Below are 57,375 nucleotides of genomic sequence, written 5' to 3' on the forward strand. Positions count from 1 at the left end.
TCCCTCCCCTGCGTGCAGGGGAGGGTTGGGGAGGGGTAAAGCAATCTTGCGTCGAGGCAAGTAAGAGCACCCCCTCCCAGCCTCCCCCTGCAAGCAGGGGGAGGGGCATTGGCTTGCAGGCGTGGGACGCGCGCTTGGACTCCCTCCCCTGCGTGCAGGGGAGGGCTGGGGAGGGGTAAAGCAATCTTGCGTCGAGGCAAGTAAGAGCGGCCCCCCTCCCAGCCTCCCCCTGCAAGCAGGGGGAGGGGCATTAGCTTGCAGGCTTGGGGCGCGCCGCTTCCATCAACGCGACAAAAGTGCGCGTATGCAATGACGCCGCATCGAAGCCTTCCGGTAAAAGCCCGGCAATTTCCAACATCACTGCGCCATGCAGCGCCGCCCATACCTGATGCCCGAGAATCGGCGCGTCGGCCTGGATCGTGCCTTCTTCGATCATCACGCGGGTGTCTGCGCAGATGCAGCGCCACAGCCGTGCATGCGCACGGCTGTATGAAGGATCGTCGCGGTGGGTCTGGGGGTATTCGAACATCAGCCGGTACGTGGCGGTGTCCCCGCGTGCAAAATCGATGTACGCGTCGCGCACGTTGCGGCTGCGCGTGCGGCCGTCGCCGGGCGTGTCCAGCGCGTTTTCCAGCGCCTGGGCGAGGCGATCGAAACCGCGCGTGCGGATCGCGGTGATGATCGCTTCCTTGCTGTCGTAGTAGCGATACAGCGTCATGGTGCCGCAGCCCAGTTCGGTCGCCAGGCGGCGCATGGTGACCGCCGCCGGGCCTTCTTCCACGAACAGCTTGGCGGCCGCCTGGCAGATGCGTGCGCGGAAGGCTTCGGTTTCGGTGTCGCTTAATGCTTTGGGCACGTCAGATCCGGATCAGTGTGTTGCCGGCGCATTCAGCGTTTTGCGGAAAAACGCCAGCGCATCGGCCTGGAGCTGCGCGTGCACCTTCAGGCGATCCACGCCGGGCGGGTCGCTGCAGATGACGGGGTCGTCCTTGGCCAGCGCCGCCGTGCACGGATCGATGAAGACCCAGTGATCGGCACCATGCACCACTTTGACGCCGACGAGCGTCTTCATCCACGGGCGAATGCGCGCGGCGTTTTCGGAAGGGCGCAGCACATGATCGGCGTCGCCGTAATACAGGAACACGGGACGGTCGATTTTCTCGATACCGGACTGATCGAAAATCAAGCTCAACGGCGCCATCACGAAGGCGGCCTTGACGCGCGGATCGTCGGTATTGCCCCAGCGCTTGAGGTCGTCCTGGATCTTGCCTACCCATTGCTCCATCGTCAGGCCCTGGCTGCGCGCCTGGGCGCGGTACTTGTCCGCGTCGTGGCAGACATCGCTGTCTTTGGGAAACCGCGCGCAGTAATCGATGAAGCGCGCAAACTGGGGCACTGCGCCCACCAGCAGCAGGGTGGTGTAGCCGCCGGCCGAAAAGCCGGCGACACCGATGCGGTTGGCGTCGATCAAGGTTTTCCATTGCGGATCGGCAAGCAGCATGTCGATGGTGGCCTTCACCTGGATCGGCCGTCCGACCAGCACCGGCGAATGGCCCACGCCGCTGGTGTCGTGGAAGTTGTCTTTCGGATGTTCCAGCGTGGCGACCACGAAGCCGTGGCTGGCCAGATACGTGGCCAGCTGGTTGTGGCCCAGGTCCGAGCCGCCGTTGCCGTGCGAAATCACCACCAGCGGCTTGGCGCCCGGCACGGGCGGCGCATTGCGCGTGGCGTGGACGTCGTACGGGCCCACCGTGGTGATGCCCTTGGCCTGCGCCGAGGGATAAAACACGTAGCCCGGCGTGGTGCCGCCGTTGACAGGGTCGGGAATAGTGATCGCATGAAAGCCCACGCCGCTGACAGCCTGCGCAAAGAGCAAGGTAGGGGCGATCAGTAGCGTCAGCGCCAGCCAACGCCGGATGTAGGCCAAACCGGAATATGCGAACTTCATGCGGAACCCTCCGTCCGAGATGATTGCGTACGACGTACGGTACACTGTACGCAAGTGGCCGCGCAAGTGTCGCCGGTGGCCGCAAACACCCCTGGCCATTACACTTTCAAGACTCTCACCCCCGCTGCTATCTCACGAGGCTCGAATGTTCCCCAAGACCGACACGATCGCCGGCTATGACGACGAACTGGCCAAGGCCATTGCCGACGAAGCCCGCCGCCAGGAAGACCACGTCGAGCTGATCGCCTCGGAGAACTACGCCAGCCCGCGGGTGCTGGAAGCGCAGGGTTCGGTACTCACCAACAAATACGCCGAAGGGTATCCCGGCAAGCGCTACTACGGGGGCTGCGAATACGTGGATGTGGCCGAGCGCCTGGCGATTGAACGCTTGAAGCAATTGTTCGGCGCCACCTATGCCAACGTGCAGCCGCATTCGGGCTCGCAGGCCAACCAGGCGGTGTATTTCGCGCTGCTCAATCCCGGCGACACCATCCTGGGCATGAGCCTGGCGCATGGCGGCCACCTGACGCACGGTGCCAAGGTAAACATCTCCGGCAAGCTGATGCATGCCGTGCAATACGGCGTCAACGAACACGGCCTGGTCGATTACGACGAAGTCGAGCGCCTGGCCGTGGAACACAAGCCGAAGATGATCGTGGCCGGTTTCAGCGCCTACTCGCAGGTGATGGACTGGGCGCGCTTTCGCGCCATCGCCGACAAGGTCGGCGCCTATCTGTTCGTGGACATGGCGCACGTGGCCGGCCTGATCGCCGCGGGCGTCTATCCGAACCCGGTGCCGCACGCGCACGTGGTCACCTCCACCACGCACAAGACCCTGCGCGGCCCGCGCGGCGGTTTCGTGATCGCCAAGGACGCCGGCGAAGAGCTGGAAAAGAAGCTGCAGTCCATCGTGTTCCCCGGCATCCAGGGCGGCCCGCTGATGCACGTGATCGCCGCCAAGGCCGTCGCGTTCAAGGAAGCGTTGGAGCCGTCGTTCAAGGACTACCAGGCGCAGGTAGTGAAAAACGCCAAGGCGATGGCCAAGACGCTGATCGAGCGCGGCTACAAGGTCGTTTCCGGCGGCACTGAAAACCACCTCATGCTGGTGGACCTGATCGGTCGCGAAGTGACCGGCAAAGATGCCGAAGCGGCGCTCGGCAAGGCGCATATCACGGTCAACAAGAATGCCGTGCCGAACGATCCGCGCTCGCCCTTCGTCACCTCCGGCCTGCGCGTGGGCACGCCCGCCGTCACCACGCGCGGCTACAAGGAAGCGGACGTCGTCGAACTCACGCACTGGATCTGCGACGTGCTCGATGCGCCGACGGATGAATCGGTGATCAAGGCCGTGGGCGAGAAGGTTGCCGCGCAGTGCAAGAGGTTCCCGGTGTATGCCTGAGGCCATGGCCATGGCCATGCAGGCGCTGCGCGTAGGATTGATCGGCGATCGCGACGACAGCGTCGTTGCGCACCGGGCGATCCCGCTGGCGCTTGCGATGGCTTCCGCGGCGGCGGCGATACCGGTTGAGGTGCGCTGGATCGGCACCGATACCGTTGGCCGCGGCGAAGCGCTCAACGGCCTGGACGCGCTATGGTGCGTGCCGGCCAGCCCTTACCGCAGCATGGATGGCGCGCTTGCCGCCATCGGCCATGCCAGGGAAGCGGGGGTTCCGTTCCTGGGCACCTGTGGCGGCTTTCAGCACGCGGTGATCGAGTACGCCCGCAACGTACTGGGCTGGGCCGACGCCGAACACGCCCAGACCGCGCCGGACGCCGCCCGGCCGGTGATCGTGCCGCTGCTGTGCGGATTGGTCGAAGTGCAGGACCGGGTGCACTTGTTGCCCGGTTCGCGTATCGCGGCCATCTACGGCACCGATGCGATCCAGGAGGGTTACCACTGTCGCTACGGCCTGGGCAGCGGCTTTCGCGAGGCGCTTGCCGGCCGGAACTTGCGCATTACCGCCGTGGACGATCAGGATGATGCCCGTGCACTGGAATTGGACGGCCACCCGTTTTTCATCGCCACCCTGTTCCAGCACGAGCGCGCCGCATTGAACGGCGTCTGTCCGCCGCTTGTGACGGCATTCCTGCAAGCGGCCAGCCAGATGCGCATCGGGAAGGCAGCCTGATCCATGCATTGTCCTTTTTGCCAGCATGAAGACACCCGCGTGATCGATTCGCGCCTTGCCGAAGACGGCGCCACCGTGCGCCGGCGGCGCGAGTGTCCCAAATGCGGCGAGCGCTTCAATACTTTTGAAACGGCCGAATTGAAGTTGCCGGCGATTGTGAAAAGCGGCGAGCGGCGAGAGAGTTTCGACGAGCGCAAGTTGCGCACCAGCTTCGAACGCGCGCTGCAAAAGCGTCCGGTGGCAAGCCACGATGTGGATGCCGCCGTGCGTGCGGTGATCGACGACCTGCGCAAGAGCGGTGAGCGCGAAGTACCCTCGCGTCACGTTGGCGAACTGGTGATGCGCGAACTGAAAAAGCTCGACCAGGTGGCCTATGTGCGTTTTGCCTCGGTCTATCGCAAGTTCGAGGACGTGCACGCGTTCCGCGAGGAGATCGAAAAGCTGGAGCGCGATCTGCCGGGGTTGGAGAATCTGCAACTGTCGCTGCTGGGCGATGCGGCAGCCGCGGCGGCGGTGAAGCGGCATCGCAAGAACTGAGCGCCGCGCGAAGCGGTTGCGTAGCGTTTACCCCTGGATCAACAGCGCTTCAACGTCACTCCGGCCTTCGCCGCCATGACGTTGAAGACGGCTTGAAGCGTCCATGGCAGGCTAACCCAGCGTCTCCAACCAGGCCTGGTCCGACCCTTCTTCCACGCCCTCAAACAAGAACGTGGACAAGTACCGCTCTCCGGTATCGGGCAACATCGCCAGAATCACGCTGTCTGGTTCGGCCGTCTGGGCGTACTTGAGCGCCGCGGCCACCGTGGCACCGGCGGAAATGCCCACAAAAATGCCTTCTTCCTGGGCCAGCCTGCGCGAGGTGTCGCGTGCGAGCACCTCATCGACCGGTACATCCAGGTCGAACACGTGGCGGTTGAGCACTTCGGGCACGAAGTCCGGCGTCCAGCCCTGGATCTTGTGCGGCTGCCACGGCTCATCCTTCAGCAGCGATGCGACGGCGGGTTCGCAGACGACGATCTTCACTTCCGGCCGCGCCAGTTTGAGCATCTCGCCGACACCCGTCAGCGTGCCGCCGGTGCCCCAGCCGGTGACGAAGGCGTCCAGCCGGCGTCCGGCAAAATCGCGCAGGATCTCCGCCGCGGTCGTGTTGCGGTGGTAGGCGGGGTTGGCGGGGTTCTGGAACTGCCGGGCCAGGAACCAGCCATGTTTTTCCGCCAGCGCCTGGGCGCGCTTGACCATGCCGCTACCGCGCTCGGCGGCGGGCGTCAGGATCACTTTGGCGCCGTACGCGCGCATCAGCTTGCGCCGCTCGACCGAGAACGAATCGCTCATCACCGCCACGAAGCGGTAGCCACGCGCGGCGCAGACCATCGCCAGCGCCACGCCGGTATTGCCCGAAGTGGCTTCGATTACGGTATCGCCGGGTTTGAGCAGCCCCTTCTTCTCGGCATCCAGGATCACGGCGATGGCCAGGCGATCCTTCACCGAACCGCCGGGATTGAAGGCTTCCACCTTCGCGTAAAGCGTCACATGGGCCGGCGCCACGCGATGCAGGCGAACGATGGGCGTGTTGCCGATGGTGTCTAGAATGCTCTGGTGGATCATGGTGGTATCCCGGTCGGAAGCGGCAAGAACCCGCCAAGCGTACTCCTGCCTCGCGCGAGGCGACAAACGCCGGGCGATCGCGCACACTGATCACTTATGAATCGACGTCCAGACGCCTTCGATCGCATCGATCACGCGCATATGGCGCAGGCCCTGTGCCTGGCCGAGCGCGGCCTCTACACCACGCAGCCCAATCCGCGCGTGGGATGCGTCATCGCCGATGGCGAGCGCGTGCTCGGGCAAGGCTGGCACCAGCGCGCGGGCGAGCCGCATGCCGAAGTATTCGCCTTGCGCGAAGCGGGCGAGCGGGCGCGTGGCGCGACGGCCTACGTCACGCTGGAGCCCTGTGCGCATTGGGGCCGCACGCCGCCTTGCGCGGATGCGCTGGTCGCAGCGGGCGTGGCGCGCGTAGTCGTGGCGGCGGAAGACCCGTTTCCGCAGGTCGATGGCCATGGCATGGCCAAGCTGCGCGCGGCAGGCATCGCGGTCCAGACCGGATTGATGCGCGAGGCGGCGCGTGAACTCAATATCGGTTTCTTCAGCCGCATCGAGCGCAAGCGGCCGTGGGTGCGGGTCAAGTTGGCCATGAGCCTGGACGGGCGCACCGCATTGGCCAACGGCGCGTCGGTATGGATCACAGGCGAAGCGGCGCGCGCCGACGTGCAGCGCTGGCGCGCGCGCAGTTCGGCCATTCTGAGTGCCAGCGGCACGGTGCTGGCCGACAATCCGCGCTTGACCGTACGCGGCTTGTCGTCGTCGGAAGGCCGCGAGCCGCCTGCCTACGAACCGCCGATGCGCGTGATCCTCGATCGCCACCTGCGCACACCCGCGGGCAGCCATGTGCTGGATGGCAGTGTGCGGACGCTTTTCTTGCACGCTGCGAGCGCAGCGGTCGATGAGGAACGTTTTACAAACGTCGCGCGTGCGGTCGTCGGCGAAGCCAATGACATGCTCGACCTATACGCCGTGATGGCCCTGCTGGCCGAGCGCGGCAGCAACGAAGTGCACGTCGAAGCCGGCCCCACGCTTTGCGGCGCGCTGTTTGCGGCAGGGCTGGCCGACGAACTGCTGATCTACGTCGCGCCGGTGCTGCTGGGCGATGCCGCGCGTCCGCTGCTGGCGCTGCCGACGCTCACGGACATGGCCGACCGCTGGCACCTGCAGGTGGAGGACTCGCGCCAGGTCGGCGCGGATGGGCGCATCCGCCTGCGTCCCAGGGCGTGAACGCTGAATCTCGCCTGGGCTGCCGACGATCGCCCCGCCCGGTGTTAAACTAAACGAGCCGGTTTTCGGCACTCAACAACAAACGTCTTCAGGGCGGGGTGGAATTCCCCACCGGCGGTAGGGGTGAGTCATCGACCCACCCAAGCCCGCGAGCGCTTCCGGCCCCCGCCGGAAGGTCAGCAGATCCGGTCAAATGCCGGAGCCGACGGTTCACGCTGCAGCGGTTCGCCGCTGGGCGCACAGTCCGGATGAAAGAAGACGGCTGCATGCATCGCGCAAGCGGTGCGTGCGCCTCATGCCTTGGGGCGTTCCCACACCGCTTTGCGTGGAGAACGTTTCATGATCGCTCGTCGTTTCACCCAAGTGGCCGCTTTCGTCCGGGAGGCGCGCTGATGTTTACCGGCATCATTCAAAGCGTGGGCCGCATAGCGCGGCTGGAATCGCGCGGCGGCGACGTGCGCCTGCACGTGGACACCGCCGACCTGGATCTTTCCGATGTGCAACTGGGCGACAGCATCGCCGTATCCGGCGTATGCCTGACCGTGGTGACGCTGGAGGCACGGCAATTCAGCGCGGACGTTTCCAACGAAACGCTGTCGCTCACCACGCTGGGCAAGCATAAGCCCGGCGATCCGGTGAACCTGGAAAAAGCCCTGCGCCTGGCCGATCGCCTTGGCGGGCATCTGGTATCGGGCCATGTCGATGGCGTGGGCAAGGTGGTGTCGATCACGCCCGATGGGCGCTCGCTGCGCTGGACCTTCGAAGTGCCGGCGCCGCTGGCGCGCTACATCGCATCGAAAGGTTCGATCTGCATCGACGGCACGAGCCTGACGGTCAACGAAGTGGCGGGCAACCGTTTTGGCGTAAACCTGATTCCGCACACGGTAGAGCGCACCGCCTTTCATGCGCGTCGCCCCGGCGATGCGGTGAACATCGAAGTGGACGTGGTGGCGCGCTATATCGAGCGGCTGATGGGTGCCGGCGAGGCGCCGCGGCTGGATGAGAATTTCTTGAAACAGCACGGGTTCGCGTGACATTGCACAGCGGATGCCGCTCCTGCGCGCAGGAGCACTTTTTCGCGAGTGCGTGTGACCCCTTCCCAGCCCTCCCCCTCAAGCGGGGAGGGAGTAAAACCTAAGGAACCGACATGGCGTTCAATACCATTCCCGAGATTCTCCAGGACATCCGTGCCGGGCGCATGGTGGTGATCCTGGACGACGAAGACCGCGAGAACGAAGGCGACCTGATCATGGCCGCGCAGATGGTGCGGCCCGAAGACATCAACTTCATGGTGCGCGAAGCGCGCGGGCTGGTGTGCCTGACGCTGACCGAACAGCGCACGCGCCAGCTCGGCCTGCGCCCGATGGTGAGCGACAACACCTCGCCGTATCACACCAATTTCACCGTTTCGATCGAGGCCGCCGAAGGCGTTACCACCGGCATCTCCGCGCACGATCGCGCGCGCACCATCCAGGTGGCGGTGAAGGCCGATGCCAAGCCGCAGGATCTCTCCCAGCCGGGCCACATTTTTCCGCTGACCGCGCAGCCGGGCGGCGTGCTGACGCGTGCCGGACATACCGAAGCCGGTTGCGATCTCGCCGCGCTGGCGGGGCTGGAGCCATCGGCGGTGCTGATCGAAGTGCTGCATGAAGACGGTTCGATGGCGCGTCGTCCCGAACTGGAAGTGTTCGCCAAGAAGCATGGCCTTAAGATCGGCTCCATCGCCGACCTGATCCGCTATCGCCTTGAAACGGAGAAAACCGTCCAGCGCGTCTATGAAGAAGACGTGCAGACCGAGTTCGGCCCGTTCCGGCTGGTCGCCTATCGCGACGCGATCCGTCATGGCCTGCATTTTGCGCTGGTGCGCGGCACGGTCGATGACGGCGCGCCGGTGCTCGCGCGCGTGCACGTGCGCAACACGCTGTCGGATGTGCTGCATCTGCAACGCGACGATCTCGGTCTCACCGTCACGTCGGCATTGCGCCGTATCGCCGACGAAAATCGCGGCGCGCTGGTGGTGCTTTCCGGCGAAGACACGCCCGAAGCGCTGCTGCGTCGCCTCAATCGGCAACCCGCGCAGCAGGCGCCGGAGGAAGTGCAGCAGCAGGAATGGCGCCAGCATGGGCTGGGCGCGCAGATCCTGACCGACCTGGGCATACATCGGCTGCGGGTGTTGGGTACGCCGCGCAAGCTGGTGGGTTTGGCCGGCTTTGGCCTGGAGGTCGTGGAGCACGCGGGCTAGCGACCCGCCGAACGCGGTGGCCGCACACCGTATCGTCACGATTTTGCCTTCTTATTGCCGCGCACTACACCGTCTTCATGGCATGCTCTGTGGCATGGTTCTGTTCCGCTGAAACGAGGTCGAGATGAAAGCCACGGATCTGCTCTTCGCACGCAGGCAAGCCATTGCGGTCAGCCTGACGGCCCTGTCGTTCGCCTGCATGTCCGCTGCCATGGCACAGCAGACGGATGCGTCGCTTACGCCCGATCAGCGCGCGGACAAGATGGTCAAGCGCATGTCGCTCCAGGACATGTACCACATGGTGCAGAGCTACAACACCATGGGGCCGCCGGCGCAGCAGCCGGCGGGCAGCATCGGCGCCGCCGGTTACGTACCGGCGCTGCCCAAGCTCGGCATTCCGGCCCAGCAGCAAAACGATGCGGGCATCGGCGTGCATAACTATCCGCTGGACGTCGGTCCCGGCAAGCAGCCCGATCACGTGCGCGGCGAAGCAGGCAATGCCACGCCCTTGCCTTCGACCCTGGGCATCGCCGCCACCTGGAATCCGCAGATCGCTTACGAGGGCGGACGCATGATCGCCGGCGAAGCGCACGCACAAGGCATCAACGTATTGCTGGCCGGCGGCATCAATCTCACGCGCGAGCCGCGCGATGGGCGCACCTTCGAATACCTCGGCGAAGATCCGCTGCTTGCCGCGCGCATCGACGGCGGCGAAATCCGCGGCATCCAGTCGCAACACGTCATTTCCACCATCAAGCATTACGCGTTGAACGACCAGGAAACCAATCGCCTCACCGTCAGTTCCAACATCGACGAACGCGCGATGCGCGAGTCCGATCTGCTGGCCTTCGAGCTGGCCATCGAAGACGGCCATCCCGGCGCGGTGATGTGCGGCTACAACAAAGTCAACGGCATCTGGAATTGCTCCAACAAGCATCTGTTGAACGACATCCTCAAGGGCGATTGGAAGTACCCCGGCTGGGTGATGACCGACTGGGGCGCCGATCACGGCGTGATGGATGCGATGGACGGCACCGATCAGGTATCGGGCGTCGACCAGAAGTTTGTCAGCCTGGGCAATTCGCAGAGCAGCTTCGGCACTTTGCTGCAGGCTGTGGCCAAGGGCGTCATTGCGCGCAGCCGCCTTGAAGACATGGTGCGCCGGATGCTGCGCTCGATGTACGCGGTGGGTTTGTTCGATCATCCGCCGGTGCTCAAGCCGCTCGATGTCCAGGCCGATGCGCTGGTCGCGCAACATGCGGAAGAGCAGGCGATCGTATTGTTGAAGAACGATCGCGGTCAGCTGCCGCTGCAAGCGGGCATCAAGACGGTGGCGATCATCGGTGGCCACGCCGATGTGGGCGTGCTGTCCGGCGGCGGCTCGGCCGAAGTATGGCCGATCGGAGGCCCGGCCATTCCCGCGGTGAAGGGGCCCGACTGGCAGTGGAAAGTCTATGACCCGTCCTCGCCGATGAAAGCGCTGCAGGCGTTGCTGCCGAACGTAAAAATCACCTACGACGATGGCAGCGATCCGGCCAGGGCCGCGGCGCTGGCCAAGTCGTCCGACGCCGCCATCGTGTTTGCCACCCAGTGGACCTGCGAAGGTGTCGACCAGCCGAATCTTTCGCTGCCGGACCATCAGGACGGCTTGATCGACGCGGTGGCCTCGGCCAATCCGCACAGCATCGTCGTGCTGGAAAACGGCGGCCCGGTGACGATGCCGTGGCTGTCGAAAGTCGGCGCGGTCGTCGAAGCCTGGTATCCCGGTGCGCGTGGCGGCGAGGCGATTGCCGAAGTGCTCGCCGGCACGGTGAATCCTTCCGGCCACCTGCCGGTTACGTTCCCGCAGGATGAGCAGCAACTGCCGCGCCCGCAGATCACCCAGGCGCAGGAAGTCGATTACAACATCGACGGCGCCGCGGTCGGCTACAAGTGGTACGACGAGAAGAAACTCCAACCGCTGTTTCCGTTCGGCTTCGGCCTTTCCTACAGCCGCTTCGGCTACAGCGACCTGCACGTGAGCGCGCAGGGCGATCATGTGACGGTGAGCTTCAAGGTCACTAACCTGGGCGATCGCGCGGGCATGGATACGCCGCAGGTCTACGTCGGCATGCCGGCGGACAGCGGCGAGGCGCCGCGTCGCCTGGTGGGGTTCGAAAAAGTCGCGCTGCGGCCCAAGCAGAGCCGTACGGTCAGCGTAACGATCGATCCGCGCCTGCTCGCGATCTTCGACGTGCCGGCGCACAAGTGGAAGATTGCCGCCGGCAGCTATCCGATCGAAGTGGGGCATTCCTCGCGCGATCTGGTGCTGAATGCACCCGCCAAGGTTGCGGCGGCGGCGGAACTGGCCCCTTAAACGCGCGCGCGGTCATTGCCAAGGAGCAACGATTTTCATGCCGGATCCGCAAGCTTGCCGTGTACGACTGATCGCCCCGTCCGGCTATCCACACGATCGCGAGGCGATGACGCGCGGCGTGGCGCGCCTGCGCAAGACCGGCTGCCTGGTGGATGGCGAGGAGGTGCTCGATCGCACCGAGTTGCGCTACGCCGGCAGCGATGCGCAGCGCGTGGCGGACATCAACCAGCTCGCCACGCTGGATGAACTGCCCGACATCGCTTTGTCCATCCGCGGCGGCTATGGTGTGACACGCTTGCTGGAATACGTCCACTACCATGCGCTGCGCGAACGGCTGGCCGGCGAGCCGATCGCGATGGTGGGGCACAGCGATTTCACCGCGCTGCAAATGGCCCTGTACGCGAAGGCGGGGCTGGTGACGTTCGGCGGCCCGATGCTGGGGCCCGATTTCGGCCCGGCGACACTGAGCCCGCTGACCTGGCGCCATTTCTGGCGCACGCTCAGTGCGCCGCAAGGCACCGCCAGCTGGGAGTGCGGCGAAGCCATCGAGTGCGATGTGGAAGGGCCGCTATGGGGCGGCAACCTCGCCATGCTGTGCAGCCTGCTCGATACGCCATACTTCCCGCGCATCGAAGGCGGCATCCTGTTCGTGGAGGACGTGGGCGAGCCACCGTTCCGCATCGAGCGCCTGCTGTACCAGTTGCACCTGTCGGGCGTGCTGGGCCGGCAGCGGGCGCTGATCCTGGGCGACTTCACCCAATGCCGCCCCAGCCCCTACGACAACGGCTACGACCTGGCCGACGGTTTCAGCCAGATCCGGCGCATCGCGGGCATTGCAGTGCTTTCGGGCATGCCGTTCGGCCACGCCGCCGACAAGTTCACCCTGCCGTTCGGGGTCCCGGCACGGCTGCGCGTGGTCGGTTCGCGCGCCAGCCTGGACTTCCACGGCTATCCCCATCTGCGCCAGCCCCACGAGCCCGCCCTGGCCTGACCGAGCAAGCCTGTCCCCAAACCCGTAAAATACACGGCCCGCACGGGCCAAAAACCCAGGAATCGAAGCACCATGAACATCATCGAAGGCGATTTCGCCACGCCCCAAGGCCGTTTTGCCATCGTCGCCGGACGTTTCAACGGCTTCGTCGTCGAGCCGCTGGTGGCTGGCGCGCGCGATGCGCTGGTGCGCCATGGCGTAAAGGACGGGGCGATCGACCTGGTCCGCGTCCCCGGCGCCTGGGAAATTTCGCAGGCGGCGCACAAGCTTGCGCATTCGGGCAAGTACGCGGCGGTGATCGCGCTGGGCGCGGTGATCCGCGGTTCCACGCCGCATTTCGATTACGTCGCGGGCGAATGTGCCAAGGGCCTGGCGCAGGCGTCGTACGGCTCGGGCGTGCCGGTGGCCTTCGGCGTGCTGACCACCGACACCATCGAGCAGGCGATCGAACGTTCCGGCACCAAGGCCGGCAACAAGGGCGCCGACGCCGCCATCGCCGCGCTGGAGATGGTCAACCTGTACGGAAAGCTGTGATGAACCAGCGTCCGGAAGGCATCGATCTGGCCGCGCGCTCGCGCGCCCGGCGCCGTGCGCTGCAGGCCTTGTATGCGTGGCAGATGAGCGGCAGCTCGATGACGGCCGTGATCGACCAGTTCCGCCACGAGCAGGACATGGAAGTGGCGGATCTTGAGTACTTCGAAGACCTGCTGCGCGGCGTGGAAAAACACGTCCAAGTGCTGGACGAGGCGCTCAAGCCCTACATCGACCGCGAGGTGTCGCAGATCGATCCGATCGAGCGCGCCGCGCTGCGCCTTGCCGCGTATGAATTGAAATACCGTTCGGACGTGCCGTACCGGGTGATCATCAACGAGGCGATCGAAGTGACCAAGCGCTTCGGCGCCGATCATGGGCATAGCTACGTCAACGGCGTGCTGGACAAACTGGCCGCGCAGTTGCGGGTGGTGGAGAAGCGGGGCTGAGGGGTTTTACCTTCGCCGGAAAGACGCTGCGGCAAGGTCGGGCGTTGCGTCATGATGAGGCCGCGCGCACGCCACAGGTGCGCGCAGGAGCCTGCCACAGCAGAGGGAGCAAACCGATTCCATGGAATTTTCCCTCATCGACCGCATCCGCGAACTGACCGCGCAAACGCGCGAGGACGTGCGCCTGGGCATCGGCGACGATGCCGCGCTGTTGCGCGTGCCGGACGGGCAGGAGCTGGTGGTGGCGATCGATACGCTGGTGGAGGGCGTGCATTTTCCGCTCGGCACCGCGGCCGCCGACATCGGCTGGAAAGCGCTGGCGGTGAACCTGTCCGATATGGCGGCGATGGGTGCCGCGCCTGCCTGGGCCTTGCTTGCACTGACCTTGCCCAATGGCGAGGCAGCCTTCGTCGATGACCTTGCAGCCGGCTTCGCGCAATTGGCACGCCAGTATCGGTTGGCGCTGGTTGGAGGCGACACCACGCGCGGCCCGCTTGCGCTCAGCGTTGCCGTGCACGGCTTGTTGCCATCCGGCCATGCGCTGTTACGCGCGGGCGCGCAGGTCGGCGATGCGATATGCGTCACCGGCACACTCGGCGATGCGGCCGCGGGGCTGGAGCTGTTGCGGGCAGGCGGTGGCGCGGATGCGCACGCGGCGTATCTGGTCGAACGCCTGCATCGTCCGACGCCGCGTATCGACGCGGGGCTGGCGCTGCGCGGACAGGCCCATGCATGCATCGATGTTTCCGACGGCCTGCTCGCCGACCTGGGACATATCTGCGCGGCGAGCGGCGTGGGCGCACGCATCGATGCCTCGCTATTGCCGTTTTCCCCGGCCTTGCTGAATGTTTTTGGCGCGCACGCGGCGCGCGAGTTTGCGTTGAGCGGCGGCGACGATTACGAGCTGTGCTTCACCGTACCGGTGGATCGCGCCACTGCGTTGCAGTCCAACCGGGTCCAGCTCGGTTGCGCCGCGACCGTGATCGGCCATGTCGTGGAAGGAAGCGGCGTGCATGCTTATGACGGCGATGGCCGGGAACTGGCCTTGGAACGTCGCGGCTGGGATCATTTCCGCGCATGAGCGATCGCAAAAAACTGACCCGTGAGCAACGCCGCGCACTGTTATCCACGGCGGCCGGCTGGCTCGCGTGCGGTTTCGGCTCGGGCCTGGCGCCCGTCGCGCAGGGCACGTTCGGATCGCTCGCGGCCATCCTGCCCTGGCTGCTGCTGCGCCAGCTGTCGCTGCCGCTCAACCTGCTGGTGATCGCCGTGGGCTTCGCGGTTGGCGTCATGGCTTGCGATATCGCCGGACGCGCACTGGGCGTAGACGATCATCGCAGCCTGGTCTGGGATGAATTCATCGGCCAATGGATTGCGCTGTTGCCCGCGCTTTTTTTTGCGCCCTGGTGGGTCGTGGCCGCGGGGTTCGCGCTGTTCCGGTTTTTCGATGTGCTCAAGCCATGGCCCATTCGCTGGCTGGATCGCCAGGTGAAAGGCGGCCTGGGCGTGATGCTGGATGATGTCGTGGCAGGCGTATTTGCAGCGGTCGCGCTGTGGCTGCTGATCGATGTGTTGCATCGTCATGCAGCCGCCTTCTAGCGAATGAGCGGTACACCTGCTTTGCGCAGGACACGCGCGAGTGGCACAGCCCACGCCCATTATGTGAACAGGCCCTATGCGTGGAGCGCCGGTGACGGTGCGGCCGGGCCGGGTCCGGCCGATCTGCGGTAATCTGCCGGTTCGGATCCGGTAACGAGAGGTCGGGCAATGGCTGTGGCGTTGGCGAACAAAAAGCGTTTCATGTGGACGGCTCTCGCGACAATGGCGGCGGCATACGCCGGAACGGCGGCCAGTTTCCAGTCGGCCAGCCAGGCGGGCGCACCCGGTTCGGCCCCCGCCCCTGCTTCCGCGCCCGCCACTGGCAGCCCTGCCGAACACGCCGGTTATCTCGCGCAACACTTCAGTGCCGATGCGCTCAACCCCGATGTCAAAGCTGTCGTGATGCACGCCAACCTGGCGCCGGTTCCGTTCGGCCGGATCGTGGTGCGCACGCGTGAGCAGGTGACATCCGCGCAGGCCGGCGCGCAAGGCAGCCAAGCTGCGTCATCGGTGTACGCAGCGCAGATCACCTACGAAAACGCCGGACAAGGCCTGGTTCGCCGCATGGAAGTGATGCAGACGGACAAAGGCGACAGCGCCACGCGGCTGGAGTTGAGCTACCGCGGCTATTTTCCCTTCCTGACGCAAAGCATTTCGTCCAATGCGCAAGAGGCCCCGCCGATCGTAGGCGCGCGCAAGGTCGTGCGTTTTGACACGCAGACGGACGGCCATATGAATTTCACCTACTTCTATGGGGCACCCGGCCAGGACATGTCCGCCGATCCGGGGCAGGTGGTGTGCGATGCCGGCAAGCGCTACGCCGCCTCGCAACTCAATGCCGCCATCCAGGGCCAGGCGCTGGAGCTGGATTGCCAGCTCATCGATGAAAATGGCGGGGTGACCAGCAAAGTCACTTTCGCCTATCTCGACAAGTACCAGGTGGCGCTGCTGCTGCGGGTGAAGTACCCGGACAGCACGCTCGACAGCACCATTGAGGATTTCAGGGTCGAGTAATCGCTCCCTCCGCGCGGCGCGGGCGGGTCGCGGCCGGATATCGCAAGAAATAGAGGTGCGTTGCGGCATCGCACCGCGCCGCGAGGACACGTTCGGCGCGGCTTGTCTGGATGAGCCCGTTTGGGCATGATCATTCCCATTGCGCCCGTACCAAATTGCGGGCCATGGGGCGTGTCCGGCCGGTCTATCCGTGCCGGGCAACAGGGGAAAATGCTGCGAATACGACACGGTTGCACCGGCTTGATCCAAGCGGGCGGTGGCAGGCTGCTGCCACCGCGGCGAAGCCTGGAGTGCGGCGCGGTCCGATGTTGCGGGAATGATCGAAGGGGGAGCCATGGAGAGTGCGGCAAGGGGAAAATGCGTTGCATCGGTCTTGTTGCCGGTGCTGCTGGCCGGGTGCGCCGGGGCGGTGAACGATGCGCACACAGCTCAAGCCAGGAGCGTCGCAAGCGCTGCCAACACCAGGGCGGCTCCCATACCGGCGGCCACCATGTTCAAGGATCGCACCGCGTACTTTGCGCAACGTTTCGACACCGATGCGTTGAGCGAGGACACCAAGGATGCCGTGATCGGCGCCAACCTCCCGCCGGTGTCCTTCGGCCGGATCGTGGTGCATACGCGGGACCAGATCATGATCGGCAACCAGACGGCGCCGAGCACCTTTACCACCGACATCACCTACGAAAGCGCCGGTCATGGACTGGTGCGGCGCATGCAGTCGGTGCAGTCCAACGGGTTCGAGATCGAGACACGCTTCGATTTGCAGTATCGCGGCTACGTGCCGTTCCTGACGCAGGAAGTGCCCGACAATGCCGTCGTGCTGCCACCGGTCATGGAAAGCAGAAAGGTGATCCATTTCGATGCTGCCACCGAGGGACACTCCAATTTCTCTTACCTGTATGGCGCGAGCGGCAGACCGACCTCGCAGAGCCCTTCGCAGTTCGTCTGCGACAGCGGCAGGACATATGGCGCCGCCCAGATCAATCCGGCGATCTCTGGCGAGGCGCTCGAACTCGATTGCCAGGCGATCAACGGCAATGGCGTGACCTTCAGCAAGATGACCTTTGCCTACCTCAAGGCATACGGTATCGCCCTGCCATTGCACATCCGCAATACCTCCGGCGGCTTCGACAGCACGATTACCGGTTTCACGGTCCAATAAAATAAAGGGAATTGACGATGCGCAAGTACGCACGTGTCATCACAGTGTCGCTCGCCATGGCCGTCTCGTCGCTGCTGGCGGCATGCGCACCCAACATGGCGGCGCCCAAGGCACCGCCGCCCAAGCCGGCGCTGGACATGTTCCGCGACAAGCAGGCTTACATGGAGCAGTATTTTTCTCCCGACGTGCTGCCGGACCAGGTGACCCGGACGTTGGCGACGGCCGATGCCAAGCCGGTGTCGTTCTCGCGGCTCATGGTGACGTCCCATCGCAGGGTATTCGCCAACTCCGGCCAGGCACCGACGGCCTACGAGGACCGGACCGAGTATGAAAACGCCGGCAACGGCCTGGTTCGCATGATGGTGACGGTGCAATCCAACGGCTTCGACGTATCGACCGATTTCTCACTGTCCTACCGCGCGTATATCGGCCTGCTGCTGCAGGCCGTGCCGTCGAGCACGTTCTCCCTGCCGCCGGTGATCGAGGCACGGAGCGTGGAGCACTTCGACCCCGTGATGAGCAGCGACAACATGAATTACGCGTTTCACTCCGGTTACGTCGGTAACAGCCGGGCTTCGAGCCCGTACCAGATGCATTGCCAGGCGGGCCGGTCGTACTCGGCGGCGGTGATCAACGCCAGCATCCGCGGCATGGCTCGCCAGATGCAATGCCAGATCACCAACACCAACGGCATCATTACGCAGTCGCGCACGTACGGTTATCTGGAACAGTATGGCGTCGCCATCATGCTGCACAGCAAGACGGCGGCCAACGAGCAGAATGTCGATGTGACGGATTTCAAGGTGGAGTGATCCCCTGCATCCTGCCGGAAACGGCCAACCGCCTCAGCATTTAGCGCAAATTAGGGAGAAAAGCATGTCACGTATGACCCAAACAGGATGGCTGCTGGCGGTCGCCGTGACCGCCGCACTGGCGGGGTGCGCGCAGAACGCGTCCGCGCCCAAGCCGGCGCCCGCGTCGGTGCGCAGGGCAGTGCCGTCGGTGAGCACGGTGTTTCAGGACAAGCAGTCGTACCTGGCCCAGCATTTCACTGTGACCTTGCTGGTCCAGCCCGTGCAGGACTACCTCACGCAGATGGGGTCGGCGCCGGTATCCTTCGACCGCCTGCTGATAACGCAGAAGAGCAGCATGACAAAGCCCGGCGCAGATGCGCCGTCGCACTTCATCAACGTGGTGGAGTACGAGAACGCGGGCAATGGCCTGGTGCGATCGATCAACACGTTGCAGAACAACGGCTTCGATATTTCGACCTACTTTGATTTGACCTACCGCGGCATTTTCCCGTTGCGCTCGCAAAAGTTCCTGACAGCATCGACGACATGGCCTTTCCTGTTCGAGGCCAGGCAGATCGACCATCTGGATACCGACTTTTCCGCGCCACGCATCACCTATAGCTATCGCAACGGCATCAGCGGACGCACGGTGGTGTCCAACCCGATCCAGATCAGCTGTACGTCCGGCCTGCGCTATAGCGCATCGACGCTCAATCCGAGCATCGAAGGGATGGCGCACGAACTGAACTGCCAATGGCAGAACGGTAACGGCGTGGTGACCAGCGACACGACCTACACGTATTTGGAAAAGTACGGCGTGGCGTTTGTTTCGCACGTAAAGACTTCGACCTCGGACATCTCGGTTGCCATAGATACGTTCAAGGTCGAATGACGCCGCTTACGCCGGTGCCGGCACGCGATGCCGGCGCCGGTGGCTTTGCATGTGAAAGCCTCCGCTATCGATACGCCTGGCCGCCATCGGGCCGGGCATGCACAAATTTTTGTCACGATTTCGCCGCGCAGGTAGTAGCCTTTACCGGCGAACATGTCTGCGGATGCCGCGACGTGACGCGCGTGCGAACGGGCCGTGGCCCGTCTTCACCGATCGGGAGATTTCCATGCAATACCGTCGCCTTGGCCGCACCGGCCTGCAGTTGTCCGCGCTCTCCTTTGGCGCGTGGGTCACCTTCGGGCGGCAGGTGGGGCGCTCCGACGCGCGCGAACTGCTGGCGCTGGCGTGGGATCGCGGCGTCAACTTTTTCGACAACGCCGAAACCTACAACCACGGCGAAGCCGAGCGCCTGATGGGCGACGTGCTTGCCGATTTGCGTTTTCCCCGCGACAGCTATTGCGTATCCAGCAAGGTGTATTTCGGCGCCGCGGAGAAACCGCGCCCCACCCAGCGCGGCCTGTCGCGCAAGCATGTGATCGAAGCCTGCCACCAGGCGCTGGAGCGTCTGCGGGTGGGGCATCTGGATCTTTATCTGTGCCATCGCCCCGACCCCGACACGCCGATCGAAGAAACGGTCGCCGCGATGGATACGCTGATCCGCCAGGGCAAGGTGCTGTACTGGGGCACGAGCGAGTGGTCCGCCCACGCCATCGATGAGGCGCACCGCGTCGCGCAGGCCATGCACATGTATGCGCCGGTCGTCGAGCAACCGCAGTACAACCTGTTGCATCGCGAGCGGGTGGAGCAGGAATACGCGCCGCTGTACGAAAAATACGGCATGGGCACCACCATCTGGTCGCCGCTCGCATCGGGCCTGCTCAGCGGCAAATACAACCAGGGCGTGCCGCAAGGCTCGCGCCTGACGCAGCCGGGCTACGAATGGCTGCGCGACATGGTGCTGGGCGAAGGCGGCGAGCGGGTGGAGAAGGCGAAGGCGTTGCCGGCCATCGCCGCGGAGCTGGGTACGACGCCCGCGCCATTGGCGATCGCCTGGTGCATGAGCAACCCGCATGTATCGACCGTGCTGCTGGGCGCCAGCCGCAAGGAGCAGCTGGAGCAGAACCTCAGCGCACTGGATGTGCTGCCGCGCCTGGATGCGGCGATTAAGGCGCGGCTGGAACAGATGTTCGCCTGACCGGACCGGCGGTCGGCGGCTCATCGGGTGCCCTCCAACGGACGGCTTGACTATTGAATGAGAATTATTATCATTTGATCGTCACCTGACGATGGAGCCGAGCCATGTCCGCCACCACGCTAACCCTGTCCCGCCCCACGCCGCCGCCTATGATCCCGCCGGCGGACGCGTCATCGGTCGCCCAAGTGCGGCGCATTTCCAGCCAGCGTCTGCTGGCCGGCGAGCGCGAACTGGTGATCCAGCACCTGGGCAGCGAATACCACCTGCGCCTGACGCGCAATGGCAAGCTGATCCTTACCAAATAGCCCTACGCCGGCTTCGGCCGGCATGCCGCCGTTGCCCGCATGGGCGGGGCGAGTGTCGCAATCCACGCCTGTGCCAGCGCGCGCCGCGCATGCCAGCCGGCTCTTCACGCAAGGAGATCGCCATGTTCGGCTGGCTGGCCGCCCATACCACCCCGTTGTGCCCGCATGTGGTGCCGACGATCCTGTCGCGGCGCACGCGGCCGATCACCCCGCAACGCCTGCTGCGCGCGCTACCGGATCTGGGGGCGGTGTTGTACCTGCACGCCACCACCAGGGCGGTGATGGTTGATGCGCATCCGCCGGGGATACTGGTTGCCCAGCGTGCGTTCGCGCCGCTGCTGGATACGCGCTGGCTGTGCGCCACCAGCGTCGTCACCGACGATGGTCCGCGCGAATGGTGGGAATGCATCGATCGGTCCGGCCGTCCGCGCGCACGTCTGCATCTGCTGCCCGATACCGACTATCTGGCGTGGGATGCGGTAACCGCTTCGCATGACGCAGACATCGCGCCTTCGGCGGCGCGGGCCGGACAATGGTTGCGGCCCGACAGCGCCAGGGTGGTGCACTTCCGCCTGCGCCCTTTCGCGGGCCTGGATGTACTGGAGCAGGTGCCTGCCGCTTCGCTGTCGCCGCTCGGCAGCCGCGTGGCGGCGCAGATCGCCAGGGCCGAGGCGGCGACGCTGCAGCCGTAGCCTGTCCGCGCGGCCTGTCCACTTGTCCGGGGTGTGTCCGCGGACAACGGCGCGGCGGCCTGATGATGATTTAAACCATTGATTGGTAAAAAGTAATATGCGCTGCGCCGACTGGCACGCGGATTGCTGACAGAGGTGTGGGGCCGCACTGTCCGCGGCCAGGGACCACACCATGATTCGTGATACTTCAGCCCAGGATCGCCTGATCCAGATCAAGCCAAGCCGCAAGAAGAAGGCTTTGTGGATCGGCGGCGGCGTGGCCGCCGTGATCGCACTGGCGCTGGTGCTGCCGGGCATCTCGCGGCTGTTTTCGGCGGATGCGTCGGTCAGCGCATCGCGCCTGGCGTTCGCCACCGTGGAGCGCGGCCCGTTCGTGCGCGACATCGCGGCCGAAGGCCAGGTGGTCGCCGCGGTCAGCCCGACGCTGTATGCCACCTACGGCGGCGCGGTCACGCTGAAGGTGCATGCGGGCGACTACGTCAAGAAGGGCGAAGTGCTCGCGGTGATCGACAGTCCCGAACTGGTCAACAAGCTCGCGCAGGAAGAATCCAACGCCGATGCGATGCAGGTGGATTACCTGCGCGCGCAGAACGCCTCGCGCATGCTGACCTCGCAAATGGAGAAGGCGTACGACAACGCCAAGATCGACGACCAAACCGCCAGGCGCGACCTGGACCGCTACGAAACCGCCTACAAAGGCGGCGGCGTGCCGGAGATGGACGTCGACCGCGCCAAGGACACGCTGGAAAAAGCCGACATCGCGCTCATGCACGCCCAAGCCGATCGCAATCTCAATAGCGCCAGCGGCACGTTCGACATCGAGGCCAAGAAGCTCGCGCACGATCGCCAGGTGCTGCTGGTGCAGGATCTGCAGCGCCAGGTCGATGATCTCAACGTGCGTTCGCCGGTCGATGGACAGGTGGGTCAGTTGTTCATCGCCGAGCGCGCCACCGTCGCCAAGAATGCACAGCTGCTCAGTGTGATCGACCTGTCCGCGCTGGAAGTGGAGGTCAAGGTACCCGAAAGCTTCGCCCGCGACCTGGCCATCGGCATGACCGGCGACATCAGCGGCAACGACAACAACTGGAAGGGCATCGTCAGTGCGATCTCGCCCGAAGTGGTCAACGGCGAAGTGGCCGCGCGCGTGCGCTTCGAAGGCGCCACGCCCAAGCAGCTGCGCCAGAACCAGCGTCTGTCCGTGCGCATCCTGCTCGATCATCGCCAAAACGTGCTTACCGTGCAGCGCGGTTCGTTCGTCGATGAATCCGGCGGCAGCTACGCCTATGTCGTGCGCGACGGCATCGCCACCAAGACCCCCATCCGCGTGGGCGAAAGCAGCATCGACAAGGTGGAAATCCTCGATGGCCTGAAGGAAGGCGACAACATCGTGATCTCCGGTACCGATAACTTCAAAGGCGCGCAGCGGGTCGTGATCAGCCGCTGACGATTACTTCCTCCCGCGTTCGCGCGGGAGGGCTGGGGTGGGGTGGGCTCATCGGCCCGGCCTTCACCCCGTCCCAGCCTCCTTCGGCCAAAGAAGGAGGGGCAAACACCAAACCGAAGGATAAAACTCATGCTGAAGATGACGCATCTCTCCAAGGTCTATCGCACCGAAGTGGTGGAAACCTACGCGCTACGCGATTTCAACATCGATGTGAAGGAAGGCGAGTTCGTGGCCGTGACCGGTCCGTCGGGCTCGGGCAAGACCACCTTCCTCACCATCGCGGGCCTGTTGGAAACCTTCACCGGCGGCGAGTATCACCTGGATAACATCGAGGTGAGCCAGCTCGACGACAACGCGCGTTCGAAGATCCGCAATGAAAAGATCGGCTTCATCTTCCAGGCTTTCAACCTGATTCCCGATCTGAACGTGTTCGACAACGTCGAAGTGCCGCTGCGCTACCGCGGCATGAAGGCGCCCGAGCGCAAGGAGCGCATCATGAACGCGCTGGAGCGCGTGGGCCTGGCATCGCGCGCCAAGCACTATCCGGCGGAATTGTCCGGCGGCCAGCAGCAGCGCGTGGCCATCGCCCGCGCGCTGGCCGGCAGCCCGCGCCTGCTGCTGGCGGACGAACCGACCGGCAACCTCGATACGCAGATGGCGCGCGGCGTGCTGGAGCTGTTGGAGGAAATCCATCGCGAAGGCGCCACCATCGTCATGGTGACGCACGATCCGGAGCTGGCCGCGCGTGCGCAACGCAACGTGCACATCATCGACGGCCAAGTGGTGGATCTGGCGGAAGATCCGCGCTTCCACACCGCCTACACCGCGGCTGCCGGCCAGGTGCGCGGCTGATCGCAATCATGCCCTCCCCGCACGTGGCGGGGAGGGATGCAGCAGCGGACGCCCGCGCGGCAACGCGGGCGCATGCGAGCCGCTTGTTCCACACGCCAACGCACATAGGATTTCCATGTTCAACTACTACCTACAACTCGGCTTGCACAGCTTGAAGCGTAACCCTGCGCTCACCGCGTTGATGGTGATGGCGATCGCGTTTGGCGTGTCGGCGTCGATGGTGACCTATTCGGTGTTTCGCGCGGTATCGGGCGACCCGATACCGGAAAAGTCCTCGCAACTGTTCGTGCCGCAGATCGACAGCTGGGGCCCGCAGCGGACGCAGGACGGCAAGCCGCCGGGCGCGTTGAACTACGTAGACGCCATGGCGCTGCTGCGGGCGCATCAGTCCTCGCGCATGACCTTGATCTATTCCCTCATGCTTTCGGCGCTGCCGCACGACGCCAACAGCGTGCCCAGCCAAGCGATCGGCTATGCGGTGACGGCCGATTTCTTCCCGATGTTCAACACGCCGTTCTTGTACGGCGGCCCATGGAGCAATGCCGACGACGATCACCGCGCGTCGGACGTAGTGATCTCCGACTCCTTCAACCAGCGCATGTTCGGCGGCGCCAATAGCGTGGGGCGCGAAATCACGCTTTCCGGCCACGATTATCGCATTGTGGGCGTGACCCGGCATTGGAACCCCAGCCCGCGCTTCTACAGCGTGTGGGGTGAAAGCGGCTTCGGCGATCCGCCGGATTTCTTCCTGCTGCTCAACCGCGCGCTCGACCTGAAACTGGACAACACCGGCCGCAGCAGCTGCCGCGGGCAACTGACGTTCAAGAGCTGGGACCAATGGCTGCAAAGCAACTGCATTTGGCTGATGCCATGGGTGGAACTGGATACATCCGCCGACGTCGCGCACTACCGGCAGTTTCTGGAAAGCTATAGCGCCCAGCAGCAGCGCGCCGGGCGCTTCGGCTGGGCGCCCAATATCGAGCTGGACGACGTGCCGCAGTGGCTTGCCATGCAGCATGTGATCCCGCCGGAAAGCCGCATTTCGCTGGTGGTGGCGCTGTGCTTCCTGGTCATCTGCCTGGTCAACACGATCGGTTTGCTGCTGGCAAAGTTCATGCGCCGCGCCGGCGAGATCGGCGTGCGCCGCGCGCTTGGCGCAACGCGCCATGAAATCTATTCGCAGTACCTGGTGGAGGCCGGCTCGGTCGGCCTGGCCGGCGGCATCGTGGGCTTGCTGCTGACCGCCGCTGGGATGTCGGGGGTGGGCTTGCTGTTCGAACCGGAGATTGCGCGGCTGGCGCACCTGGACGTGTCGCTGGTGGGTCTCACGGTGGCGGTGGCGGTGATTGCAACGGTGGTGGCGGCGGTCTATCCGGCCTGGCGCGCCGCGCAGGTGCAGCCGGCCTGGCAACTGAAATCGAACTGAGGCGGAGAAACGAGCATGCAGATCCAACCCATTCTCGCCGCGCTGCGCAAACACAAGGCCGGTACCGCGCTGATCGCGCTGCAGATCGCGTTGACGCTGGCGATCGTGTGCAATGCGCTGTTCATCATCCACCAGCGCCTTGCGCATATCGCCGAGCCCACTGGTGTGGATGAAGCCAATGTCTTTGTGATCGAAAACATGTGGGCCGAGCAGTACAACACGCAGCAGGCCGTTTCGAACGTGGAGCAGGACCTGGCCACACTGCGCAACCTGCCTGCGGTGCAGGACGCCACGCAAAGCGACAGTTACCCGTTGTCGATCACCAGCGGCAGCGACAACTTCATTACGCTCAAGGACAATCAGGTCCAGCCCACCACCGACGCGTCGGTCTACGCCGGCGACGAGCACTTCCTGCGTACGCTTGGCCTGAAGTTGATCGCCGGACGCGATTTCCGTGCCGATGAAGTCAGGGATTCGGGACAGCGGGACGTAGTGACGCCACCGGTTGCCATCATCAGCAAGGCGATGGCGGACAAGCTGTATCCCAACGGCGATGCGCTCGGCAAGAGCTTTTATTCCATGAGCACCAATCCGGTGACCATCGTCGGCATCGTGCAAACCATGCAGCGCTCGCGTCTTGGCTCATGGAGCGCGCCGTATGCGGAGCAGTCGATGGTGTGGCCGGTGCGCGATGGATCGCCGATCGGGGTGTTCTACATCGTGCGGGCCAAGCCGGGCCAGCTGGCGGCGGCGATGCGCGAAGCGCCCAAGGCGCTGTATGCGCTCAACCGCATGCGCATCATCAATCCCAAGGACGGCATCCTGAGTTTTGCGCAAGTGCGCCAGCGCGCCTACGACAGCGACCGTGGCATGGCTATCCTGATGGGTATCATTTGCGTGGTATTGCTGGCCATCACCGGCGCGGGCATCGTCGGGCTCACCAGCTTCTGGGTGGGTCAGCGCCGTCGCCAGATCGGCGTGCGGCGGGCGCTCGGCGCCACCCATCGCGACATCCTGCACTACTTTCTTACCGAGAATCTGCTCATCAGTCTTGGTGGCGTCATTGTGGGCATCGTGCTGACCTTCGGCCTCAACCTGTGGCTGGTGACGCGCTTCGAGCTGTCCGTCATGCCACTGACCTATGTGCTGAGCGGGGTGGCGATGCTGCTCATGCTGGGGCAGGGCGCGGTATTCGCACCGGCTTTGCGCGCCTCGCGCGTGCCGCCGGTGGAGGCGACGCGGCCAGCATGAAAACGCCACGCTTTACCATGGTTGGGGAGTAAGGACGCGATGCTCGCCTACTATCTGCGATTGGGTCTGCATAGCCTGCGGCGCAATCCCATCCTCACCGCCTTGATGGTGATGGCGATCGGTTTCGGCGTGGCGTCGTCGATGACCACTTACGCTGTGTTCCGCGCCGTGTCGGGCAATCCGCTGCCGGAAAAATCGGCACAGCTGTTCGTGCCGCAGATCGATGTGTGGGGGCCGGAAAGCCGCGCGCGCGGCTTCGACATGCCCGATTCGTTGACCTATACCGATGCCACGGCCCTGATGCGCGATCACAAGGCGGCGCGCCAGACGGCCATCTATCCGGTGGGCTTCACGCTGGTGCCGCGCGATGCCGCGCGCGAACCTTTCGCGGTCAGCGGCTACGCGGCGTACGCCGATTTCTTCCCGATGTTCAACGTGCCGTTTGTTTACGGCGGCGGCTGGGATGCCGCGCAAGACCAGGCGCGCGCGGCGGTGGTGGTGATCAGCAGCAAACTCAACCAGCAGCTATTCGGCGGCGCCGACAGCATCGGGCAGCTGGTGCACCTGGACGACCACGACTATCAGGTGATCGGCGTGGTAGCCGATTGGAACCCGCGGCCGCGCTTCTACGACGTCAACAATTCCAGCGGCTTTGACAACCCGCCCGATTTCTTCCTGCCCTTTACCCGGGCGATCGATACGCAAACCGAAACCACCGGCAACGACAACTGCTACGGCAGCGCCGGACGCAAGCCCGGCTTCGACGGCTGGCTGCAATCGGAATGCGCGTGGGTGTCCTACTGGGTCCAATTGCCCGATGCGGCAGCGGTGCGCGCCTATCGCAGTTATTTGTTGAGCTATGCCGACCAACAGCGCGAGGCGGGGCGTTTTCGTTGGCCTTCTTACATCACGCTGCGCAATCTCACCGAGTGGATGGACTACGAGCGGGTGGTGCCGCCGGAGACGCGTATCTCGTTGCTGCTGTCGCTGGGTTTTCTGCTGGTGTGCCTGATCAATACGGTCGGCCTGATGCTGGCCAAGTTCATGCGTCGCGCCGGCGAGATCGGCGTGCGCCGCGCGCTGGGTGCGTCGCGGCGCGAGATCTGGCTGCAGTTTCTGGCCGAGGCGGCGATGGTCGGCGTGAGCGGCGGCGTGGCCGGGGTGGTGCTGACCGGGGTTGGCGTGCTGGGTGTGGGGCTGGTGTTCGAGCCGGACATTGCGCGGCTGGCGCACATCAATTTGAGCCTGGTTGGATTGACCCTGCTTTGTGCGTTGTTCGCCACGCTGGCGGCGGCCTTCTACCCGACTTGGCGGGCGTCGCGCGTGCAGCCGGCGTGGCAGCTGAAATCCCACTGAGGCGATGACGATGCAGATTCGACCCATCCTCGCCACGCTCAGGCACCACAAGGCCGGCACGTTGCTGATTGCGCTGCAGATCGCGCTGACGCTGGCGATCGTGTGCAACGCGCTGTTCATCATCCATGAGCGGCTGGCGCATTTGTCGCAACCGAGCGGCGTGGATGAAAGCGACCTGCTGGTGATCACCAACCGATGGGCCAACAAACCCACCCAAGGCGAGATCGGATCGTTGATGGCCCAGGATCTGGCGACGCTGCGCAAGGTGCCGGGCGTTGCCAATGCCTATGCCACCGATGCGTATCCGCTGAGCGGCAGCGGCATCGCCTACGGCATCGGCCATAGCCCGGAAAAACGGAAATTCGTATCCAGCACGGCGATCTACTTCACCGACGACAACGCATTGCCCACGCTCGGGCTGAAGCTGGTGGCGGGGCGCAACTTCCGGCCCGATGAAATCGGCCAGATCGGCGGTCGCGACAAGATCGCGCCGCGCGTACTGATCATCACCCGCGAACTGGCCCGGCGCCTGTTTCCAGGTGAATCGGCGGTCGGCAAGATCGCCTTCGTCAGCGACCAGCCGAGCATCATCGTCGGCGTGGTCGAGCGCATGCAGTCGCCCTATGTGGATAGCTCGATGACCGAGTGGGCCGACTGTTCCACGCTGCTGCCGTTTCGCCAGCTGGTGACGCCGACCACGTACGTGGTGCGCGCGCAACCCGGACAGTTGGAGGAAGTCGCCCGGCGCGTGCGCGCTGCGCTGTACGCGGCCAACCGCATGCGCGTCATTCGCCCCGACAATGGTGTGAAGACGTTCGCGCAGGTGCGCGCCCAGGCCTACAAGAGCGACCGCGGCATGGCCATTCTGATGGCGTGGATCAGCGTGATCCTGCTGGCGATCACCGCGGCGGGCATCGTGGGGCTGACCAGTTTCTGGGTGGGGCAGCGGCGCAAGCAGATCGGCGTGCGTCGCGCGCTGGGTGCCACGCGCCACGACATTCTCCGTTATTTCCTGACCGAGAACCTGCTGATCGGGGTGGGCGGCGTGCTGCTTGGCGGCGTGCTCGCGCTGGGCCTGAACCTTTGGATGATGAAACAGTTTGAAGTAGCCCGGCTGGCGCCGGGTTACGTGTTGGCAGGGGTGGTGACGCTGCTGTTGCTGGGGCAGTGCGCGGTGCTGGCGCCGGCGCTGCGCGCATCCAGGGTGCCGCCAGTGGAAGCCACGCGATCGGTATGAATGACGACGCTCTCGCAAGAGAGTCATCAACGCGATAAGGGAGACGCCCATGCTGGGCTATTACATTGATCTGGCGGTACGCAGCCTCAAGCGAAGTCCCGGACTGACGCTGTTGATGATCTTGACGGTGGGCTTCGGCGTGGCGGCGTCCATGGTGACCTACTCGGTGTTTCGCGCCGTGTCGGGCGATCCCATTCCATGGAAATCGGCGCAGCTGTATGTGCCGCAGATCGAATTGTGGGGGCCCAAGGGTCATGGCGGTCCCGGCGACAACGGCGATCCGGAGGACGCGTTCGACTACATCGACGCCACCGCGCTGATGCGCGACCACCGCGCCAAATACCAGTCGGCGATGTACATGATTACCCCCTCGGTGGTGCCGGCCGATGCGGGCCAGCATCCGATCAACGTGGAAGGACACGCGGTATTCAACGAATTTTTTCCCATGACCGATGCGCCGTTCGAATACGGCAGCGGCTGGGGCGCGGCCGACGATCAGGAGCGCGCTGCCGTGGCGGTGATCAGCGACAAGCTCAACCGGAGACTGTTCGGCGGTGCCAACAGCGTGGGCAAGGTGATCGACATCGACGGCAAGGACTACCGCATCGTCGGCGTACTGAACAAGTGGTCGCCGCAGCCGCGCTTCTACGATGTGGTCAACACCGGCGGCTTTACCACCAATGCCGACGACTTGTTCATTCCGTTCATGCGCGCCATCGACATGGACATGGCCAATGACGGCAACACCAACTGTGCGGAAACACCGGCGCAATCGGGCTTCAAAGGTTTACAGCAGTCGTCCTGCATCTGGATCAGCTACATGGTGCAGCTCGATAGCGCGGCCGACGCGGCGGCGTTCAAGCAGTATCTGGACGGCTATGCCCGCGAGCAGCAGCATGCGGGCCGCTTCAGCTGGGCGCCGAACAACCGCCTGCGCAACTTGCACCAGTGGCTCGACGCCGAACACGTGGTGCCCAGCGATACCGAAGTTTCGCTGCTGGTGGCGATCGGCCTGCTGCTGGTCTGCCTGGTCAATACGGCGGGCCTGCTGCTGGCGAAGTTCCTGCGCCGAAGCGGCGAGATCGGCGTGCGGCGTGCCATCGGTGCACCGCGCGCGGCGATCTACGCGCAGTTCATGGTCGAGGCGGCCATCGTGGGCTTGAGCGGCGGCGTACTCGGTTTGCTGCTGACCGGCATCGGCATTCGCGGCGTGGGTTGGGTGCTGCCCAAGGACATCGCCAACCTGGCGCACCTGGACGTGCAGTTGCTGCTGTTGACCCTGGTGGTGGCAGTGGTGTCCACCATGCTTGCCGGCATCTATCCCACTTTCCGTGCTTCGCGCGTACAGCCTGCGTGGCAGCTGAAGTCAAACTGAGAATCGAGGAAACGCTCATGAGCCTGCATCCCATTCTCGCCGCACTGCGCAAGCACAAGGCCGGCGTCGTGCTGATTGCCCTGCAGATCGCGCTGACCCTGGCGATCGTGTGCAACGCGGTATTCATCATCTACAGCCGCGTGGAAAAGGTGAATCGGCCCACCGGCATCGATGAAAGCAATTTGTTGCTGATCACCGAGCAATGGGTGGGTGCGCCCAGCATGGACACGCCCGCCGGCGTGCAGCAGCTGGACAGCATGCTGCGCCAGGATCTGGATACGCTGCGGCGGATGCCCGATGTCACTTCGGCCACCACGATCACCTCGTTGCCCCTGCTCAACTCCAGTTGGGTGGGCGGCATTGCGTTGAAGCCCGGAGCGCAGACGCCGGGCAAGAACGACGTACAGACCGCCATGTACTTCGGCGACGAGCAGATGGTCGGCACGCTGGGACTGCAGATTGTCGAAGGCCGCAACTTCAATGCCTCGGAAATCGCCAACAAAGGCATGCGCGACCAGCGAGAGCCGCCGATCGTGATCATCACGCAGGATCTGGCCAAGCGGCTGTTTCCCAACGACAGCGCCGTCGGCAAGGTGGTGTATTTCGACGGCGGCAATACGCCCAGTACGATCATCGGCGTGGTCAAGCGCATGCAGACGCCGGCCGTGGGCTGGGGCGATCGCTTTACCTGGTATTCGACCCTGATGCCGTTCCGCATCAATGCCTCGTTCGCGCGCTACGCCGTGCGCACGCGGCCGGGCCGGCTCGATGCCGTGGCGCGCAGTGTGGCCGGCACGCTTTACGCCAGCAATCGGTTGCGCGTTATCGACGAGGACGATGGCGTGAAGCGTTTTAGCGACATCCGCGCCGAGGCATACCGCGCCGATATCGGCATGGCGGTGTTGATGGGCGTGGTGTGCCTGATCCTGCTGGCGGTTACGGCGGCGGGCATCGTCGGCCTCACCAGTTTCTGGGTCGGCCAGCGTCATCGCCAGATCGGCGTGCGGCGCGCACTGGGCGCGCGCAAGATCGACATCCTGCATTACTTCCAACTGGAAAACCTGATGATCGCCGGTGCCGGCGCGGTCGTCGGCATCGTCTTGGCGCTGGGCCTCAATCGCCTGCTGATGAGCAAGTTCGAGATGGAGAGCCTGCCTGTCTACTACGTGGTCCTGGGGCTATTGATGGTGATGTTGCTTGGGCAGATTGCGGTGTTCGTGCCGGCACGCCGGGCCTCGAACGTGCCACCGGTGGTGGCGACGCGCTCGGTATAAGAGGTTTTCACGGTTGGATGGAGCTTTACCTTGGGAGGGGTGCGATGCTTGGCTACTATCTCGATCTTGCGGTGCGCAGCTTAAAGCGCAACAAGGTTCTCACGGCGCTGATGATCGTGACGCTGGCGCTTGGCATCGGCGCGTCGATCACCACGTTGACCGTGCTCAAACTGCTGTCCGGCGATCCGCTGCCGGGGAAAAGCGGGCAGTTGTTCTATGCGCGCGTGGATCCCAATCCGCTGGAAGGCTACGTGCCGGGGCAGACCAAGCCCGACAGCATCATGACCTATACCGACGCGATGAATCTGCTGCACGCGCATCGCGCGACGCGGCAAGCCGCGATGGCGCTGATCGATGCGAAGATCGACGCGCGGCAGCCCAACGAGCACCCGTATTTCGCCGACGGCGTGATGACGACGTCGGAGTTCTTCGCCCTGTTCAATGCGCCCTTTCAATATGGCGGCGGCTGGACCGCGGACGATGACGAAGGCCGCGCGACGCTGGTGGTGATCGCCGGTTTTCTCAATGACAAGCTGTTCGGCGGTGCCAACAGCGTGGGCCGCATCATCCGCATCGACGACCGCGACTTTCGCATCGTGGGCGTGCTCAAGCACTGGGCGCCGCAGCCGCGTTTCTACGCGACAGATCTGGGCGGCCGCGACTACGGCGATGGCGATGCGGTGTTCATGCCGCTTAAAACGGCCCGTTCGCTGGACAAGGGGCCGCAGGATACGGAGTGCTTCGGGCCGGTCACGGACCTCAAGGATCTGGAGACGGCGCCGTGCGAATGGCTCGGCTTTTGGGTGCAGCTGGACGATCGCGCCGCCGTCGCCAGTTATCGCGCGTTCCTCGATGGCTATGCCAGGCAGCAGGCGGCGCTGGGGCGCTTCAAGCGCTCGGAAACCTCGTTGCTGGATTTGATGAGCTGGCTCAGCGACCAGCAGGTGGTGCCCAATGACGCGAAGTTGCAGACCTATCTGGCGTTCGGTTTCCTGCTGATCTGCATCGTCAATACGGTTGGCCTGTTGCTGGCCAAGTGCCTGCGCCGTTCGCGCGAGATCGGCGTGCGCCGCGCCCTGGGCGCCACGCGGCGCGACATCTTCGCGCAATTCATGGTCGAGGCGGCGATCATCGGCGTGGCCGGCGGCGTGCTTGGCCTGGCGCTGGCGGAGCTGGGCCTGTGGGGTGTGCGGCATCAACCGGCCGAATACGCCGGCCTGGCGCATTTGGACGTCCAGATGTTCTTTTTCACGTTCGTCGTGGCATTGGTTGCCAGTCTCGTCGCCGGCTTATTGCCGGCCTGGCGCGCCTGTGTGGTGGCGCCGGCTCCCCAACTGAAGGCTGCCTGAGGTGATCATGGAAATCCGACCGATTGTCGCCAGCCTCAAGAAGCATCGCATCCCGACGCTGTTGATCGTGCTGCAGATCGCCCTGGCCTGCGCCGTGCTCTGCAATGCGGTGTTCATGATCGGCGGGCGGGTGAGGCAGATGCGCCTGGCCAACGCCATCGACGAACAAGGGCTGGTTTCGGTGTCCTTGCAAGGCACCGACCCCAAGCTGATCGCCAGCGATACGCAGCGCAATCTCGCCGCGTTGCGCTCGATCGCCGGAGTGCAGGCGGTGAGCGTGGTGCATACGCTGCCGCTGACCAATAACAACTGGGGCTGGAGCTTCGGCATCACGCCCGATTCGTCCGTCACCGACCAGAAGAACACCAACGTCACGCTTTATTTCGTGGGCCAGGGTTCGCAGCGGGCGCTGGGGCTGCGGCTGCTCGAAGGTCGGTATTTCAGCGACAGCGAGTATGTGGACAACGCGATCGCCGGCGGGGCGCTGCCCAACACGCACCTGGTGGTCATTACCCAGGCGCTGGGCAAGCAACTGTGGCCTGGCCAGTCGGCGTTGGGCAAGACGCTGTATTCCAAACCCAACTATTACACCGTTGTTGGCGTAGTCGCCGATGTATTGCGTCCGCGCTTGTGGTCGGACAATAGAAAGTCTTACTACAGTGCGTTCTTCCCAGTCGGTGCCGATGATGTGCTGCGCACTTATGTGCTGCGCGGGGCGCCCGCCGACCGCGACCGCATTTTGCGCGAAGCCATCGACGCATTGCAGACGGCGAACCCGCAGGCGGTGGTCAAGGGGGTTACTTTCCAGGCGATTCGCGACAAGTATTACGCGGACACCAACAGCATGGTGTGGATCCTGGTGCTGGTGTGCGCGGTGATGTTGGCGGTGACCGCGTTCGGCATCGTGGGCCTTACCAGTTTCTGGGTCGGGCAGCGTCGCCGCCAGATCGGCATCCGCCGCGCCGTGGGCGCCACGCGCGCGGATATCCTGCGCTATTTCCGCACCGAAAACTTCCTGCTCAGCTCGGCCGGCGTGGTGCTCGGCATGATCATGGCGTATGGCGTCAATCTGTATCTGATGAAGCAATACGAACTCGAACGCATGCCCTGGTATTACCTGCCGGCAGGTGCGCTGGCGTTGTGGCTGATCGGGCAGCTGGCCGTGTCCGGGCCGGCCATGCGCGCCGCCGCCGTGCCGCCGGTGGTGGCGACTCAACCGGCGTAAGGAGTGCGTAGCCATGCTTGCGTATTACTTCGATCTTGCCGTGCACAGCCTCAAGCGGCATCGCGTGCTTACCGCGCTGATGGTGCTGGCCATTGCCATGGGCATCGGCGCAAGCATGACCACGCTGACCGTGCTGCACGTGCTGTCGGGCGATCCGCTGCCTCAGCGCAGCGGATCGATCTATTACCCGCAGATCGACCCGCGCAACCTGGTCGACTACAGCCCGAAGGTGGAGCCGCCCGAACAGCTCACCTGGGTCGATGGCATGTATCTTTTGCACGCCAGGCGCGCCGTGCGTCAGGCGCTGATGACCGGCGGCATGGTGCCGCTGCAGCCGGCGCAGTCGGCGATCGATCCTTTCCAGGCGGCGGCGCTGTACACCAGCTCGGATTTCTTCCCGATGTTCAACGTGCCGTTCAAGTACGGCACGGGCTGGGGCGAGGCGGAGGACGCGGGCAAGGTGCGTGTGGCGGTGATCAGTTCGGCGCTGAACGACAAGCTGTTCGGCGGCAAGAACAGTGTCGGTCAGATGCTGCGGCTGCAGGAGACCGCCTTTCGCATCATCGGCGTGCTTGGGGACTGGCATCCCAATCCGCATTTCTATGAGTGGTACATGGGCGGCTACGACAGCGACGAGGACGTCTACCTGCCGCTGACCACGGCGCGCGACCTGAAGATGGAACACGACGGCTCCACCGATTGCTGGGGCAATTCGGGCGGCGATCCGGATCACCTGGAAACGGTCAACTGCACGTGGCTGCAATTCTGGGTGCAGTTGGATACGCCGGCGAGCGTGGCCGATTACAAGCGCTTTCTCGAACACTATTCGCAAGACCAGCACCGTGCCGGACGGTTCCTGCGTCCGCCGAACGTGCGTTTGCGCAGCCTGATGCAGTGGCTGGACTACCTCAAGATGGTGCCCAGCGACGCACGCCTGCAAGTGTGGCTTTCGCTGGGTTTTCTGGCGGTATGCCTGATCAATACCGTGGGCCTGATGCTGGCCAAGTTCATGCGCCGCTCGACCGAGCTGAGCGTGCGCCGTGCGCTGGGCGCATCGCGGCGCGCATTGTTCGGGCAATTGCTGATGGAGTCGGGCGTGATCGGCCTGCTGGGCGGCGCGGGCGGCTTGCTGCTTGCGCTGCTTGGCCTGTGGCTGATCCGCCAGCAGCCGGCCGACTACGCCGACCTGGCGCGCATGGACATCAGCATGTTGCTGACTACGCTGCTCATTGCGGTGCTTGCCAGCTTGATCGCCGGCCTGCTGCCGGCCTGGCGCGCCTGCCGCGTCGCTCCGGCTCTGCAGTTGAAGGGGAATTGAGATGGATATACGGCCCATTCTTTCCACGCTGCGCCGGCACAAGTTCACCGCCTGTCTGCTGATAGCGGAAATCGCGCTGACCTGCGCCATCGTCTGCAACGCGGTGTTCCTGATCGGCCAGCGCCTGGAGCGCATGCAGATCACCACGGGTGTGGCCGAGCATGAGCTGGTATACATCCAGATGGCCTATGTCGGTATGCGCCCCGACGGCGTGGCGCGTGGTGCACAGGATCTTGCCGCGTTGCGCCAACTGGCGGGCGTGCGGTCGGCGACGACGACCAACGAGATTCTTTTCGGCGGGTCGTCGTCCAACATGGGGCTGCGCATCGACCCGAACCAGCAGACCGATACCCTTAGCGCTTCGCAGTACTTCGGCGAAGGCATCGTGCCGGCGTTCGGCTTGCAGCTCGTTGCCGGGCGCGATTTCCGGCCGGAGGAGTACCAGGACCTGGACAAGGTGTTCGCGGCGCTGCGCCGGGGGGATTCGAACGCATTGCCCCGGTCCGCGCTGGTGACCCGCGCGGTCGCCGATCGCCTCTGGCCGGGCCAGGATCCGCTCGGCAAGCAGATGTATGTGGGGCAAGGCATCGGGCTTACGGTGATCGGCGTGGTCAAGCAGCTGTCGCGGCCGAACAACTTCCAGATGGGCGCGCAGTACAGCGTGATCAACCCGATCCGCATCGCGATGTCGCAGGGTGCCGTCTACGTATTGCGCTGCGCGCCGCAAGATCGCGATCAAGTGCTGAAAGAGGCGCTGGCGACATTGAAGGCGCTCGATCCCAACCGGATCGTGCTCAAGAAGGGCACCGTGGACCAGCTGCGCCACGATTACTTCCGCGACGATCGCGCGATGGCCGGCATTCTGGTGGGCGTGTGCCTGGCGCTGTTGATCGTCACCGCACTGGGCATCGTGGGCCTGGCCAGTTTCTGGGTGGCGCAACGCAATCGCAGCATCGGTGTGCGCCGCGCACTGGGTGCCACGCGCCGCAACATCCTGCATTACTTCCAGACCGAGAATTTTCTATTGACCAGCATCGGCATCGCCCTGGGCATGGTGCTGGCCTACGGCATCAATCTGTTCCTGATCGTGCGCTACGAATTGCCGCGACTGCCGGCGATCTATTTCCCGGTGGGCGCGATCGCGCTGTGGGCGATCGGGCAGGCGGCGGTGCTGGGCCCGGCGTTGCGCGCCGCGGCGGTGCCGCCGGTGGTGGCGACGCGGGCTGCCTGAGGAGCGCTGCATGTTCGGTTATTACCTGGATCTGGCCTGGCGCAGCCTCAAGCACAGCAAGGTGCTTACCGCGCTGATGGTGCTGGCCATCGCCGTGGGCATCGGTGCCAGCATGACGACACTGACCGTGATGCATCTGCTGTCCGGCGATCCGCTGCCGGGCAGGAGCGGATCGATTTTCTACGCGCAGATCGACGCCACGCCGCCGCTTTCGCCCAACCATCATGACGAGCCGCCGGATATGCTTGACGACCGCTCGGCGGTCGATCTGTGGCGCGCGCACCGCGCGGACCGGCAGACGCTGGTGGTGGAAAGCCCGGTGAAGATCGCGGCGCAGGATGTGCAACAGCCGCCTTCGATGGGCATGCTGCTGTCGTCCACGGCGGACTTCTTCACCATGTTCGACGTGCCATTCCAGTACGGCGGACCATGGAGCGCGGACGATGACATGCGCCACAGCCGGGTGGCGGTGATCTCGGCCGATCTCAACGACAAGCTTTTTGGCGGCGCCGACAGCGTCGGCCGCATCCTGCGCTTGCGCGATGCCGATGTGCGCATCGTCGGTGTAATGAAACCCTGGCGCCCGACCCCGCAGTTCTACTCTGTGGTGGGCGGGCGTTTTTCGCACGGCCAGACCGCCGACTACTACGCCAAGCCGCAGGACGTCTATACGCCTTTTTTTACCGGGCTTGACATCAACGACGGCCACTTCGAGCAATTCAACTGCTGGAGTCCGCCGAAGGTGGCCGGCCACCTGGTCGGCGCCGGGTGCGTGTGGATCGGCCTTTGGGTGGAACTGGACTCCGCGGCGAAAGTGCGCGCCTATCGCGCCTTTCTCGCCGACTATGCCGCGCAACAGAAGGCCGCCGGCCGCATCGGGCATGCGGACAACACCCGCTTGCGCGATCTGATGAGCTGGCTGCAATTCAACCAGGTGGTGCCCAGCGACGTGCGCGTGCAGACGTGGCTGGCGCTGTCCTTCCTGGTGATCTGCTTGTGCAACACGGTGGGCCTGCTGCTGGTGAAATTCCTGCGGCGCGGCGGCGAAATCGGCATTCGCCGCGCGCTGGGTGCATCGCGCAGGCAGATTTTCTTGCAATGCTTGATGGAAGCGGGCGCGATCGGCGTGCTGGGTGGCGCCGGTGGCTGGCTGCTTACGCTATTGGGGCTTGAATGGGTGCGCGCGCAGCCGGTGGCTTATGCGGACTTGGCGCACATGGACACGGCGATGTTCGGTGCGACCTTCCTGCTGGCGTTGCTGGTCAGCCTGGCGGCGGGCGCGGTACCAGCCCTGCATGCGAGCCGGATCGCTCCGGCGCTGCAATTGAAAACGCTTTGAGGTGCGCACCATGCAGATAGCCCCGATTCTCGCCGCGCTGCGCCGCCACCGCGTCGCGACGTTCCTGATCGCGCTGGAGATCGCGCTGGCCTGCGCGGTGCTATGCAATGCGTGCTTTCTCATCGTCAACCGCATCCAGTCCATGCAGATGGTCAGCGGCGTGGACGAAAGCGCGCTGGCGTTCATTGCGGTCGACGGCTACGCGCCCAAGCGCGCGGCCGATCTCAATGCGCGCATGGTGGCGGGGCTTTCGGCCCTTGAAGGCGTGAAGGCGGTGGGCATCATCAACACCGTGCCGTTCGACGGGCGTGCCGCCATGAACGGCGTAACCACCGATCCGAACCGGCAGCACTACGATCACACCGTCAACACCTACCTGGGCGACCCGGCGAGTCTGCATATGCTGGGCCTGCGCCTGCTGGCCGGCCGCCTGCCCACGCAAGACGAATACCGGCCGATCGTGGACAGCTTCGTGCCCAAGGATTCGCTGGTGCTGGTGACGCGTTCGCTGGCCGACGCGCTGTGGCCGGGCCAGGACGCGCTGGGCAAGGAGTTCTGGTGCGTCGACTTCCATTTTCGGGTGATCGGTGTGGTGGACCACCTGGCTATTCCCCAACCGGAAGGCCGCGGGCCGGGCAGGGGCGACTATTCGGTCTTCGTGCCGGTGCTGCCGCAGGATCAGCTTGCCGGCACCTACCTGATCCAGGCCGCGCCGCAGGATATGCCGCGCGTGTATCGCGAGGCGATGATGGCGGTGCCAAAGATCGCGCCCGAGGTCGTCTACGATCACCAGGACAGCGGCATCATCGGCGACTTGCGCAGGCTTTACTTCCGCAGCGATCGCGCAATGATCGAAATCCTGCTGGGCGTGATCCTTGCGCTGACGCTGGTGACCGCACTGGGCATCGTGGGCCTGGCCAGTTTCTGGGTGCAGCAGCGTCGCCGGCAGATCGGCATCCGCCGCGCCATCGGGGCCACCCGCGCGGACATCCTGCGTTACTTCCAGACCGAAAATTTCCTGATCGTCAGCATGGGCATCGTCATCGGCGTGGTGCTGGCCTATGCGCTGAACCTGCTGCTGATGAAGACGTACGAAGTCACGCACCTGCCCGCCGCGTACTTGCTGATCAGTGCGGTGGCGCTGTGGGTGCTGGGCCAGTTCGCGGTGCTTGGCCCCGCGCTGCGTGCCGCCGGGGTGCCGCCGGTGGTGGCGACGCGTTCAGGTTGATGGTGGCCCGATGGCGTGCGCGCAGCGATCGACTGGGTGGACAATGGCCGCCATCGGGCGCGATGCACGGCCTTGGCGCCGGCCTGCGGCCGTCGTGACCCATTTTCCTATACGTAGGCCAGCGGTCATGGCAACCTTTTCGCTGGGAGCGGCATCCATGCCTGCATGTGTAGGAAACGAATGCGTACCGTACTGATCATCGACGACAACCCGGCCGTGGGCGAAGCCCTGTCGCTGCTGCTGTCGCTGCACGACATCCGCCCGCTGACCGCGCTGACACCCGAGGAAGGGCTGGCGACGCTGGAGCGCGAGTCCGTGGACGTCGCCATCCAGGACATGAACTTCACCGCCGACACCACCTCCGGCGAAGAGGGCGTGGAGCTGTTCCGCGCCATCCGCCAGCGCCATGCGGACCTGCCGCTGATCCTGCTGACGGCCTGGACGCACCTGGAAACGGCGGTGGAACTGGTCAAGGCCGGCGCGGCCGATTACCTGGCCAAGCCCTGGGACGACGCCAAGCTGCTGGCCACGGTGGAGAACCTGCTGGAACTTTCCGAGTCCACGCGCGAGGTCAATCGCACGCGACTGGAGCGCCGCAAGCGTCGCGAGGCGTTGCAGCGCAAATACGATCTGGATGGCCTGGTGTTCGCCTCCGAAGCCATGGCGCGCACGCTGGATCTGGCCTGCCAGGTGGCCCGCTCGGACGTACCGGTGCTGATCACCGGCCCCAACGGCGCGGGCAAAGAACGCATCGCGGCCATCGTGCACGCCAACTCGGCGGTGCGCAACGGGCCGTTCATCGCGGTCAACTGCGGCGCGCTGCCGGGCGAGCTGATCGAGGCGGAGCTGTTCGGTGCCGAAGCGGGCGCCTACACCGGCGCCAACAAGGCCCGCGAGGGGCGTTTCGAGCTGGCCGATGGCGGCACGCTATTCCTCGACGAAATCGGCAACCTGCCGCTGCCGGGCCAGATGAAACTGCTGCGCGTGCTGGAAACGGGCCAGTTCGAACGCCTGGGGTCAGGCCGCACGCGCAAGGTGAAGGTGCGCGTGCTCAGCGCCACCAACGCCGATCTCAAGGCGATGATCCGCGCCGGCACCTTCCGCGAGGATCTGTATTACCGCCTCAACGTGATCGACGTGAACCTGCCGCCGCTGTCCGAGCGCATCGACGACATCCTGCCGTTGGCCGAGTACTTCCTGGCCGGGCGCGCGCAGCTGAGCGATGCGGCGCGCGAAGCCCTGCTGGCTTATGCGTGGCCCGGCAACGTGCGCGAGCTGAAGAACGCCATCGAGCGCGCGGCCCTGCTGGCCGGCGCCGGCCCGATCACGCCCGAGCAGCTCAACCTGCCGCAAATTACCGGGGCCGCTTCGGTGCGCAACCTCGACGAGCCCAGCCGCGAAGTGGTGGAGTCGGCGCTGCAGAAGGCCGAAGGGGTGGTCAGCCGTGCCGCGCAATCGCTGGGCCTTTCGCGCCAGGCGCTGTACCGGCGGATGGAGCGTTACGGATTGATCTCTCAGACATGACCTTCGGGCAGTGTTGATACTGGCGCCGACGTTGTAGAACATGGCCATGTTCCGGGGGAGAGCGCCGATGCCGCACCGCATGCCGCTGAGCAGGGCCCGACGATGCGCCTGAGGTCGCTGGAAGGGCGCCTGACGCTGTTGCTGGCCCTGGCCGCGCTGACCGGTGCGCTGGTCTATATCGGCGTCACCGAATGGCCATTGCCGCAAATACTGGCCTGGATGCAGGACGCGCTGCCGCACACCGCCTTCGCGCGTCCTTCACGCATGGGCGTGGTGATCATCTGCGCGGCGGTGTTGCTGCCGTTGTCGTGGTGGCTGGGCCATATCGTGATGGAACCGGTCAAGCGCCTGCTGCGTGCGCTGGAAAGCGCTGTAGCCAGCTATCGCGACGGCGACTTCAGCATCTCCATCGCGCAGAACCGCCGCGACGAACTGGGCGACCTCATCCACATGCACAACGAACTGGGGCAGACCCTGCGCGAGCAGCGCCAGAACCTTGCCCAGCGCGAATTGCTGCTGGATACGGTGGTGCAGAACACGCCGGTCGCGCTGGTGCTGACCGATGCCAATGGCCGCGTGGCCTACGCCAACATCGCCGCGCGGCATCTGTTCAATGAGGGACGCAGCCTCAACGGCCTGCATTTCGCCAGCTTGATCGAAGATGCGCCCGAAGCCTTGCGCAAGGCGATCGAGGGCACCGAAGACGCGTTATTCAGCGTGGAAATGGATGGCAGCGAGGAGACCTTCCATCTCTCCCAGCGCGCGTTCCGCCTGCAGGGGCGGCCGCATCGTCTGCAACTGTTCCGGCGCATGACGCGCGAACTGTCGCGACAGGAGGTGGCGGCGTGGAAGCGCGTCATCCGCGTGGTCAGTCACGAGTTGAACAATTCGCTGGCGCCCATTTCCTCGCTCGCCCACTCCGGCGCGGAGCTGGCGCGGCGTGGCGACGTGCAGCGCCTGCCCGGCGTGTTCGCCACCATTGGCGAACGCGCCCGGCATCTGCACGGTTTCATCGATGGCTATGCGCGCTTTGCCAAGTTGCCGGCGCCGCGCGTGGCGGCGGTCCAGTGGCGTCCGTTTCTGGATGCGCTGGCCCTGCATTGCCAGTTCCAGCTGCACGGCAAAGTGCCGGCACAGCCGGGCTGGTTCGACGCGGTGCAAATCGAGCAGGTACTGATCAACCTGATCAAGAACGCGCACGAATCGGGCAGCGCGCCGGACGGCGTCACGCTGGCGCTGAGCACGATCGGGCACGAGTTGCGCATCGAAGTCGCCGATCGCGGCCCGGGCATGAGCGAAGCGGTGCTGGCGCAGGCGCTGCTGCCGTTCTATTCCACCAAGCGTTCCGGCACCGGTCTGGGCCTGGCCTTGGCGCGCGAGATCAGCGAAGCGCATGGCGGGCGTATCGCCCTGGCTAATCGCGAAGACGGCGGCCTGCGCGTGACCCTGGTGCTGCCGCAGACGAGCGCGGCGGGGTGAGGTTTGTCCCGCTTAGCCATCCAGCGGGCTCGTGGCGGCAACAATCGGCTTGATCTGACAACCGTTCAAGCACTGCGCTGACATCGTGACGCGGCAAGCCGGCCGGTCGGCCAACAAGGGTAGCCACGTTCGACGTCCATCCAGCCGGCGGATCGCCCAGCTGGCCCTATACTTGACCGATCACAAGGAGGATTGCCATGGGCACCGCTTTCGCACTCATCGTCATTGCCGTCGCGATCGTGGTACTGGCCAAGCTGGTACGCATCGTTCCGCAAGGTTACGAATGGACGGTCGAACGCTTCGGCAAGTACACCAGCACACTGACGCCGGGCCTGCATTTTCTGATCCCTTTCATCTATGCCGTGGGCCGCAAGATGAACATGATGGAACAGGTGCTGGACGTGCCCAGCCAGGACGTCATCACCAAGGACAACGCGGTCGTCCGCGTGGACGGCGTGGTGTTTTACCAAGTGCTGGATGCGGCCAAGGCCGCGTATGAAGTGTCCAGTCTCGAACAGGCCGCGCTGGCGCTGGTGATGACCAACATCCGTACCGTGCTCGGCTCCATGGATCTGGATGAATCGCTGAGCCAGCGCGACGCGATCAATGCGAAGCTGCTGACGGTGGTGGACGAGGCCACGCATCCGTGGGGCGTGAAGGTCAACCGCATCGAGATCAAGGACATCGCGCCGCCGCGCGACCTGGTCGATTCGATGGCCCGCCAGATGAAGGCCGAGCGCGAAAAGCGCGCGCAGATCCTGGAAGCGGAAGGTCAGCGTCAGAGCGCGATCTTGAAGGCCGATGGCGAAAAACAATCGGCCATCCTTGCCGCCGACGGCAGGAAGGAGGCCGCTTTTCGCGAAGCCGAGGCACGCATCCGCCTGGCCGAGGCCGAGGCGCAGGCGACCAAACTCGTTTCCGACGCCATTGCCAGCGGCGACGTCAACGCCCTGAACTACTTCGTGGCCAACAAGTACGTCGAGGCGCTGAAGGAAATGGCCCATTCGCCGAATCAAAAGATGCTGCTGATGCCGGTGGAAGCCAGCGGCATCATCGGCTCGCTGGCAGGCATCGCCGAACTTGCGAAGGAGTCGCTGTCGCAGCAGCAGGAGAAACTCACCGCGCGTCGTCCACCCACTTAAGCTGGGCCGGGCGTAACGTCAGGACGCAACAGACGGCCCGTGCCGCCGTTGCGCGGGCCGTGACCAAGACACTCAAGGAGCCGACCATGTTCGCAAGCGTTGCCGCGCATTATCTGTGGTGGATCGTTGCGCTGGTGCTGATTGGCATCGAGGCGGTCGCGCCCGGGTATTTCATGCTGTGGGTCGGCATCGGTGCGGCGGCGACGGGGGTACTGGCATGGATTGCGCCGGGTCTGCCGTTGCTGATCCAGGCGCTGGTGTTTGTGGTGCTGGCGTTCGCGTCCTGCGCGATCTACTGGTACGCGCTTCGTCCGAAGCTGCAACACGACCAGGCGGACGCGGCACGTCTTAACCGCCGCGGCGAGCAATTGATCGGCGAGCGCTACGTGCTGATCGAAGCGATCGTCAATGGGCGGGGCAAGGCGCGCGTGGGCGATGGACAGTGGCGGGTAAGCGGACCGGATTTACCTGTCGGCGCCACGGTCGAGGTGGTGGCGGTGGAAGGCACCACGTTGAAAGTGCGCCCCGGTTGAATGCATGCCTTCCGTTTCGCCTTCACCGCCTGTAGTCGATGGCGCATACACAACAGGCGGCGCTTGCGGTAACAATGTCTGCATGCGTCCATTCACCACGTCCATCGTTACGTCCCGCTCCGCCACCCCTGCCAGGGCGGCGACGGCATGAGTGTCCCGTTCGCCACTACCGCGTTCAATACGCGTATTGCGTTCCTGATGGAACTGGCCGGCCGGCTGCACAAGTACGGTGCGTCGTCGCCTCGCCTTGAAATGGCCATTTCCGGTGCGGCACAGCGCATCGGCTTGAGCGCGGAGGTGTGGTCGAGCCCCACGGCGATCATTATTTCCTTCTCGGATCTGGCCCAGGGCGAAGAAGGGCGCCTGGCGCAGGCCACGCAAGTGGTGCGCCTGTCTCCCGGCGACGTCAATCTCGACCGACTCTGCCGCGCCGATGAAATCGCCGACCGGGTGATCGCCGGCCAGTTGGATCTGCGCGAGGGGTTTCGCCTGCTGCGCGGACTGGAACTGCCCGACACGCGGCGCCAGAAAGTGGCACTGGTCGGCAGCTACGGCCTTTCGGCCGGCGCGATCGATGCGCTGTTCCTGCACAGCACCTGGGTGGACGTCCTGGTGGCGACGGCCGTGGGGCTGATCATCGGCGGCATCACCATCCTTTCGGCTACGCGGCCGCGCCTGGCGGTGGCCAGCGATGCGATCTGCGCCATGGTGGCCACGCTGGTGGCGATCATGTTCAGTGCATTCGTGGTGCCGCTGGCGATCAAGTCGGTCGTGCTGGCGGGATTGATCATCCTGGTGCCGGGCATGACGCTCACTACCGCGGTGCGCGAGATTTCGAGCCAGCACCTGGTCTCGGGCATGGCGCGCATGGGCGGTGCGATGGCGACCTTGCTCAAGCTCACCTTCGGTGTGGCTGCCGCCACGCAGGTGTGCGCGGTATTGGGCATCCAGGCGCGCGATTTCGAGCTGCCGGCGTTGCCTGCCTGGGTGGATTACCCGGCGCTGCTGGTGGCCGCGATCGCCTTCGCGGTGCTGTTTCGCGCGGCGCGGCGCGACTGGCCGGTGGTGATCGGCGCGGTCATCGTGGGTTATCTGGCCACGCGCCTGGGCGGCATGGTGTCGGTCAATTTGCCGGCGGCGCCGTTCGGCGTCTTTCTAGGCGGCTTGCTGCTCAGTGCGTTGTCCAATCTTTATGCGCGATATGCCGGACGTCCGGGCGCGGTCGTGCGCGAGCCGGGCATTCTGTTACTGGTGCCAGGCAGTGTGGGGTTTCGCAGCGTTTCCTATCTGCTTGAGCGCAATACCACGCTGGGTTTCGATACCGGCATCCTGCTGGTAACCCTGCTCATTTCGCTGGTGGGCGGGTTGATGTTCGGCGAATTGCTGGTCGCACCGCGGCGGTCCCTTTAAAAGCGAGGGCCGTTCTGCGAAGACGGGACATGCGCCGGTATCGCAGCGATAGATGCCATATGCCTTGAGGGCCGGTTTGCGGCGTTGGCCATTTTCCCTGTTCGATAATCGCCGAAAAAACTGGATCCAGCCGCCCATCCATAACGCCGTTGCAGGCAGCTGCTATTGGCCTGGGAGATGCCGGTTCATCAGGCCAAAATAAATACGCACAGAATTGGCAGGTACAAATCGGTTGGATAAAGATCCATTTGCGGTTGAAACAACAAAACGCCGGCAAAGGCCGGCGTTTTGTGGGGGCCAAGCAGGCGCTGAATCAGATCGCCAGATCCTTTTCCTTCTTGCCGGCCTTCAAGGCATCGCTGAACCAGCGCGGACGCTTGCCGCGCCCGGACCAGGTCTGCTCGGGATCGGCCGGGTTGCGGTATTTGGGTGCCACTGAACCGGTGCCGCGACGCTTGGCGCGCACGCCGGTCCCGAATATATCCTCGAACGTATAACCTTCAGCCTTGATCAGCGCGTGGACTTTTTCGCGCAATTTGCCGACTTTTTCCTTGCGCAGCTCATTTTGGCGCAGTTGTGCCTTGCTGATCAGGTCATTGAGCTGATTATGGTTCAGGCTCTTGATATCAATGGCCATGGGGTAGCTCCGGTAACAAGATTAAAAGGGGCATTCCGGGATAATGGATTATGTGATTAATGCCCGGAAGCCTATTTGATTCTCCCGCATAGATTGGCCGATTGCAAAACCACGTCGGCGAGATAATCGGTCATTGCATGTAGGGATCATCTTATTTGCATATTTCAATATCGTTAATGGCGGTGCCTTGGAACGCGGTGTGCCGCGTAGCGGCCGCAGCAAAGAAAAGCCGCATTGAGCGGCTCATTAAGCGGCTTTTCCTTGTGCCGAAGAACGGATCTCAGCCAAGCAGATCGAACAATGCCTCGCGCGTCATGGCGCTGGACTCGGCGGCATTGCGCGCGCGGTATTCCAGGGTGCCGGCGGCCAATCCACGCTCGCTCACCACCACGCGATGCGGAATGCCGATCAATTCCATGTCGGCGAACATCGCGCCGGGGCGCAGGCCGCGGTCGTCCCACACGGTGTCGATGCCGCGCGCGGTCAGTTCGTTGTAAAGCGACTCGGCGGCGGCATGGACCTCCGGTGCGTTCTTGGGATTGATTACGCACAGTGCCACGCGCCACGGTGCCATCGGCTCGGGCCAGACGATGCCGGCTTCGTCATGGCGCTGCTCGATCGCGGCGGCGACGATGCGGCTGACGCCGATGCCGTAGCAGCCCATCAGCATCACCTGCTTCTTGCCCTGGTCGTCGAGCACGGTGGCGTCGAGCGCTTGCGCGTACTTTTTGCCGAGCTGGAACACGTGGCCGACCTCGATGCCGCGCGCGATGCGCAGCGTGCCCTTGCCGTCGGGCGAAGGATCGCCCGCCACCACCTGGCGGATGTCTTCCACGCGCGTGATGCGTGCGTCGCGTTCCCAGTTGGCGCCGGTGTAATGGGTGTCGTTGGCGTTGCCGCCGCAGATGAAATCGGCGAGCACGGCCGCGCTGCGGTCGACGATCACCGGGATCGACTCGGGCAGGCCGACCGGGCCGATGAAGCCCGGACGCGTGCCGGTGGCCGCGAGAATTTCCTCCTCGGAGGCGAGCAACGATTCGTCCGGCAGTTCGGCCAGCTTGGCCGCTTTCACTTCGTTGATCTCGTGGTCGCCGCGCAGGCACAGCGCGACGAGGCCGTGCTTGCCGCGCACCAGCAAGGTCTTGAGGGTGCGCTCGGCGCCGACGCCGAAATGCGCGGTAACGTCCTCGATGGTGCGCACGCGCGGTGTGTCCACGCGCACAAGCGCCGCCGCCGGGGCGGGGCGTGGCGTGGCCGGGGCGAGCGCTTCGGCTTTCTCGATATTGGCCGCGTAGTCCGAACCGTCGGAGAAGATCAGCGCGTCTTCGCCCGAGTCGGCCAGCACCTGGAACTCGTGGCTGGCGTTGCCGCCGATGGCGCCAGTGTCGGCCTGCACCGCGCGAAACTGAAGGCCAAGGCGCGTGAAGATGCGCGTGTAGGCCTGGTACATCGCCTCGTAGGTTTCGCCCAGCGATTCGGGCGTCAGATGGAAGGAGTAGGCATCCTTCATCAGGAATTCGCGCGCGCGCATCACGCCAAAGCGCGGACGGATCTCGTCGCGGAACTTGGTCTGGATCTGGTAGACGTTGATCGGCAGCTGCTTGTAGCTTTTGAGTTCGTTGCGCGCGAAGTCGGTGACCACTTCCTCGGCCGTGGGGCCGTAGCAGAATTCCTGCTCCTTGCGGTCCTTGATCTTCAACAGCTGGCCGCCGAATTTCTGCCAGCGGCCGGTTTCCTCCCACAGCTCGCGCGGCTGGATGGAAGGCATCAGCATTTCGATGGCGCCGGCGCGGTTCATTTCCTCGCGCACGATGTGTTCCACCTTGCGCAGCACGCGCAGGCCCAACGGTGACCAGGTGTAGAGGCCGGCGGCAAGCTTGCGGATCATGCCGGCACGGATCATCAGCTTGTGGCTGGCGATTTCAGCGTCGGCGGGGACTTCCTTGACGGTGGCCAGGTGGAATTGGCTAAGGCGCATGTGCGGCGAATCCGGGGGTTAAAGGCGCGATTATAGCCGCCCGTGCGGCTCTCCCGCGTTTGCCCGGCACCGTGTCGCGCGATCAGCTGCCGCAGTATTGCTGGTAGGTGGACTGGTTGGCGTCCAACTGCTGCTTGCGCTGGTCGGCGTTCAGGACCTGCTGCTGCCCGCCGTTCTGCATCACGACCGGGGCGCTGCCTTGCAGGGTGGTTATGTTGGCTTTGAGCGAGGAGCACATCTTGGCGCGGTTTTCCGGCGTATCGGCCACCGGCGGATTGCTGTTGCTGTTGTTTTGCGCGGCGGGTGGCGGTGCGGATGGGGCGGCGGAAGCGCTCGATCCGGGCGAAGCCGGCTCGTCCGCGCCGCTCACGGTGACTTGGCTGTACTTGGTACCGGCCGGAGGCGGGGTCTCGGAGTAGTGCGTGGTGCCATGGGCATCGGTCCACTTGTAGACCTGGGCCAAGGCCAGCGGCGCGACCAGCAACAGCGCAAGAGCGATGGACAGACGACGCATGGGCGGGCTCCGAAGCATGGGCATGTGATGTACTAGTTAACAACCCACGCGATCCGGACTCAAGCGCCGGATGGTTTACACTGCGCGCATCCCGTCACGGATTGATCCATGAGCGACACCACGCCAGTCCGGGCGCCAAGGCATCCCGGTATTTACCTGTTGCCGAACCTGTTCACGACCGGCGCCATGTTTGCCGGCTTTTACGCCATCGTCGTCAGCATCGGCGGCCGGTTTACCGAGGCGGCCATCGCCGTGTTCGTGGCGGCCCTGCTGGACGGCATGGATGGCCGCGTGGCGCGCCTGACCAACACCCAGAGCGAATTCGGCGTGCAGTACGACTCGCTGTCGGACCTGGTGAGCTTCGGCCTCGCCCCGGCGCTGGTGATGTACAACTGGTCGTTGTCGAGCCTGAGCGAGTACGGGCCGCTGTGGGGCAAGGTCGGCTGGGCGGCCGCGTTCATCTATGCCGTTTGCGCGGCGCTGCGCCTGGCGCGCTTCAATACGCAGGTGGCGGTGATCGACAAGCGCTATTTCCAGGGCCTGGCCAGCCCCGCCGCGGCGGCGGTATGCATGTCGTTCGTGTGGAGCATGGAGAAATTCGGCATTTCCGGTCCGGAGCTCGACATGTTCACCCCCTTCATGGCGGTGGCGGTGGGTCTGCTGATGGTTAGCCGCTTTCGCTACTACAGCTTCAAATCGCTGCCGATGGGGGACAAGGTGCCGTTCCTGTGGATCCTGATCGGGGTGCTGATCCTGGTGCCGTTTTTCGTCGATCCGCCGCGCGTGTTGTTGGCGGTGTTTTCGCTTTACCTGCTGTCCGGGCCGGTGCTGACCCTGTGGGGCCTTGCCACGCATCGCCGGCGCCCGCGCCGTGGAGCGGTATGAGCGTGCCCGCCGCCAGCCTGGCGCATCGCGAGCGCCTGTTGCGCGCGCTGGGCGTGGTGCCGTGGCGGCTGCGCGCGGTGGCTCCCGCGCTGGCGGAGCCGGGGGCACTCGCCGCGGCGGAGTGGCCGGTTCAGGTCGGCGCGGCGGTGGTGGTGCTGCCGTCCGGGTGCGCGGTGCGCGAGTTGGACCTGATCGGGCGCGTGCTGTACGCCTGTGGGCCGCAGCTGGCGCGTGCGGCGCGGATCGAGGCGACCGATGGCCAAACCATGCAGGTGCCGCATGCGCGGGCCTATCTGGTGTTCGGCCAGGCGCAGGCGCATGCGTTGGGCCGCGCCCTGCCCGCCGAAGTGATGCGCGATGCGCACATCGTGCTGGCCGATGCGCCGGGCCAGATACTGGGCCAGGCGGCGTCCAAGCGCCGACTCTGGCATGCGCTGCGCAGCATGCGCCGCGCCCTTGCGGAAGGCGGCAAGGCGTAATGGTGGCCGTGGCGCGCCCTTCGCTGGAAATGCGGGCCATGCGCCGGGACGACCTGCCGCGCGTCAGCGCGCTGGAAAACGCCTCCTACGATTTTCCGTGGACGATGGGCATCTTTGGCGATTGCCTGAAGGCCGCACATCCTTCGTGGGTGCTGTGCCTGGAAGGTCGTATCGTCGGCTACGGCATTCTTTCGGTGGGTGCCGGCGAGGCGCATATCCTCAACGTGTGCATCGATCCGGAGCAGCGCGGCCAGGGCTTTGGCCGTCACCTGATGCGTCGCTTGCTGGACATCGCGCGCTGGAACGGTGCCGAGCGGGTGTTCCTGGAAGTGCGGCCGTCCAATCCGAATGCGCAGCAGCTGTATGCGTCGATGGGGTTTCGCGAGATCGGCCGGCGGCCACGGTATTACCCGGCGCACGGCGGGCGCGAGGACGCCATCGTGATGGCGTTGGAGTTTCCTGCTTCGTAACTGCGGCCTTTTTTCTTCTCTAGTCACACGCGAAGCGGCCTTTGCCCCCTCTCCCCTCGGGGAGAGGAAGAAAAGCATCGCGCTTGTGGCATTTGGTTACTTCCTCTCATCACGACGAGAGGAAGAAAAGCATCAGCCCAGCTTCTGCAACTGCTCGCGCAACGCCGAAGCCTGCGTTCCCCAATCGGCGATGCGCTGACGCTCCTGCGCCACCACCTCGGCCGGCGCATTGGCCACGAAGTTCGCATTGCCCAGCTTGTTCTCGCACTTCTTGATTTCGCCTTCGATGCGGCCGATTTCCTTGGCCAGGCGCGCTTTTTCCGCACCCAGATCGATCAGCCCGGCCAGCGGAATCAGCACGCGCAGGCTACCGACAACGGCTGCCGCCGCGGCCGGTTCGTCGGTGCCAGAGGCGATCCATTGCGGTGCATCCACGCGTGCGAGGAAGCTGATTTGTGCGGCAAACTTGGCGGCGCGCGCGCGGTCTGTCGCGTCGCCGTCGGCGAGCAGCAGCGGAATGGTCTTGCCGGGCGCGATGTTCATTTCCGCGCGGATGCGGCGGATGCCGCTCAGCACATTTTTGAACCATTCGATTTCCGCCGCCGCCGCGTTGTCCGCGGCGACTTCCCCCGCCTTCGGCCACGGTCGTTGCAGGATGCCGTCGGCGTTGATGCCCAGCTTGGGCGCCACCGATTGCCAGATTTCTTCGGTGATGAACGGCACGATCGGATGCAGCGCGCGCAGCACGGTTTCCAGCACGACCACCAACGTGTGGCGCGTGGACGCCGCGGCAGCTGCGTCGTGGCCGTTCAAGGCCGGCTTGGAAAGCTCCAGGAACCAGTCGCAGAACTCGTTCCAGGTGAACTCGTACAGCGCCTGCGCCAGGAGGTCGAAGCGATAGCTGGCGAAATGCTGTTCCACTTCGCCCAAGGTTTGCTTCAGCCGCGTAAGAATCCAGCGCTCGGCTTCGGTGGCGGGCGCACCCTGCGGTGCGGGCAGCTGGCCCTCGGGCAAGTTCATCAGCACGAAGCGCGCGGCATTCCACAGCTTGTTGCAAAACGCCTTGTAGCCTTCGGCGCGCTTGATGTCGAAATTGATCGTGCGGCTATAGCTGGCCAATGCGGCGAAGGTAAAGCGCAGCGCATCGGTGCCGATGGCGGGGATGCCGCCGGGGTAATCCTTGCGGATGCGCTTTTCCACTTTTTCGCGCACTTGCGGAATCAGCAGCGACCTGGTGGATTTTTCCACCAGCGGTTCGAGTTCGATGCCGTCGATCAAGTCCAGCGGGTCGAGGGTGTTGCCCTTGGACTTGGACATCTTCTGGCCTTCCGCGTCGCGCACGATCGCATTGATGTACACCTCGCGGAACGGCACCTGGCCGGTGAAGTACTTGGTGGCCATCACCATGCGCGCAACCCAGAAGAAAATGATGTCGAAGCCGGTAACCAGCACCGCGCTGGGCAGGAAGATCTTGTCGTGCTGCCAGTCGGCCACCACGTCGCCGCGCTCGTTTTTCACCGGGCCATTCGCCGGCCAGCCGAGCGTGGAGAACGGCCACAGCGCGGAGCTGAACCAGGTGTCGAGAACATCTTCATCCTGCTTGAGCGCACCGACCGGCGCGATGGATGCGTGCGCGCGCGCGTCCGCTTCGTTTTCGCCCACGAAGATGTTGCCGGCCTGGTCATACCACGCGGGAATGCGATGGCCCCACCACAGCTGGCGGCTGATGCACCAGTCCTGGATGTTTTCCAGCCATTGCGTGTAGGTGGTAGTCCAGTTTTCCGGTACGAACTTGATGTCGCCAGCGCGCACGGCGTCGAGTGCGGGTTCGGTGATCGCCTTGCGGCCGTTGTCGCTGGTGAGGTCGACGAACCATTGGTCGGTAAGCATCGGCTCGATCACCGCGTCCGAGCGCTGGCTTACCGGTACCTGCAGTTTGTGCGGCTTGGTTTCGACCAGCAGGCCAGCCGCTTCCAGATCGGCCAGCACGGCTTTGCGCGCTTCGTAGCGATCCATGCCCTGGTATTTCGCCGGCGCGTTGGCGTTGACCTTGGCGTCGAGCGTGAAGATCTCGATCGGCGCAAGCTTGTGCCGCTGGCCGATGGCGTAGTCGTTGAAGTCGTGCGCGGGCGTGATCTTCACGCAACCGGTGCCGAATTCGCGGTCGACGTAGTCATCGGCGATCACCGGAATCGGGCGGCCGCTGAGCGGCAGCGTCAGCGTCTTGCCGATCAGGTGCTGGTAACGCTCGTCATCCGGATGCACGGCCACGGCGACGTCGCCGAGCATGGTTTCCGGACGCGTGGTGGCAACGACGATGCTTTCGCCGCTGTCGGTGACCGGATAGCGGATCGACCACATGTGGCCGTCGCGCTCGACGTTGTTCACCTCCAGATCGGACACCGCCGTGCCCAGCACCGGATCCCAGTTCACCAGGCGGTTGCCGCGGTAGATCAGCCCCGCGCGATACCACTCCACGAATACTTTGCGCACCGCGTCGGAAAGGCCCTCGTCCATGGTGAAGCGCTCGCGCGACCAGTCGGCGGCCACGCCAAGACGGCGCATCTGGTTGGTGATGGTAGAGCCCGATTCCTCCTTCCACTGCCACACGCGTTCGACGAACGGCTCGCGGCCCAGGTCGTGGCGCGTCTTGTCCTGCGCCGCCAGCTGGTTTTCCACGATCTTCTGGGTGGCGATGCCGGCGTGGTCGGTGCCCACCTGCCAGAGGGTATTGAGGCCGCGCATGCGCTGGTAGCGGATCAGCATGTCCATCACGGTCTGCTGGAAGGCGTGGCCCATGTGCAGGGTGCCGGTGACGTTCGGCGGAGGCAGCAGGATGCAGTACGGCTCGCCGTGCCCCGACGGGCGGAATACGTCGGCGGCTTCCCAGCGGGCATACCACTTCGACTCGATCGGGCGGGGCTCGAAACTCTTTTCCATCGGGGACTCGCGTTTGCGCGCCTGGACCGCGGCACGCTTGGGGTTTGGGCGTAAAACGGTCATTGTACGGGGCAGGGGCGGACCTGCCAAAGCGTGCGACGGAAGGGCGTTAGGGTCAGCCCGGGCTTGGATAAATCCGATATATTTCCCGGCTGGCCTTCGGGCGATCACGAGCGGGTGGCGGGCAGGGATGGAAATGCGGAACGAGGTCGATATCGCGGCGGCTGGCCTGCCTCATCCGGCCATCCTGCCGTCGCGGCCGAAAGTGGTGGTCTGCATGACCAACCACGAGCGCCCGGACTGTGCGCGCATCAACCAGGAAATCATCAAGCTCAATTACCCCGAGCCGTGGCTGATCGTGCACGCCTGCTCGGATCAGACCTACCAGCCGCATCGGGAAGACGTGCTGGTGCGCTGCCAGCCGCGCACCATCATCTATGGCGCGCTGAACCTGCTGCAGCAGTCCTGCCGCGCCGCGGTGGAGATCTACAACCCGCAGTACCTGGTGCATGTGGAGGCCGATACGTGGGTGTTCGACCAGGCCGTCATCCGGCGCTATATCGATTTGCTGGATCGCAACCCCCAGGCATATCTGGCCGCATCCACCTGGAGCACCGACCAGCGCCCGCAATGGCGGCGCCTGCGCAACCCGTTCGCGAAGGCCAAGCTGGGCCTGGCCAGGCTGGCGCAGGCGCTGGGCAACGATTTCTACATCAAGCGCAAGCAGACTTTGTCGACGCAGTTTTTCATCGCGCGCAACGACCCGCGTTTCTTCACCATGATGGATGGCATCCAGCCGACCATCGAGAACACCCTCGAATACGATTTTTACCAGGCCTTCGTGCGGGAATTCGGCGCGCACGCGTTCATCAAGATCAAGGAACGCGAGCCGGTGCATCCGCTCAATCGCCACTGGTGCCCCGCGTTGACGCTGCATGCGCAGCATTGGCCCGAACAACTGCCGCGGCCGGCGGACTTGCCCGCGGACGGCACGCCGCGCCAAGGCGTGTCGGGCCAATACGACATTCCCGGCAAGAAGGAAGTGCTGGCAGCGCATGGCTTCAAGCATATCGGTCCGGCCATGCGCCAGTTGCTTGAAGCCACCGATACCAGCTACTACAACCCCAAGGCAAAACGTTATTGACGCATTCGGTGCGAGAATGGCCCGATGAACCTGCTAGCCATCGAAACCGCCACCGAAGCCTGTTCCGTCGCCCTGGTCCACGGCGAAACTGTTATCGCTCGCACGGAGCTTGCGCCGCGCCGTCACGCCGAACGCGTGCTGCCCATGGCCGACGAACTGCTCGCCGAGGCCGGCATCGGCAAGCACGCGCTGGATGGGATTGCCGTGGGGCGCGGCCCCGGCGCCTTCACCGGCGTGCGCCTGGCGGTGTCGCTGGCGCAGGGCATGGCGATGGCGCTGGACGTGCCCGTGGTCACCGTGTCGTCGCTGGCGGCATTGGCGCTGGAAGCACCCGAGGACGATGCCGACATCCTGGCCGTGATCGACGCGCGCATGGGCGAAATCTACGCGGCGAGCTATCGGCGCGATGGCGCGGGCGGATTGGTCGCGCTGGACGAAGAACGCGTATGCACCGCCCAGGCGCTGCTGTTGCCGCAGGCAATGGCCTGGAACGTGGTAGGTAGCGGCTGGGCCACCTATCAGGACACCTTGCTCGGCAAGCTGGCCGGGTCGCTTCGTTCGGCCGAAAGTGCCCGCTATCCGCAGGCACGGCATGTGGCAACGCTGGCGGTGAGTGAATTCAAGGCGGGGCGGGCACAGGCGCCTGAGCTGGCGTTACCGGTGTATCTGCGCGACAAGGTTGCCTTGACGCTGGCCGAGCAGGGGCGCTGAGCTTTTTCGGATCGAAAGACAAAACCAGCGTCCTCGTGTTCATGCGTTTGATGGATGGTGTCCGGAAAATCACCAAGACCGACGATACGAGAGACTATCGCTAGCAGCTCCGCCTGGTTCTTTGCCTTCTCGCTCCGTGAAGAGGGGCAAAGAAAGATCAGAGCTGCCCGATTACCAACTGCACCAGCAGGCTGCTGACCGACACTGCCGCCCACACGCCCAGGCCCAGGAGGATCGGACGCACGCCGGTCGCCGCCATCTTGCGCAGGTTGGCCGACAGGCCGATACCGGTGAGCGCCACGATGATCATGAACTCCGCGGCCAGGTGGATCGCCGGCTGGATCGCCACCGGCACCAGGCCCGCCGTGCGTACCGCCGAGGCGACCAGGAACCACAGGATGAACCAGGGGAAGATACGCGCCAGGCTGAAATCGCCGGTTACGCCCGAGTCCTTCGAAGCGCGCTTGGCTCGCAGCGCCGTAATCACCGCCAGCACCAGGCAGATCGGGATGATCAGCGTCGCGCGGGTCAGCTTCACGATCGTGGCGTAGTCGCCCGCCGCCGTGCTGTAGCTGTAGCCGGCCGCCACCACCGATGACGTATCGTTGATCGCCGTGCCCGCCCACAGGCCGAAACCGAGGTCGGACAGGTGCAACATGTGCCCCAGCAGCGGGAACAGCAGCACCGCGACGACGTTGAACAGGAAGATGGTGGAGATCGCAAACGCCGTATCGTGATCGTCCGGCTTGATGATCGGCGTCACCGCCGCGATTGCCGAGCCGCCGCAAATGGCCGTGCCCACGCCGATCAGGATCTGCAGCTTGTCGTGCACCTTCATCAGCCGGCCCAGTGCGTAGGCGGTGACGAAGGCGGTAGTCATCGTCACCATCGTCACCGCGAGCGATTCCAGTCCGGTTTTGGCAACCTGGGTGAGGCTGAGGCCGAAGCCCAGTGCGATGATCGACCATTGCAGGATCTGCTTGCTGGCGAACTGGATGCCCGGATTGAAACTGTCCGACGGCGAGAGCAGGTTGCGCGCCAGAATGCCGATCACAATGCCGAACACCGGTCCGCCGATCAGCGGCACGCGATGCCCCAGCCACCAGGCGGCCAGGGCAATGCCCAACGCGAGGGTAAGACCGGGGAGGCGAAGGCGAAGGCTGGAGGTGGTCATGGGAATGGCGGTAGCGTTCATGGCGGCGTGGCCGGTGGGGGATGGGCTTATTGTCCGCGCCGGCATGTATTAGGAAAATTTGAAATATCTGATTCATCCGATAAGATGGACTGATGGTTAACGTCAGCCTGCGCCAGCTTGAGGTATTCGTGCAGATCGCCCTGCACGGCAGCGTGCGTGCAGCCGCCGAGCGGCTGTTCCTCACCCAGCCCGCCGCCAGCATGGCCCTGGCCGAGATGGAGCGGCAGCTGGACGCCCCGGTGTTCGACCGCGAACGCGGCCGGCTGCGTCTCAATGCGCGTGGGCGCGAGTTGTTGCCGCTGGCGCAAGAGCTGCTGGAGCGCCACGCCGAATTCGGTCGGCGCGCCACCGGCAAAACAGCGGCGTTGGCCGGCGACCTGAGCATCGGTGCCAGCAACACCGTGGGCAATTACCGCGTGGGCGAACTGCTCGGCGACTTCGTACGCAGCCATCCACAAGTGGCCATCCGGCTACGCGTGGCCAACACCGGCGACATCGCCGCCGCCGTGCTCGACCACAGCCTGGACGTAGGTTGCGTGGAGGGGCCGATCGCGCATCCGCTCATCGAAGTCCGTCCCTGGCGCGATGACGCTTTGGTGGTGTGCGCACCACCCGATCACCCGCTGGCGAAAAAGCGCAGCCTCAAGCCCGAGCACTTTGCCGGCGCGCGCTGGGTATTGCGCGAACCCGGCTCGGCCACCCGCGCGACCAGCGAACGCGCCTTGGCGCAGCTACCGCCGGGCGAAACGGTGATGGAACTGGATCAGATCGAATCCATCAAGCAGGCCGTGACAGCGGGCCTCGGTATCGCCTGCCTGCCGGAAGTGGCAGTAACCGACGCGTTAGCGAACGGCCGGCTGGTCGCACTGAAAACACCGTTCCTGGATTTGCAGCGAAAGCTGTCGATCGTGCTGCATCGGGAGAAATACCGCGGTGCGGTGTTGGAGGCATTTTTGGATTCCGTCTGCGTTGCTTGAGGCAAAGCGCGCCGCCTTGCGAGATGGGCAAGTTTCTTAAGCCCCCGGGTAGCCCAGGCTTCCGTGATGATAGCCACGCTCCCGAAAGTGCGTCCCGGTCGTCTCAGGAGGTAGGTGACGGGGTTCCCCGGAAAAACAAGCGAGCTGTCCTAGTGCGGCCTGGTCGGGCGTCGGTCATCCATGTGGCGACGGGGGCTCTGTCGCGACACCAAGACGTCCCGGCGCTTCTGTTATCGCATGCCCCTGGCGTGGGAAAAAGCGCACAGTCCTGGCTTTTACCCCGGCGCAAAATGAAGTAGCGTCAGATCTTCGCGTTAGTCATAT

Annotated in this window: 52 protein-coding genes and 1 riboswitch; of the genes, 44 read left to right on the forward strand and 8 right to left on the reverse strand. The window is 64.6% G+C overall.

Going from position 1 to position 57,375, the window contains the following annotated elements; translation table 11 throughout:
* Positions 1-250: 250 nt before the first annotated feature.
* Complete coding sequence (locus VME63_RS16380) at positions 251-856, reverse strand: TetR/AcrR family transcriptional regulator (RefSeq protein ID WP_325434427.1); 606 nt, start codon at positions 854-856, stop codon at positions 251-253.
* Positions 857-868: 12 nt separating this feature from the next.
* Positions 869-1,948, reverse strand: coding sequence for a hypothetical protein (locus VME63_RS16385; protein ID WP_325434428.1), 1,080 nt, complete (start codon positions 1,946-1,948; stop codon positions 869-871).
* 145 nt (positions 1,949-2,093) lie between these two features.
* Here VME63_RS16385 and glyA point away from each other — a divergent pair, with 145 nt between their 5' ends.
* The 3 genes from glyA to nrdR are packed head-to-tail and all read left to right on the forward strand — an operon-like array spanning position 2,094 to position 4,614.
* Positions 2,094-3,347: a serine hydroxymethyltransferase gene (gene glyA / locus VME63_RS16390; protein ID WP_325434429.1), complete on the forward strand. Its 1,254-nt coding sequence runs from the start codon at positions 2,094-2,096 to the stop codon at positions 3,345-3,347.
* Complete coding sequence (locus VME63_RS16395) at positions 3,340-4,077, forward strand: CTP synthase C-terminal region-related (seleno)protein (protein WP_325434430.1); 738 nt, start codon at positions 3,340-3,342, stop codon at positions 4,075-4,077. The genes glyA and VME63_RS16395 overlap by 8 nt, the downstream gene beginning before the upstream one ends.
* A gap of 3 nt (positions 4,078-4,080) precedes the next feature.
* Entirely contained in the window at positions 4,081-4,614 is a 534-nt protein-coding gene (gene nrdR, locus VME63_RS16400) for a transcriptional regulator NrdR (protein ID WP_325434431.1), read from the forward strand.
* A 111-nt stretch (positions 4,615-4,725) separates the two neighbouring features.
* On the opposite strand, the gene cysK is transcribed toward nrdR, so the two are convergent.
* Entirely contained in the window at positions 4,726-5,682 is a 957-nt protein-coding gene (cysK, locus tag VME63_RS16405) for a cysteine synthase A (protein WP_325434432.1), read from the reverse strand.
* Between the two features lie 141 nt (positions 5,683-5,823).
* Here cysK and ribD point away from each other — a divergent pair, with 141 nt between their 5' ends.
* The 35 genes from ribD (at position 5,824) to VME63_RS16580 (ending at position 45,121) form a co-directional block, all read left to right on the forward strand.
* Positions 5,824-6,906 (forward strand): bifunctional diaminohydroxyphosphoribosylaminopyrimidine deaminase/5-amino-6-(5-phosphoribosylamino)uracil reductase RibD, encoded by a 1,083-nt coding sequence (ribD, locus tag VME63_RS16410; protein ID WP_325434570.1) that lies wholly within the window; start codon positions 5,824-5,826, stop codon positions 6,904-6,906.
* An 80-nt stretch (positions 6,907-6,986) separates the two neighbouring features.
* Positions 6,987-7,170: riboswitch (FMN riboswitch) on the forward strand.
* 128 nt (positions 7,171-7,298) lie between these two features.
* Complete coding sequence (locus VME63_RS16415; protein ID WP_325434433.1) at positions 7,299-7,940, forward strand: riboflavin synthase; 642 nt, start codon at positions 7,299-7,301, stop codon at positions 7,938-7,940.
* Positions 7,941-8,053: 113 nt separating this feature from the next.
* Complete coding sequence (ribBA, locus tag VME63_RS16420) at positions 8,054-9,148, forward strand: bifunctional 3,4-dihydroxy-2-butanone-4-phosphate synthase/GTP cyclohydrolase II (protein ID WP_325434434.1); 1,095 nt, start codon at positions 8,054-8,056, stop codon at positions 9,146-9,148.
* 124 nt (positions 9,149-9,272) lie between these two features.
* Positions 9,273-11,504, forward strand: a complete 2,232-nt coding sequence (locus tag VME63_RS16425; RefSeq protein WP_325434435.1) for a beta-glucosidase family protein — start codon at positions 9,273-9,275, stop codon at positions 11,502-11,504.
* A 37-nt stretch (positions 11,505-11,541) separates the two neighbouring features.
* Positions 11,542-12,495, forward strand: coding sequence for a muramoyltetrapeptide carboxypeptidase (gene ldcA, locus VME63_RS16430; protein ID WP_325434436.1), 954 nt, complete (start codon positions 11,542-11,544; stop codon positions 12,493-12,495).
* Positions 12,496-12,567: 72 nt separating this feature from the next.
* Positions 12,568-13,029, forward strand: coding sequence for a 6,7-dimethyl-8-ribityllumazine synthase (gene ribE, locus VME63_RS16435; RefSeq protein WP_325434437.1), 462 nt, complete (start codon positions 12,568-12,570; stop codon positions 13,027-13,029).
* A complete protein-coding gene (gene nusB, locus VME63_RS16440) occupies positions 13,029-13,475 on the forward strand; it encodes a transcription antitermination factor NusB (RefSeq protein WP_325434438.1) in 447 nt (148 codons plus the stop codon). The genes ribE and nusB overlap by 1 nt, the downstream gene beginning before the upstream one ends.
* 121 nt (positions 13,476-13,596) lie before the next feature.
* On the forward strand, positions 13,597-14,556 hold the full coding sequence (thiL, locus tag VME63_RS16445) for a thiamine-phosphate kinase (protein WP_325434439.1): 960 nt from the start codon (positions 13,597-13,599) through the stop codon (positions 14,554-14,556).
* Positions 14,553-15,074 carry a phosphatidylglycerophosphatase A gene (locus tag VME63_RS16450; RefSeq protein ID WP_325434440.1) on the forward strand — a complete coding sequence of 174 codons (522 nt, stop codon included), beginning with the start codon at positions 14,553-14,555 and terminating at the stop codon, positions 15,072-15,074. The genes thiL and VME63_RS16450 overlap by 4 nt, the downstream gene beginning before the upstream one ends.
* A gap of 222 nt (positions 15,075-15,296) precedes the next feature.
* Positions 15,297-16,088: a hypothetical protein gene (locus VME63_RS16455; RefSeq protein WP_325434441.1), complete on the forward strand. Its 792-nt coding sequence runs from the start codon at positions 15,297-15,299 to the stop codon at positions 16,086-16,088.
* Between the two features lie 490 nt (positions 16,089-16,578).
* Positions 16,579-17,250, forward strand: coding sequence for a hypothetical protein (locus VME63_RS16460; RefSeq protein ID WP_325434442.1), 672 nt, complete (start codon positions 16,579-16,581; stop codon positions 17,248-17,250).
* Positions 17,251-17,267: 17 nt separating this feature from the next.
* The gene (locus tag VME63_RS16465; protein WP_325434443.1) at positions 17,268-18,062 is read left to right on the forward strand and encodes a hypothetical protein; all 795 of its coding nucleotides are present in this window, start codon (positions 17,268-17,270) and stop codon (positions 18,060-18,062) included.
* Positions 18,063-18,126: 64 nt separating this feature from the next.
* Positions 18,127-18,936, forward strand: coding sequence for a hypothetical protein (locus VME63_RS16470; protein ID WP_325434444.1), 810 nt, complete (start codon positions 18,127-18,129; stop codon positions 18,934-18,936).
* A 226-nt stretch (positions 18,937-19,162) separates the two neighbouring features.
* A complete protein-coding gene (locus VME63_RS16475) occupies positions 19,163-20,131 on the forward strand; it encodes an aldo/keto reductase (RefSeq protein WP_325434445.1) in 969 nt (322 codons plus the stop codon).
* 149 nt (positions 20,132-20,280) lie between these two features.
* Complete coding sequence (hemP, locus tag VME63_RS16480) at positions 20,281-20,436, forward strand: hemin uptake protein HemP (RefSeq protein ID WP_325434571.1); 156 nt, start codon at positions 20,281-20,283, stop codon at positions 20,434-20,436.
* A gap of 122 nt (positions 20,437-20,558) precedes the next feature.
* Complete coding sequence (locus tag VME63_RS16485; RefSeq protein ID WP_325434446.1) at positions 20,559-21,128, forward strand: hypothetical protein; 570 nt, start codon at positions 20,559-20,561, stop codon at positions 21,126-21,128.
* 172 nt (positions 21,129-21,300) lie between these two features.
* A complete protein-coding gene (locus tag VME63_RS16490; protein WP_325434447.1) occupies positions 21,301-22,572 on the forward strand; it encodes an efflux RND transporter periplasmic adaptor subunit in 1,272 nt (423 codons plus the stop codon).
* Positions 22,573-22,701: 129 nt separating this feature from the next.
* The gene (locus VME63_RS16495; protein ID WP_325434448.1) at positions 22,702-23,424 is read left to right on the forward strand and encodes an ABC transporter ATP-binding protein; all 723 of its coding nucleotides are present in this window, start codon (positions 22,702-22,704) and stop codon (positions 23,422-23,424) included.
* A 115-nt stretch (positions 23,425-23,539) separates the two neighbouring features.
* The gene (locus VME63_RS16500) at positions 23,540-24,850 is read left to right on the forward strand and encodes an ABC transporter permease (protein ID WP_325434449.1); all 1,311 of its coding nucleotides are present in this window, start codon (positions 23,540-23,542) and stop codon (positions 24,848-24,850) included.
* Between the two features lie 15 nt (positions 24,851-24,865).
* Positions 24,866-26,101: an ABC transporter permease gene (locus VME63_RS16505; RefSeq protein WP_325434450.1), complete on the forward strand. Its 1,236-nt coding sequence runs from the start codon at positions 24,866-24,868 to the stop codon at positions 26,099-26,101.
* Positions 26,102-26,140: 39 nt separating this feature from the next.
* Positions 26,141-27,457 carry an ABC transporter permease gene (locus tag VME63_RS16510; protein WP_325434451.1) on the forward strand — a complete coding sequence of 439 codons (1,317 nt, stop codon included), beginning with the start codon at positions 26,141-26,143 and terminating at the stop codon, positions 27,455-27,457.
* A 10-nt stretch (positions 27,458-27,467) separates the two neighbouring features.
* Complete coding sequence (locus VME63_RS16515) at positions 27,468-28,694, forward strand: ABC transporter permease (RefSeq protein WP_325434452.1); 1,227 nt, start codon at positions 27,468-27,470, stop codon at positions 28,692-28,694.
* 49 nt (positions 28,695-28,743) lie between these two features.
* A complete protein-coding gene (locus VME63_RS16520) occupies positions 28,744-30,069 on the forward strand; it encodes an ABC transporter permease (protein ID WP_325434453.1) in 1,326 nt (441 codons plus the stop codon).
* Between the two features lie 17 nt (positions 30,070-30,086).
* Positions 30,087-31,343 (forward strand): ABC transporter permease, encoded by a 1,257-nt coding sequence (locus VME63_RS16525; RefSeq protein ID WP_325434454.1) that lies wholly within the window; start codon positions 30,087-30,089, stop codon positions 31,341-31,343.
* Positions 31,344-31,387: 44 nt separating this feature from the next.
* Positions 31,388-32,692: an ABC transporter permease gene (locus VME63_RS16530; protein ID WP_325434455.1), complete on the forward strand. Its 1,305-nt coding sequence runs from the start codon at positions 31,388-31,390 to the stop codon at positions 32,690-32,692.
* A 7-nt stretch (positions 32,693-32,699) separates the two neighbouring features.
* Positions 32,700-33,917, forward strand: a complete 1,218-nt coding sequence (locus VME63_RS16535; protein ID WP_325434456.1) for an ABC transporter permease — start codon at positions 32,700-32,702, stop codon at positions 33,915-33,917.
* Positions 33,918-33,930: 13 nt separating this feature from the next.
* Entirely contained in the window at positions 33,931-35,235 is a 1,305-nt protein-coding gene (locus tag VME63_RS16540) for an ABC transporter permease (RefSeq protein WP_325434457.1), read from the forward strand.
* 1 nt (position 35,236) lies between these two features.
* A complete protein-coding gene (locus VME63_RS16545; protein WP_325434458.1) occupies positions 35,237-36,466 on the forward strand; it encodes an ABC transporter permease in 1,230 nt (409 codons plus the stop codon).
* Between the two features lie 10 nt (positions 36,467-36,476).
* Positions 36,477-37,805: an ABC transporter permease gene (locus VME63_RS16550; RefSeq protein WP_325434459.1), complete on the forward strand. Its 1,329-nt coding sequence runs from the start codon at positions 36,477-36,479 to the stop codon at positions 37,803-37,805.
* A 10-nt stretch (positions 37,806-37,815) separates the two neighbouring features.
* Positions 37,816-39,033, forward strand: coding sequence for an ABC transporter permease (locus tag VME63_RS16555; RefSeq protein ID WP_325434460.1), 1,218 nt, complete (start codon positions 37,816-37,818; stop codon positions 39,031-39,033).
* Positions 39,034-39,213: 180 nt separating this feature from the next.
* Positions 39,214-40,557 (forward strand): sigma-54 dependent transcriptional regulator, encoded by a 1,344-nt coding sequence (locus VME63_RS16560; RefSeq protein WP_325434461.1) that lies wholly within the window; start codon positions 39,214-39,216, stop codon positions 40,555-40,557.
* A 102-nt stretch (positions 40,558-40,659) separates the two neighbouring features.
* On the forward strand, positions 40,660-42,036 hold the full coding sequence (locus VME63_RS16565) for a sensor histidine kinase (protein ID WP_325434462.1): 1,377 nt from the start codon (positions 40,660-40,662) through the stop codon (positions 42,034-42,036).
* A 197-nt stretch (positions 42,037-42,233) separates the two neighbouring features.
* Complete coding sequence (locus VME63_RS16570; protein ID WP_325434463.1) at positions 42,234-43,178, forward strand: SPFH domain-containing protein; 945 nt, start codon at positions 42,234-42,236, stop codon at positions 43,176-43,178.
* A gap of 86 nt (positions 43,179-43,264) precedes the next feature.
* Entirely contained in the window at positions 43,265-43,711 is a 447-nt protein-coding gene (locus VME63_RS16575; RefSeq protein WP_325434464.1) for an NfeD family protein, read from the forward strand.
* A 147-nt stretch (positions 43,712-43,858) separates the two neighbouring features.
* Positions 43,859-45,121 carry a threonine/serine ThrE exporter family protein gene (locus VME63_RS16580; RefSeq protein ID WP_325434465.1) on the forward strand — a complete coding sequence of 421 codons (1,263 nt, stop codon included), beginning with the start codon at positions 43,859-43,861 and terminating at the stop codon, positions 45,119-45,121.
* Positions 45,122-45,434: 313 nt separating this feature from the next.
* On the opposite strand, the gene VME63_RS16585 is transcribed toward VME63_RS16580, so the two are convergent.
* From VME63_RS16585 to VME63_RS16595, 3 genes are all read right to left on the reverse strand, one after another.
* Positions 45,435-45,758 (reverse strand): H-NS histone family protein, encoded by a 324-nt coding sequence (locus VME63_RS16585; RefSeq protein WP_325434466.1) that lies wholly within the window; start codon positions 45,756-45,758, stop codon positions 45,435-45,437.
* 280 nt (positions 45,759-46,038) lie between these two features.
* The gene (locus VME63_RS16590; RefSeq protein ID WP_325434467.1) at positions 46,039-47,736 is read right to left on the reverse strand and encodes a proline--tRNA ligase; all 1,698 of its coding nucleotides are present in this window, start codon (positions 47,734-47,736) and stop codon (positions 46,039-46,041) included.
* Between the two features lie 82 nt (positions 47,737-47,818).
* Positions 47,819-48,250, reverse strand: a complete 432-nt coding sequence (locus VME63_RS16595) for a DUF4124 domain-containing protein (RefSeq protein ID WP_325434468.1) — start codon at positions 48,248-48,250, stop codon at positions 47,819-47,821.
* Positions 48,251-48,358: 108 nt separating this feature from the next.
* Between VME63_RS16595 and pssA the strand changes: the two genes are divergently transcribed.
* The 3 genes from pssA to rimI are packed head-to-tail and all read left to right on the forward strand — an operon-like array spanning position 48,359 to position 50,084.
* Positions 48,359-49,135, forward strand: coding sequence for a CDP-diacylglycerol--serine O-phosphatidyltransferase (gene pssA / locus VME63_RS16600; protein WP_325434469.1), 777 nt, complete (start codon positions 48,359-48,361; stop codon positions 49,133-49,135).
* Positions 49,132-49,614 carry a hypothetical protein gene (locus VME63_RS16605; RefSeq protein ID WP_325434470.1) on the forward strand — a complete coding sequence of 161 codons (483 nt, stop codon included), beginning with the start codon at positions 49,132-49,134 and terminating at the stop codon, positions 49,612-49,614. Before pssA ends, VME63_RS16605 begins: the two co-directional genes overlap by 4 nt.
* The gene (rimI, locus tag VME63_RS16610; RefSeq protein ID WP_325434471.1) at positions 49,614-50,084 is read left to right on the forward strand and encodes a ribosomal protein S18-alanine N-acetyltransferase; all 471 of its coding nucleotides are present in this window, start codon (positions 49,614-49,616) and stop codon (positions 50,082-50,084) included. Before VME63_RS16605 ends, rimI begins: the two co-directional genes overlap by 1 nt.
* Before the next feature lie 132 nt (positions 50,085-50,216).
* On the opposite strand, the gene VME63_RS16615 is transcribed toward rimI, so the two are convergent.
* Positions 50,217-53,024, reverse strand: a complete 2,808-nt coding sequence (locus VME63_RS16615) for a valine--tRNA ligase (RefSeq protein ID WP_325434472.1) — start codon at positions 53,022-53,024, stop codon at positions 50,217-50,219.
* A 196-nt stretch (positions 53,025-53,220) separates the two neighbouring features.
* On the opposite strand from VME63_RS16615, the gene VME63_RS16620 reads away from it, so the two are divergent.
* Together VME63_RS16620 and tsaB are read left to right on the forward strand one after the other, a co-directional pair.
* Entirely contained in the window at positions 53,221-54,168 is a 948-nt protein-coding gene (locus VME63_RS16620) for a hypothetical protein (RefSeq protein WP_325434473.1), read from the forward strand.
* A 24-nt stretch (positions 54,169-54,192) separates the two neighbouring features.
* On the forward strand, positions 54,193-54,879 hold the full coding sequence (gene tsaB / locus VME63_RS16625) for a tRNA (adenosine(37)-N6)-threonylcarbamoyltransferase complex dimerization subunit type 1 TsaB (RefSeq protein WP_325434474.1): 687 nt from the start codon (positions 54,193-54,195) through the stop codon (positions 54,877-54,879).
* 157 nt (positions 54,880-55,036) lie between these two features.
* Here the strand turns inward: tsaB and VME63_RS16630 are convergent, their stop codons facing one another.
* Positions 55,037-56,074: a YeiH family protein gene (locus VME63_RS16630; RefSeq protein ID WP_325434475.1), complete on the reverse strand. Its 1,038-nt coding sequence runs from the start codon at positions 56,072-56,074 to the stop codon at positions 55,037-55,039.
* Between the two features lie 92 nt (positions 56,075-56,166).
* Between VME63_RS16630 and VME63_RS16635 the strand changes: the two genes are divergently transcribed.
* Positions 56,167-57,051 carry a LysR family transcriptional regulator gene (locus VME63_RS16635; protein ID WP_325434476.1) on the forward strand — a complete coding sequence of 295 codons (885 nt, stop codon included), beginning with the start codon at positions 56,167-56,169 and terminating at the stop codon, positions 57,049-57,051.
* Positions 57,052-57,375: the final 324 nt, after the last annotated feature.

The organism is Dyella sp., from assembly GCF_035503745.1.
GTDB lineage: Bacteria > Pseudomonadota > Gammaproteobacteria > Xanthomonadales > Rhodanobacteraceae > Dyella_B.

Coding starts and splice junctions, on each gene's coding strand:
- rimI (WP_325434471.1), top strand. CDS start 49,614: ATGGTGGCCGTGGCGCGCCCTTCGCTGGAAATGCGGGCCATGCGCCGG.
- VME63_RS16540 (WP_325434457.1), top strand. CDS start 33,931: ATGCTTGCGTATTACTTCGATCTTGCCGTGCACAGCCTCAAGCGGCAT.
- nusB (WP_325434438.1), top strand. CDS start 13,029: ATGAACCAGCGTCCGGAAGGCATCGATCTGGCCGCGCGCTCGCGCGCC.
- VME63_RS16450 (WP_325434440.1), top strand. CDS start 14,553: ATGAGCGATCGCAAAAAACTGACCCGTGAGCAACGCCGCGCACTGTTA.
- VME63_RS16580 (WP_325434465.1), top strand. CDS start 43,859: ATGAGTGTCCCGTTCGCCACTACCGCGTTCAATACGCGTATTGCGTTC.
- VME63_RS16510 (WP_325434451.1), top strand. CDS start 26,141: ATGCTCGCCTACTATCTGCGATTGGGTCTGCATAGCCTGCGGCGCAAT.
- cysK (WP_325434432.1), bottom strand. CDS start 5,682: ATGATCCACCAGAGCATTCTAGACACCATCGGCAACACGCCCATCGTT.
- VME63_RS16565 (WP_325434462.1), top strand. CDS start 40,660: ATGCGCCTGAGGTCGCTGGAAGGGCGCCTGACGCTGTTGCTGGCCCTG.
- ribE (WP_325434437.1), top strand. CDS start 12,568: ATGAACATCATCGAAGGCGATTTCGCCACGCCCCAAGGCCGTTTTGCC.
- VME63_RS16595 (WP_325434468.1), bottom strand. CDS start 48,250: ATGCGTCGTCTGTCCATCGCTCTTGCGCTGTTGCTGGTCGCGCCGCTG.
- ribD (WP_325434570.1), top strand. CDS start 5,824: ATGGCGCAGGCCCTGTGCCTGGCCGAGCGCGGCCTCTACACCACGCAG.
- VME63_RS16520 (WP_325434453.1), top strand. CDS start 28,744: ATGCTGGGCTATTACATTGATCTGGCGGTACGCAGCCTCAAGCGAAGT.
- hemP (WP_325434571.1), top strand. CDS start 20,281: ATGATCCCGCCGGCGGACGCGTCATCGGTCGCCCAAGTGCGGCGCATT.
- VME63_RS16495 (WP_325434448.1), top strand. CDS start 22,702: ATGCTGAAGATGACGCATCTCTCCAAGGTCTATCGCACCGAAGTGGTG.
- VME63_RS16575 (WP_325434464.1), top strand. CDS start 43,265: ATGTTCGCAAGCGTTGCCGCGCATTATCTGTGGTGGATCGTTGCGCTG.
- VME63_RS16535 (WP_325434456.1), top strand. CDS start 32,700: ATGGAAATCCGACCGATTGTCGCCAGCCTCAAGAAGCATCGCATCCCG.
- VME63_RS16555 (WP_325434460.1), top strand. CDS start 37,816: ATGCAGATAGCCCCGATTCTCGCCGCGCTGCGCCGCCACCGCGTCGCG.
- nrdR (WP_325434431.1), top strand. CDS start 4,081: ATGCATTGTCCTTTTTGCCAGCATGAAGACACCCGCGTGATCGATTCG.
- VME63_RS16525 (WP_325434454.1), top strand. CDS start 30,087: ATGAGCCTGCATCCCATTCTCGCCGCACTGCGCAAGCACAAGGCCGGC.
- VME63_RS16415 (WP_325434433.1), top strand. CDS start 7,299: ATGTTTACCGGCATCATTCAAAGCGTGGGCCGCATAGCGCGGCTGGAA.
- VME63_RS16385 (WP_325434428.1), bottom strand. CDS start 1,948: ATGAAGTTCGCATATTCCGGTTTGGCCTACATCCGGCGTTGGCTGGCG.
- VME63_RS16465 (WP_325434443.1), top strand. CDS start 17,268: ATGCGCAAGTACGCACGTGTCATCACAGTGTCGCTCGCCATGGCCGTC.
- VME63_RS16470 (WP_325434444.1), top strand. CDS start 18,127: ATGTCACGTATGACCCAAACAGGATGGCTGCTGGCGGTCGCCGTGACC.
- VME63_RS16505 (WP_325434450.1), top strand. CDS start 24,866: ATGCAGATCCAACCCATTCTCGCCGCGCTGCGCAAACACAAGGCCGGT.
- VME63_RS16425 (WP_325434435.1), top strand. CDS start 9,273: ATGAAAGCCACGGATCTGCTCTTCGCACGCAGGCAAGCCATTGCGGTC.
- ribBA (WP_325434434.1), top strand. CDS start 8,054: ATGGCGTTCAATACCATTCCCGAGATTCTCCAGGACATCCGTGCCGGG.
- tsaB (WP_325434474.1), top strand. CDS start 54,193: ATGAACCTGCTAGCCATCGAAACCGCCACCGAAGCCTGTTCCGTCGCC.
- VME63_RS16490 (WP_325434447.1), top strand. CDS start 21,301: ATGATTCGTGATACTTCAGCCCAGGATCGCCTGATCCAGATCAAGCCA.
- VME63_RS16590 (WP_325434467.1), bottom strand. CDS start 47,736: ATGCGCCTTAGCCAATTCCACCTGGCCACCGTCAAGGAAGTCCCCGCC.
- VME63_RS16560 (WP_325434461.1), top strand. CDS start 39,214: ATGCGTACCGTACTGATCATCGACGACAACCCGGCCGTGGGCGAAGCC.
- VME63_RS16500 (WP_325434449.1), top strand. CDS start 23,540: ATGTTCAACTACTACCTACAACTCGGCTTGCACAGCTTGAAGCGTAAC.
- VME63_RS16485 (WP_325434446.1), top strand. CDS start 20,559: ATGTTCGGCTGGCTGGCCGCCCATACCACCCCGTTGTGCCCGCATGTG.
- VME63_RS16630 (WP_325434475.1), bottom strand. CDS start 56,074: ATGAACGCTACCGCCATTCCCATGACCACCTCCAGCCTTCGCCTTCGC.
- VME63_RS16475 (WP_325434445.1), top strand. CDS start 19,163: ATGCAATACCGTCGCCTTGGCCGCACCGGCCTGCAGTTGTCCGCGCTC.
- VME63_RS16635 (WP_325434476.1), top strand. CDS start 56,167: ATGGTTAACGTCAGCCTGCGCCAGCTTGAGGTATTCGTGCAGATCGCC.
- VME63_RS16615 (WP_325434472.1), bottom strand. CDS start 53,024: ATGGAAAAGAGTTTCGAGCCCCGCCCGATCGAGTCGAAGTGGTATGCC.
- ldcA (WP_325434436.1), top strand. CDS start 11,542: ATGCCGGATCCGCAAGCTTGCCGTGTACGACTGATCGCCCCGTCCGGC.
- VME63_RS16530 (WP_325434455.1), top strand. CDS start 31,388: ATGCTTGGCTACTATCTCGATCTTGCGGTGCGCAGCTTAAAGCGCAAC.
- VME63_RS16620 (WP_325434473.1), top strand. CDS start 53,221: ATGCGGAACGAGGTCGATATCGCGGCGGCTGGCCTGCCTCATCCGGCC.
- pssA (WP_325434469.1), top strand. CDS start 48,359: ATGAGCGACACCACGCCAGTCCGGGCGCCAAGGCATCCCGGTATTTAC.
- VME63_RS16515 (WP_325434452.1), top strand. CDS start 27,468: ATGCAGATTCGACCCATCCTCGCCACGCTCAGGCACCACAAGGCCGGC.
- VME63_RS16605 (WP_325434470.1), top strand. CDS start 49,132: ATGAGCGTGCCCGCCGCCAGCCTGGCGCATCGCGAGCGCCTGTTGCGC.
- glyA (WP_325434429.1), top strand. CDS start 2,094: ATGTTCCCCAAGACCGACACGATCGCCGGCTATGACGACGAACTGGCC.
- VME63_RS16395 (WP_325434430.1), top strand. CDS start 3,340: ATGCCTGAGGCCATGGCCATGGCCATGCAGGCGCTGCGCGTAGGATTG.
- VME63_RS16550 (WP_325434459.1), top strand. CDS start 36,477: ATGTTCGGTTATTACCTGGATCTGGCCTGGCGCAGCCTCAAGCACAGC.
- VME63_RS16545 (WP_325434458.1), top strand. CDS start 35,237: ATGGATATACGGCCCATTCTTTCCACGCTGCGCCGGCACAAGTTCACC.
- thiL (WP_325434439.1), top strand. CDS start 13,597: ATGGAATTTTCCCTCATCGACCGCATCCGCGAACTGACCGCGCAAACG.
- VME63_RS16570 (WP_325434463.1), top strand. CDS start 42,234: ATGGGCACCGCTTTCGCACTCATCGTCATTGCCGTCGCGATCGTGGTA.
- VME63_RS16460 (WP_325434442.1), top strand. CDS start 16,579: ATGTTCAAGGATCGCACCGCGTACTTTGCGCAACGTTTCGACACCGAT.
- VME63_RS16455 (WP_325434441.1), top strand. CDS start 15,297: ATGGCGGCGGCATACGCCGGAACGGCGGCCAGTTTCCAGTCGGCCAGC.
- VME63_RS16585 (WP_325434466.1), bottom strand. CDS start 45,758: ATGGCCATTGATATCAAGAGCCTGAACCATAATCAGCTCAATGACCTG.